The sequence below is a fragment of the Methylotenera sp. genome, assembly GCF_029946165.1.
Taxonomy (GTDB): domain Bacteria; phylum Pseudomonadota; class Gammaproteobacteria; order Burkholderiales; family Methylophilaceae; genus Methylotenera.
This window is the reverse complement of record NZ_JAQSDZ010000005.1, coordinates 230,687-288,357: the sequence shown is the minus strand read 5'-3', so window position 1 is coordinate 288,357 and position 57,671 is coordinate 230,687. Positions and strand designations below refer to the sequence as shown.

59 protein-coding genes and 2 tRNA genes (2 of these 61 running past the window's edge) are annotated in these 57,671 nt (G+C 41.2%); 4 read left to right on the top strand and 57 right to left on the bottom strand.

Annotation, left to right across the window (positions count from 1 at the left end):
* The 6 genes from PSV17_RS03645 to fliF all read right to left on the bottom strand — a co-directional run.
* Positions 1–1,096 carry the 5' portion of a flagellar hook-length control protein FliK gene (locus PSV17_RS03645; protein WP_300479797.1) on the bottom strand. Its footprint begins 191 nt before the window's first position, so 1,096 of the gene's 1,287 nt are visible here — the first part of the coding sequence; its start codon is at positions 1,094–1,096; its stop codon lies off the left edge, out of view.
* A gap of 96 nt (positions 1,097–1,192) precedes the next feature.
* Positions 1,193–1,642: a flagellar export protein FliJ gene (fliJ, locus tag PSV17_RS03640; RefSeq protein WP_300479795.1), complete on the bottom strand. Its 450-nt coding sequence runs from the start codon at positions 1,640–1,642 to the stop codon at positions 1,193–1,195.
* Between the two features lie 28 nt (positions 1,643–1,670).
* Complete coding sequence (gene fliI, locus PSV17_RS03635; RefSeq protein ID WP_300479974.1) at positions 1,671–3,074, bottom strand: flagellar protein export ATPase FliI; 1,404 nt, start codon at positions 3,072–3,074, stop codon at positions 1,671–1,673.
* Between the two features lie 119 nt (positions 3,075–3,193).
* Positions 3,194–3,841, bottom strand: a complete 648-nt coding sequence (locus PSV17_RS03630; protein ID WP_300479793.1) for a FliH/SctL family protein — start codon at positions 3,839–3,841, stop codon at positions 3,194–3,196.
* Between the two features lie 59 nt (positions 3,842–3,900).
* Positions 3,901–4,899, bottom strand: coding sequence for a flagellar motor switch protein FliG (fliG, locus tag PSV17_RS03625; protein WP_300479791.1), 999 nt, complete (start codon positions 4,897–4,899; stop codon positions 3,901–3,903).
* A gap of 5 nt (positions 4,900–4,904) precedes the next feature.
* Positions 4,905–6,560, bottom strand: coding sequence for a flagellar basal-body MS-ring/collar protein FliF (gene fliF / locus PSV17_RS03620; RefSeq protein ID WP_300479789.1), 1,656 nt, complete (start codon positions 6,558–6,560; stop codon positions 4,905–4,907).
* 279 nt (positions 6,561–6,839) lie between these two features.
* On the opposite strand from fliF, the gene fliE reads away from it, so the two are divergent.
* The gene (gene fliE, locus PSV17_RS03615) at positions 6,840–7,214 is read left to right on the top strand and encodes a flagellar hook-basal body complex protein FliE (RefSeq protein ID WP_300479786.1); all 375 of its coding nucleotides are present in this window, start codon (positions 6,840–6,842) and stop codon (positions 7,212–7,214) included.
* 80 nt (positions 7,215–7,294) lie between these two features.
* Here fliE and PSV17_RS03610 read toward each other — a convergent pair whose 3' ends face one another.
* The 10 genes from PSV17_RS03610 to PSV17_RS03565 all read right to left on the bottom strand — a co-directional run bounded on the left by PSV17_RS03610 (position 7,295) and on the right by PSV17_RS03565 (position 15,071).
* Positions 7,295–7,654: an EscU/YscU/HrcU family type III secretion system export apparatus switch protein gene (locus tag PSV17_RS03610; protein WP_300479784.1), complete on the bottom strand. Its 360-nt coding sequence runs from the start codon at positions 7,652–7,654 to the stop codon at positions 7,295–7,297.
* Positions 7,647–8,609, bottom strand: coding sequence for a flagellar hook-length control protein FliK (locus tag PSV17_RS03605; protein WP_300479782.1), 963 nt, complete (start codon positions 8,607–8,609; stop codon positions 7,647–7,649). The genes PSV17_RS03610 and PSV17_RS03605 overlap by 8 nt, the downstream gene beginning before the upstream one ends.
* A 17-nt stretch (positions 8,610–8,626) precedes the next feature.
* Positions 8,627–8,950, bottom strand: coding sequence for a flagellar protein FliT (locus tag PSV17_RS03600; protein ID WP_300479780.1), 324 nt, complete (start codon positions 8,948–8,950; stop codon positions 8,627–8,629).
* Between the two features lie 26 nt (positions 8,951–8,976).
* The gene (gene fliS / locus PSV17_RS03595) at positions 8,977–9,456 is read right to left on the bottom strand and encodes a flagellar export chaperone FliS (RefSeq protein ID WP_300479778.1); all 480 of its coding nucleotides are present in this window, start codon (positions 9,454–9,456) and stop codon (positions 8,977–8,979) included.
* A 21-nt stretch (positions 9,457–9,477) separates the two neighbouring features.
* A complete protein-coding gene (gene fliD, locus PSV17_RS03590; protein WP_300479775.1) occupies positions 9,478–11,154 on the bottom strand; it encodes a flagellar filament capping protein FliD in 1,677 nt (558 codons plus the stop codon).
* Positions 11,155–11,262: 108 nt separating this feature from the next.
* Positions 11,263–11,655, bottom strand: a complete 393-nt coding sequence (locus tag PSV17_RS03585) for a flagellar protein FlaG (RefSeq protein WP_300479772.1) — start codon at positions 11,653–11,655, stop codon at positions 11,263–11,265.
* Positions 11,656–11,727: 72 nt separating this feature from the next.
* The gene (locus PSV17_RS03580) at positions 11,728–12,531 is read right to left on the bottom strand and encodes a flagellin (RefSeq protein WP_300479769.1); all 804 of its coding nucleotides are present in this window, start codon (positions 12,529–12,531) and stop codon (positions 11,728–11,730) included.
* 524 nt (positions 12,532–13,055) lie between these two features.
* Positions 13,056–14,102, bottom strand: a complete 1,047-nt coding sequence (locus PSV17_RS03575) for a serine protease (protein ID WP_300479767.1) — start codon at positions 14,100–14,102, stop codon at positions 13,056–13,058.
* A gap of 41 nt (positions 14,103–14,143) precedes the next feature.
* Entirely contained in the window at positions 14,144–14,542 is a 399-nt protein-coding gene (locus tag PSV17_RS03570; protein WP_300479765.1) for a hypothetical protein, read from the bottom strand.
* 256 nt (positions 14,543–14,798) lie between these two features.
* The gene (locus PSV17_RS03565) at positions 14,799–15,071 is read right to left on the bottom strand and encodes an HU family DNA-binding protein (RefSeq protein WP_300479762.1); all 273 of its coding nucleotides are present in this window, start codon (positions 15,069–15,071) and stop codon (positions 14,799–14,801) included.
* A 356-nt stretch (positions 15,072–15,427) separates the two neighbouring features.
* On the opposite strand from PSV17_RS03565, the gene PSV17_RS03560 reads away from it, so the two are divergent.
* Positions 15,428–15,943: a BON domain-containing protein gene (locus PSV17_RS03560; protein WP_300479759.1), complete on the top strand. Its 516-nt coding sequence runs from the start codon at positions 15,428–15,430 to the stop codon at positions 15,941–15,943.
* A gap of 92 nt (positions 15,944–16,035) precedes the next feature.
* Complete coding sequence (locus tag PSV17_RS03555) at positions 16,036–16,188, top strand: entericidin A/B family lipoprotein (RefSeq protein WP_300479757.1); 153 nt, start codon at positions 16,036–16,038, stop codon at positions 16,186–16,188.
* Positions 16,189–16,353: 165 nt separating this feature from the next.
* Here PSV17_RS03555 and PSV17_RS03550 read toward each other — a convergent pair.
* From PSV17_RS03550 to PSV17_RS03410, 29 genes are all read right to left on the bottom strand, one after another.
* Positions 16,354–16,430: transfer RNA gene (locus tag PSV17_RS03550), tRNA-Pro, on the bottom strand.
* Positions 16,431–16,523: 93 nt separating this feature from the next.
* Positions 16,524–16,955, bottom strand: coding sequence for a MerR family transcriptional regulator (locus tag PSV17_RS03545; protein ID WP_300479755.1), 432 nt, complete (start codon positions 16,953–16,955; stop codon positions 16,524–16,526).
* A 21-nt stretch (positions 16,956–16,976) separates the two neighbouring features.
* Positions 16,977–17,270, bottom strand: coding sequence for an integration host factor subunit alpha (locus PSV17_RS03540; protein WP_013148436.1), 294 nt, complete (start codon positions 17,268–17,270; stop codon positions 16,977–16,979).
* A 131-nt stretch (positions 17,271–17,401) separates the two neighbouring features.
* On the bottom strand, positions 17,402–19,756 hold the full coding sequence (pheT, locus tag PSV17_RS03535; protein WP_300479753.1) for a phenylalanine--tRNA ligase subunit beta: 2,355 nt from the start codon (positions 19,754–19,756) through the stop codon (positions 17,402–17,404).
* A 43-nt stretch (positions 19,757–19,799) separates the two neighbouring features.
* The gene (pheS, locus tag PSV17_RS03530; protein ID WP_300479751.1) at positions 19,800–20,798 is read right to left on the bottom strand and encodes a phenylalanine--tRNA ligase subunit alpha; all 999 of its coding nucleotides are present in this window, start codon (positions 20,796–20,798) and stop codon (positions 19,800–19,802) included.
* Positions 20,799–20,938: 140 nt separating this feature from the next.
* Positions 20,939–21,298: a 50S ribosomal protein L20 gene (gene rplT, locus PSV17_RS03525; RefSeq protein ID WP_300479747.1), complete on the bottom strand. Its 360-nt coding sequence runs from the start codon at positions 21,296–21,298 to the stop codon at positions 20,939–20,941.
* Between the two features lie 10 nt (positions 21,299–21,308).
* Positions 21,309–21,506, bottom strand: coding sequence for a 50S ribosomal protein L35 (rpmI, locus tag PSV17_RS03520; protein ID WP_013148440.1), 198 nt, complete (start codon positions 21,504–21,506; stop codon positions 21,309–21,311).
* An 82-nt stretch (positions 21,507–21,588) separates the two neighbouring features.
* Positions 21,589–22,113, bottom strand: a complete 525-nt coding sequence (gene infC / locus PSV17_RS03515) for a translation initiation factor IF-3 (protein WP_300479972.1) — start codon at positions 22,111–22,113, stop codon at positions 21,589–21,591.
* Positions 22,114–22,190: 77 nt separating this feature from the next.
* Positions 22,191–24,098 carry a threonine--tRNA ligase gene (thrS, locus tag PSV17_RS03510; RefSeq protein WP_300479745.1) on the bottom strand — a complete coding sequence of 636 codons (1,908 nt, stop codon included), beginning with the start codon at positions 24,096–24,098 and terminating at the stop codon, positions 22,191–22,193.
* A gap of 250 nt (positions 24,099–24,348) precedes the next feature.
* On the bottom strand, positions 24,349–26,562 hold the full coding sequence (locus PSV17_RS03505) for a TonB-dependent receptor (RefSeq protein ID WP_300479742.1): 2,214 nt from the start codon (positions 26,560–26,562) through the stop codon (positions 24,349–24,351).
* 372 nt (positions 26,563–26,934) lie between these two features.
* A tRNA-Val gene (locus PSV17_RS03500) sits at positions 26,935–27,011 on the bottom strand.
* Positions 27,012–27,138: 127 nt separating this feature from the next.
* On the bottom strand, positions 27,139–28,485 hold the full coding sequence (locus PSV17_RS03495; RefSeq protein ID WP_300479740.1) for a lytic murein transglycosylase: 1,347 nt from the start codon (positions 28,483–28,485) through the stop codon (positions 27,139–27,141).
* Positions 28,482–29,339: an NAD-dependent epimerase/dehydratase family protein gene (locus PSV17_RS03490; protein WP_300479738.1), complete on the bottom strand. Its 858-nt coding sequence runs from the start codon at positions 29,337–29,339 to the stop codon at positions 28,482–28,484. The genes PSV17_RS03495 and PSV17_RS03490 overlap by 4 nt, the downstream gene beginning before the upstream one ends.
* 8 nt (positions 29,340–29,347) lie before the next feature.
* Positions 29,348–29,923: an NUDIX hydrolase gene (locus tag PSV17_RS03485; protein WP_300479736.1), complete on the bottom strand. Its 576-nt coding sequence runs from the start codon at positions 29,921–29,923 to the stop codon at positions 29,348–29,350.
* Between the two features lie 42 nt (positions 29,924–29,965).
* Entirely contained in the window at positions 29,966–30,823 is an 858-nt protein-coding gene (locus PSV17_RS03480) for a neutral zinc metallopeptidase (protein WP_300479733.1), read from the bottom strand.
* Between the two features lie 196 nt (positions 30,824–31,019).
* Positions 31,020–32,468, bottom strand: coding sequence for an NADH-quinone oxidoreductase subunit NuoN (nuoN, locus tag PSV17_RS03475; protein ID WP_300479730.1), 1,449 nt, complete (start codon positions 32,466–32,468; stop codon positions 31,020–31,022).
* Between the two features lie 3 nt (positions 32,469–32,471).
* Positions 32,472–33,998, bottom strand: a complete 1,527-nt coding sequence (locus PSV17_RS03470; protein WP_300479728.1) for an NADH-quinone oxidoreductase subunit M — start codon at positions 33,996–33,998, stop codon at positions 32,472–32,474.
* A gap of 3 nt (positions 33,999–34,001) precedes the next feature.
* Positions 34,002–36,029 (bottom strand): NADH-quinone oxidoreductase subunit L, encoded by a 2,028-nt coding sequence (gene nuoL, locus PSV17_RS03465; RefSeq protein WP_300479726.1) that lies wholly within the window; start codon positions 36,027–36,029, stop codon positions 34,002–34,004.
* A gap of 8 nt (positions 36,030–36,037) precedes the next feature.
* On the bottom strand, positions 36,038–36,355 hold the full coding sequence (gene nuoK, locus PSV17_RS03460; RefSeq protein ID WP_300479724.1) for an NADH-quinone oxidoreductase subunit NuoK: 318 nt from the start codon (positions 36,353–36,355) through the stop codon (positions 36,038–36,040).
* On the bottom strand, positions 36,355–37,008 hold the full coding sequence (locus tag PSV17_RS03455) for an NADH-quinone oxidoreductase subunit J (RefSeq protein ID WP_300479722.1): 654 nt from the start codon (positions 37,006–37,008) through the stop codon (positions 36,355–36,357). The genes nuoK and PSV17_RS03455 overlap by 1 nt, the downstream gene beginning before the upstream one ends.
* 43 nt (positions 37,009–37,051) lie before the next feature.
* Positions 37,052–37,543, bottom strand: coding sequence for an NADH-quinone oxidoreductase subunit NuoI (gene nuoI / locus PSV17_RS03450; protein ID WP_300479720.1), 492 nt, complete (start codon positions 37,541–37,543; stop codon positions 37,052–37,054).
* Positions 37,544–37,580: 37 nt separating this feature from the next.
* Positions 37,581–38,624, bottom strand: coding sequence for an NADH-quinone oxidoreductase subunit NuoH (nuoH, locus tag PSV17_RS03445; RefSeq protein ID WP_300479718.1), 1,044 nt, complete (start codon positions 38,622–38,624; stop codon positions 37,581–37,583).
* On the bottom strand, positions 38,621–41,053 hold the full coding sequence (nuoG, locus tag PSV17_RS03440; protein WP_300479717.1) for an NADH-quinone oxidoreductase subunit NuoG: 2,433 nt from the start codon (positions 41,051–41,053) through the stop codon (positions 38,621–38,623). The genes nuoH and nuoG overlap by 4 nt, the downstream gene beginning before the upstream one ends.
* Complete coding sequence (gene nuoF, locus PSV17_RS03435; protein ID WP_300479970.1) at positions 41,053–42,342, bottom strand: NADH-quinone oxidoreductase subunit NuoF; 1,290 nt, start codon at positions 42,340–42,342, stop codon at positions 41,053–41,055. Before nuoF ends, nuoG begins: the two co-directional genes overlap by 1 nt.
* Before the next feature lie 53 nt (positions 42,343–42,395).
* Entirely contained in the window at positions 42,396–42,869 is a 474-nt protein-coding gene (gene nuoE / locus PSV17_RS03430; protein WP_300479715.1) for an NADH-quinone oxidoreductase subunit NuoE, read from the bottom strand.
* A 20-nt stretch (positions 42,870–42,889) separates the two neighbouring features.
* Entirely contained in the window at positions 42,890–44,143 is a 1,254-nt protein-coding gene (locus PSV17_RS03425; RefSeq protein WP_300479713.1) for an NADH-quinone oxidoreductase subunit D, read from the bottom strand.
* Positions 44,136–44,732 carry an NADH-quinone oxidoreductase subunit C gene (locus PSV17_RS03420; RefSeq protein WP_300479710.1) on the bottom strand — a complete coding sequence of 199 codons (597 nt, stop codon included), beginning with the start codon at positions 44,730–44,732 and terminating at the stop codon, positions 44,136–44,138. The genes PSV17_RS03425 and PSV17_RS03420 overlap by 8 nt, the downstream gene beginning before the upstream one ends.
* A gap of 19 nt (positions 44,733–44,751) precedes the next feature.
* On the bottom strand, positions 44,752–45,228 hold the full coding sequence (locus tag PSV17_RS03415; protein WP_013148459.1) for an NADH-quinone oxidoreductase subunit B family protein: 477 nt from the start codon (positions 45,226–45,228) through the stop codon (positions 44,752–44,754).
* 25 nt (positions 45,229–45,253) lie between these two features.
* The gene (locus tag PSV17_RS03410; protein WP_300479708.1) at positions 45,254–45,610 is read right to left on the bottom strand and encodes an NADH-quinone oxidoreductase subunit A; all 357 of its coding nucleotides are present in this window, start codon (positions 45,608–45,610) and stop codon (positions 45,254–45,256) included.
* 584 nt (positions 45,611–46,194) lie between these two features.
* Here PSV17_RS03410 and PSV17_RS03405 point away from each other — a divergent pair.
* Complete coding sequence (locus PSV17_RS03405; protein WP_300479707.1) at positions 46,195–46,377, top strand: hypothetical protein; 183 nt, start codon at positions 46,195–46,197, stop codon at positions 46,375–46,377.
* 401 nt (positions 46,378–46,778) lie between these two features.
* Here the strand turns inward: PSV17_RS03405 and PSV17_RS03400 are convergent, their stop codons facing one another.
* The 12 genes from PSV17_RS03400 to PSV17_RS03345 all read right to left on the bottom strand — a co-directional run.
* Positions 46,779–48,038: an EAL domain-containing protein gene (locus PSV17_RS03400; protein ID WP_300479706.1), complete on the bottom strand. Its 1,260-nt coding sequence runs from the start codon at positions 48,036–48,038 to the stop codon at positions 46,779–46,781.
* Between the two features lie 1,429 nt (positions 48,039–49,467).
* Positions 49,468–50,235 carry a plasmid recombination protein gene (locus tag PSV17_RS03395; RefSeq protein ID WP_300479704.1) on the bottom strand — a complete coding sequence of 256 codons (768 nt, stop codon included), beginning with the start codon at positions 50,233–50,235 and terminating at the stop codon, positions 49,468–49,470.
* A gap of 3 nt (positions 50,236–50,238) precedes the next feature.
* The gene (locus PSV17_RS03390) at positions 50,239–50,382 is read right to left on the bottom strand and encodes a hypothetical protein (RefSeq protein ID WP_300479702.1); all 144 of its coding nucleotides are present in this window, start codon (positions 50,380–50,382) and stop codon (positions 50,239–50,241) included.
* Positions 50,379–50,726 carry a helix-turn-helix domain-containing protein gene (locus PSV17_RS03385; RefSeq protein ID WP_300479701.1) on the bottom strand — a complete coding sequence of 116 codons (348 nt, stop codon included), beginning with the start codon at positions 50,724–50,726 and terminating at the stop codon, positions 50,379–50,381. The genes PSV17_RS03390 and PSV17_RS03385 overlap by 4 nt, the downstream gene beginning before the upstream one ends.
* A gap of 2 nt (positions 50,727–50,728) precedes the next feature.
* Positions 50,729–50,959: a hypothetical protein gene (locus tag PSV17_RS03380; protein ID WP_300479700.1), complete on the bottom strand. Its 231-nt coding sequence runs from the start codon at positions 50,957–50,959 to the stop codon at positions 50,729–50,731.
* A 131-nt stretch (positions 50,960–51,090) separates the two neighbouring features.
* Positions 51,091–51,672, bottom strand: a complete 582-nt coding sequence (locus PSV17_RS03375) for a hypothetical protein (RefSeq protein ID WP_300479699.1) — start codon at positions 51,670–51,672, stop codon at positions 51,091–51,093.
* 103 nt (positions 51,673–51,775) lie between these two features.
* A complete protein-coding gene (locus PSV17_RS03370; RefSeq protein ID WP_300479698.1) occupies positions 51,776–53,014 on the bottom strand; it encodes an integrase arm-type DNA-binding domain-containing protein in 1,239 nt (412 codons plus the stop codon).
* Between the two features lie 575 nt (positions 53,015–53,589).
* Complete coding sequence (locus tag PSV17_RS03365) at positions 53,590–54,426, bottom strand: hypothetical protein (RefSeq protein WP_300479697.1); 837 nt, start codon at positions 54,424–54,426, stop codon at positions 53,590–53,592.
* A 13-nt stretch (positions 54,427–54,439) separates the two neighbouring features.
* Positions 54,440–55,924 (bottom strand): type I restriction-modification system subunit M, encoded by a 1,485-nt coding sequence (locus tag PSV17_RS03360; RefSeq protein WP_300479696.1) that lies wholly within the window; start codon positions 55,922–55,924, stop codon positions 54,440–54,442.
* The gene (locus PSV17_RS03355; protein WP_300479695.1) at positions 55,914–56,048 is read right to left on the bottom strand and encodes a type I restriction-modification system subunit M N-terminal domain-containing protein; all 135 of its coding nucleotides are present in this window, start codon (positions 56,046–56,048) and stop codon (positions 55,914–55,916) included. The genes PSV17_RS03360 and PSV17_RS03355 overlap by 11 nt, the downstream gene beginning before the upstream one ends.
* Before the next feature lie 76 nt (positions 56,049–56,124).
* A complete protein-coding gene (dinD, locus tag PSV17_RS03350; RefSeq protein WP_300479694.1) occupies positions 56,125–56,988 on the bottom strand; it encodes a DNA damage-inducible protein D in 864 nt (287 codons plus the stop codon).
* Positions 56,989–57,074: 86 nt separating this feature from the next.
* On the bottom strand, positions 57,075–57,671 hold the 3' portion of the coding sequence (locus tag PSV17_RS03345; RefSeq protein ID WP_300479693.1) for a hypothetical protein. 285 nt of this gene lie beyond the right edge of the window; 597 of the gene's 882 nt are visible here — the last part of the coding sequence; its start codon lies beyond the right edge, outside the window — the gene reads right to left on this strand; the stop codon is at positions 57,075–57,077.

Sequence of the window (57,671 nt, the reverse complement as noted above, 5' to 3'; positions counted from 1 at the left end):
ACTCATTCATTTTTCCACGTAGGTTATCCATACCATCTTGCAGCGCCTGTCTTACTTCAGCATTATCCGAAATAAACGTCGTATCGGCTTGATCATTGTGTACACGAATCACGATTTGTAATGGCCCTAGGTCTGGAGGGTTAAGTGTTAACGTGGCGGATTGCTCTTGAGCACCTAGCATCCATACGACCTTTTGACTAATGGCTTGATCCCAACCTGCTTTTCCTGGATAGACATTGAGGGTATTGCTACTGCCTAACTGCTGCATGGCTTCTGCGGCTTTAGCTTGAATGCTTGGTAGACTGGTTGTTTGGTAGTTAGCAGGCATCGCCATTTCTTTATTTAAGGAGTCTTTTTCAGCCTTTAGCATCAATTTAGCAGCATCATCACCATTTGCAGACTTAGCATTTGGCAACACAGTATCTATCCACTCACGACCAGACTGTTTATCATCAATAACGGCTAAATCTTTAGCATCAGCGCTATTTTTACCTTGAGACAAGGCATTGCTTAACACCGAATCTTTTAATATAGAGCCTTTTTCGGCGCCTAAACTGAGTTGTTTATCGGCAGTCATTTCCGAGCCATTCCCCGCTACCGCAGTTTTTGCTAATGCTGTCTGTTTAACTTCAGACATCATAGAGGAAAACATCTGCAGGCCAGAGATATCTGTGATGGGCGTTTTATCTGATAAATTGACATCCTTCAGAATTGCACCATCATTTTCAACTTGAGATTCATCACCCCCTTTGAGTAAGGCAGACTTTGTATCAAGCGCCATTATTTCTTTAGAGGCCAGTTGCATGGGGTCAACTTTTTCCGCATCCTTGATAGCTTTGGTATGATTGGTCGCAGTCTTCACTTGTGGTAAAGCGCTTCCATTTTGAGCATTTTTTTGAGTTTGTTTCGTTTGGTTTTGTTTACTCTCAATTTCTCTGGCTGAAGCATGTTTGGCTTGCACTTGCTTGTTTAACATCATTTGGAATGAAGCGTTATTTTCAGTATTAGATGCGCTAGATACTGGAGTGTTTTTGTTAACTGCATCTAATGGTTTTTTTAATGATGTCTCGGTCATTTGTAATGATAAATTCTTCATGTTATTTAATCCCTAAAACTAAAGTCGTTTATTGTTAGCCTAAGTTTCAATTAATTCTTCAATTAATAAAATAATAATTAGTTAATGATGGTTAAGTTACTGATGCTTAGTTCTAGTAATACGCATCGCAAACTCATCCATAAGCTTCTGGTCTTTTTTTTGCTCTACTTTAAGCATGCGTTTTTCAGATCGATTTGTTAGCACTTCATAAGAAAGTTTTTTACGCTGACTTTCTTGCCATAATTGCTTGTGAACTTTTACTTGCTGATTCGCCATCTCAACCACTTGTTGCTGCCCAGCGATTGCTTGATCTAACTTACCAAAAAAATTCTGAAAATTTTGATAAGACTCAGCGCCCATCCCAGTCTCTAAAAGCTTATTCAGATTTCTCACATAATCTAGCCTATATTCATTTAGCATTTCTTGCTTAACGAGCGCCTCATGAGCCAGTTTCATTGCCTTAGCCAAAGCCAATGCAGCCTCATCCACCTCTTTTGAGGCTAGGTCTTGTAACATTGTTAATACATTGCTTGATTGCGTTGCCATACTTTCTCAATCTATGTTTACGTTTAATTTACAAACCATCTAAAACATACGCTAGCTGGCCAACACTCTCTTCAACCCCTGATCTCTCAGAAATTCCTTGCTGCAAAAATGCATCTATCTTTTCATGCCTAGCAATCGCCTGATCTAGTATGGCGTCGCTCCCTGCCTCATAAGCCCCTACGTTAATTAAATCAACACTACGCATATAGCGCGAGTTAAGCTGCTTTAATTTACGTGCAAGCTTTTGGTGTTCTGGGCTAGTAATATTGTGCATTGCTCGGCTGATAGACTGTTCTACGTCAATCGCTGGATAATGTCCGCTTTCAGCCAAGCTACGGCTTAATACAATATGCCCATCTAAAATGGCACGCGCTGCATCGGCAATTGGGTCTTGTTGATCATCACCTTCTGTTAGCACCGTATAGAAAGCTGTAATTGAACCCTCACCACGTTTACCATTACCTGTACGCTCAACCAATGCAGGTAATTTAGCGAATACTGACGGTGGATAACCTTTAGTCGCTGGTGGTTCGCCTATCGCTAATGCAATTTCACGTTGCGCCATGGCATAACGGGTTAATGAGTCCATAATCAACAATACGTTTTTACCTTGATCGCGAAAATTTTCAGCGATGGTGGTTGCATAGTTTGCCCCTTGAAGACGCATTAAAGCTGGCGCATCGGCTGGTGCGGCTACTACTACCGAGCGAGCTAAACCAACGGGGCCTAATATTTGTTCAATAAACTCCTGGACTTCACGTCCCCGCTCTCCGATTAAACCCACCACAATCACATCAGCAGTGGTATAGCGCGCCATCATGCCTAGTAACACACTTTTACCAACACCAGAACCCGCAAACAAACCCATTCGTTGACCACGTCCCACAGTGAGCATGCTGTTAATTGCGCGCACGCCTACATCTAAAATCTCTTCAATGGGTGCTCGCATTAATGGATTCATAGGACGTGCATTAAGCGGTGAGCTTTGAGCAGCGGATATTTTCCCAAGGGCATCTAAAGGATTGCCTGCGCCATCTACCACACGTCCTAACAACTCATTGCCAACAGGAAGATGACGTGCACGGTCTGTTACGCGTCGGCGAGGCGGGTTACTGTGGTGAGGTTTAGGCAAAGCTTCTGCAACTTCTAAGGCGAAAACTTTTGCGCCTGGCATTACACCGTCTACACTACTTTGTGGCATTAATAACATACGCTCGCCGTCAAAACCCACCACTTCTGCCTCTACACGCCTACCTTCAGCAAGTGGCACATAACAAGCACTGCCAATTGGTAATTTAATGCCAGCTGCTTCCATAACTAAGCCCGTTAACTTAGTAATACGCCCAGCAATTTCTAAGGGCTCGACAATACGCAAAATTTCTTTGCAATCACGAATATGATCATGCCAGCGTTGACTATGTATATTTTGCATGTCAACTTTTGGCTTAATTGATTGAGGAACAGTTTCGCTTAATTGCTCAACCTCAGCTAGGTCGTTATTCGACCCAGGAGTCTGCTGAACTAACACCTGCGAATCGAGTTCTGCGGAGTTCATGCTAGCAACCAGTCACTTTTTTGTGATAAAGCATCACTAATACGTTTCCAGCGCACTTCATTACTTGCATCAATTTGATTAGCGCCTGTTTCTACAATGCAACCACCACGCTCAACATTAATATCTTCTTGTATCTGCCAATGCTGGCTGGCAATTTCTTCAGCAAGATATTCACGCAACATTTGCGCATCATCATGATGGACTAATATTCTTGCTGGCTTTTGCACATAAGGCAAATAATGAATCGCATCCATAACAACAGGTAGCACTACTGTAGGGTCAATATTAAGTTTAACTTTCAACATGGCTTTTGCTATTTCCAATGCTAATGACAGTGCATCATCCGCAATTTGCTCATCAGATTTTTCCAAGGCATCACTGAAAGAGTTCATCAACTTTAAAAAGTTATTTTTTTCTTCTTGAGCATATTCACGTGCTTTTTCCATGCCTACTGCAAAACCTTCTTGCATGCCTTTGGTGTAAGCCTCTTTGCGTGCGACTTCAAAGATTTGTGTGATTTTTTCTGAAGCGACAGTGTCTTCTTTTTTCTTAGGCTTACTAGTACTAATACTGGAATTACCATCAGAAAAAGAAGACATCTCCCAACGTTCATAGGCAGTTTGCTGTTCTTTGGGAATATTCATAGCACTCCTATGCATACTGCATAATAAAATTAGAATAATCGCAGTTAAAAATACTGCCTTTAGACATATTGATCATCTCCGCCTTTACCAGCGAGTTGAATCTGACCTTCATCGGACAACCTGCGCACAATTTGCAAGATTTGTTTTTGCTGCGCTTCAACCTCTGAAAGTTTCACAGGCCCTTTAGATTCTAAATCTTCTTTCATCATTTCTGCAGCACGAGAAGACATATTTTTGAATATTTTCTCGCGCATTTCTTCAGTGGTACCTTTAAGTGCAATGATCAGTGTTTCAGATTGCACTTCTCTCAACATGACTTGAATGCCCTTGTCATCAATATCGATAATATTATCGAACACAAACATCTCATCCATAATCCGTTGTGCCATGTCATCATCGTAATTTTTAAGGCCTTCCATAATGATGGCTTCATTGTCGCCGCTCATAAAATTCATAATTTCGGCGGCCACTTTAATACCACCCATTGTTTGTTTTTTAAGGTTCTCATTACCTGTTAGCAACTTAGTCATCACGTCATTCAACTCACGTAAAGCAATAGGCTTTACGCCATCAAGCGTTGCAATCCGTAGCATGACGTCTTGGCGTAAGCGCTCTGCGAAGTGACCAATAATGTCAGAAGCTTGATCTGCATCTAAGTGCACAAGTATGGTGGCAATAATCTGTGGGTGCTCATTCTTAATAAACTCCGCCACGGTAGGCGCATCCATCCACTTGAGGCTTTCAATACCACTTGCATCGCGAGATTGCAAAATACGATTTAACAATCCTGAAGCTTTGTCCTCACCTAAGGCTTTATTCAGCACTGAACGAATATACTCATCGGAATCTAAGCCAAAATCACTACTTTGCTCTACCTCAGTCATAAAAGCTGCAACAGTGGTTTCTACTTGCTCACGGCCAACAGATTTCAATGTTGACATAGCCGTACCAAGCTTCTGCACTTCTTTAGGGCTAAGAAACTTCATCACTTCCGCAGCTTCATCTTCACCTAGCGCAAGCATTAAGATTGCGCTTCTCACCACACCTGCATCACTCATTTTCGCTACTCATTTCCACTTGTCCAATTAGCTACAACACTAGCCACCATTCTTGGGTTGTCTTTGGCAAGCTGCTTGGCGGCTGCTAAATTACTAATACTGTTTGCACCAGCAGCTATTTGAGTCTGGTCTTGCTCACCACTTAAATTCACTACAGCATCTTCATCACTAGGTGCATTTAATAATTTTGGCGCTGGTGCTGTTAACTTACGCAACATTGGACTTAAGGCACGTTTATAAATTAACACCAACACCACAATACCAACAATAAAACGCAATGCATCTTTGCCGTACTCAATAACTTCTGGATTCTTCCACATTGCTACTTCAGGAATAATTTCTTCAGGCTCACCTGCAAATGAACTATTTACCACTGTTAATGCATCACCGCGTTCTTTATTAAAACCCATGGCCTGCATAGCTAAATCATTGATTTGTGTTTTCTCTGCAGTGGTAAGTGGTCTGTAAGTCACTTTGCCATTTTTACCAACTACAGGCATATTGTTGACGACTACAGCCACATTTAAACGCTTAATACCACCCATACCTTGTTGTGAATAGCGTATGGTTTTATCTACCTCAAAGTTAGTTGTGGTATTTTTTTGATTATTCACAGGAGTACCTGCGGCTGTTGCACCAGATCCACTTCCATCAGGCGTTGTAATTGGCGCAGTAGCATTTTCTGGTGGTTGATTGGATAAAGCACCCGGAACCCCAGTAGCAGAACCACCATTGCTGGTTAATGATTCATTACTTTGCAAACTGCGTATTGCAACATCATCAGGCTTTTGATTAGGTTTGTAGATTTCTGCTGCTTGCTCTAAGCTGGAGAAATCAATCTCTGCACTCGCTTCAGCACGTACATTTTTAGCGCCTACAATCGGTGAGATGATGGATTCAACGCGTTTAGTGATGCTTTGTTGAATATCGTCAATATATTTGAGTTGCGTTGGGTCTAAGTTATTAGCGCCCATCTTTTTAGAAGTATCGGAGAGTAGGTTACCATTTTGATCCACCACGGTTACGTTGGTAGCTGGCAAATTCGGTACACTACTTGCAACCAAATGCACCACTGCGCCCACTTGCTGCGCATCTAAACTACGACCCGCGCGCAAATTCAATAACACTGAAGCGGTTGGATGCTGTTGATCTCTTACAAATACTGAGGCTTTAGGAATAGCTAAATGGATTCGTGCGACTTCAACTGCGCCTATTGATTGAATGCTACGCTCAAGCTCGCCTTCTAATGCGCGTTGGAAATTGACTTGCTCTACAAATTGAGAAACGCCAAATTTTTGATTTTCTAAAATCTCAAAACCGATGTTGCCACCTTTAGGTAATCCATCTGTAGCTAATTTTAAACGTGCTTGATGCACTTGTGAGGCTGGGACAAGAATCGCAGTACCGCTATCAGAGAACTTGTAAGGTACGTTCATTTTTTCGAGTGCCGCAACAATTGCACCACCATCTTTGTCAGAGTAGTTAGAAAACAACACGCGATAATCTGGTTGCTGACTCCATAGCCAAAATACCACCATCACTGCGATGACTGCAGCGGCTGCGACTACCAAAATTAACTTGTTACCTAACTGTGAGTTCAAAACAGTTCCACCTTCATTAACGCCTTGATTAATAAGCGCAGCGCTATTCTCTGTCGCCATTGTATTTCTCCAATTTACTGTTCTTCAAATACTTAACTTTTTGCGTTTTTCTGTTTAGCATTGATAAAAGAGTTACTTCTATAAGCTATTGGATACCATTATGCCAATGACTAGGATTTTCAAATTTAGGAATAGAGCAATTTTCCTCGACCTATTTAGACTCTCGCTATTACCGCAGAGTGTTAAATTAGTAACTGTCAGAAATGGCAATGAATTAACCATCTTAATTTAAGTAAGAAGATTGTTAATACACATACGAATTTAAGCGGGAGGTAAACCATGAAAACAGGTGGAATTGATGCAAGTAGAATAGAATCTATGCTTGCGCAGTTAAAAACGGCTGCACAGCGCCCGCATGCCGATGCGGCATCTGGATTAGCTTCTGCGGCTGGTCTTTCAGGAATGCAAGGAGCAAGCCCAAGCACTTCTAAAGTTAACTTCGCTGATGCGCTAAAAGCTTCTCTCAATCAAGTTAACAAAATACAAGTTCAAGCAGAACAATTAGGTAAGAGCTTCGCGATGGGTGATGATAGCGTCAGTCTTTCTGATGTGATGATTGCTGGGCAAAAGGCCAACATTTCGTTTCAAGCAACGGTGCAAGTTCGCAATAAGCTAGTCTCAGCTTACCATGACATTATGAATATGCAGGTTTAACTATTAATCACTTAAAGCTTATTTGAAATATTGGTATTAGATTATTGGTAATTAAATAATTGGTAGCTAAATACTTGCATTTAAAATGCAGGCGTGTCTTCATCATCATTACCCTGCTCTAGCTTATATAACCAAGCCAAAATCTCGGCTATTGCCTGATACAAAGCTGGCGGAATATGATCATCCAAATCAACTTGCATTAACAACGCAACCAAATCTTTAGACTCATGCACAAACACACCATGCTCTTTCGCTCTGGCGATAATCTGCTCCGCGATAACACCTCGACCTTTAGCCACAACTTTTGGTGCATATGAGCCCTCAGCATAAGCCAAAGCAATAGCTTGCTGATTAGGGTTTACAGCACCATTAAGATTGAAGTCTGAACTACTATGTTCAATAGTGTGGGGTTGATGTGTGTTGAATTGAAGTTTATTCATCTCGCTCAACCGTCAAAGCATCTAATTGCTGGCCATTCTTACTGATTGATTCAGCCAAACTTAATCGCTTTGCTTTTAACATTTCTAATGTTTCAGGCTGATCTGCCAAAATATTGACACGCATACGTCCATCAACCAGGCTGATTCTCGCGGAAACTTTACCTAAATGTGGAAAATGCAAAGTCATCTCGCTAGAAATAGATTGCTTTTGATCTGATTCGGAGTCATTAGCTGATTGATTTCCATCGTCACTACTCTGTTGATAGATGTCCCAATCCATTTTCTGTCCAGGCCATACTTCCCCCTGCCAACTCATGCGCTGGTGCTCGAGAATTGCCAATTGCTGAGACATTAAATTGGCAATGGGCGAATTGGCTTGGTTTTGCGGCTCTTGTTTAAGAGCAGCAAGCGACTGATTACTTTGTGCCAAGTCACTTAAGTGCGACTCATAAAACAGTCCGCTTTTACTCACGGCGTTTTTTAAATCATGCGCCAGAACCTGTGGCTTACCTGGGTTATTTGTTACGACAGCTGTGGCTTGAAAACGACTTGTTACGCCCTCGCTTTCAGCTTGTTTCAAGTAGTGCCCAATGAGATTAGCTGCAGTACTTAATTCTGTTTTACTACCAGCAACATTAGAGGGTGTAGCTGTGAGTAAAAATGTTGGCACAGGACTATCGTGCATATAACGCAAGGTAATCAACTGGCCTGCTTTGGCCGCTAATCCTAAATCCATTTTAAGGAGCGTTCCCTTAAGACTGCCACTCTCAACCTTGACGTTGTAGGCAGTGTCGCCCACTTTTGATAACACATGAGCAAAGTAATCCTGCCCCTTCACAAACTGTGTGGCTCGATCAGCAAGCTCCTGCCTGATGTTGCCAATATTCTCTACCGCGAGTATTGGTAAAATTCTAGCTACAGGGCCTATGCTTGCGATGTCAGCTTGTTTGAGCATCTTGATAATGACGCGGACTACTGATTGTAAGAGCGCGTCAGTTTATTCTCCATATGTAAACTACTCATTAATGAATTCAATCTCACCATCCAAGGTGAAACAATGTTGCGAATCTCACGGTCATCAGCAAGTATACTTTTTATACTTGCCAATTTGCGCGCGCGCGCATCGCTAGGTAGCGGCGGTGCATTTTCAATAAGTTTTAATTTGGCTATCTGCTGAGCACAATTTGTTTCCAGTTCAGCCAATGTATCCCAATCCTGTAGTTTGGCAGCAATCAACATTTTTTTGGTGATCTCAGCAACAGCTTCATAAATCATAATTGTGTCTTGAGGTTCCATTGTAGTTCTCTATTATTGTAAGTTATCTAGGCTTTTGCGTAATTAGCAATATTGTGATTAACCTTAATTGCCGTTTGGCTCGGGATCGCCATTGCCATGTCTTTAGTTGGCATTTTAACGTTATCAATGGCCTCCCACGCACCCTTTAATTCAGTCAGCAATTTAATAACTTCATGTATTAATTCTGGCTTATTGTGAATATTTGCAGTCATTAATTGTTTACTCATATAGGCGTAAAGCGCATCTAAGCTTATAGCAATCTCGCCGCCAGCTTTTTTATCTAAGCTAAGTCTTAACCCTGACTCAATGATAGAAATTGCTTTCGAGATCATAAGGCCTTTATTCGCTATATCTTTGCTCTGCATATGGGAGTCTGCACTTCGGCATGCTGCAATAGCGCCTTCATATAGCATAATGATTAATTTATTTGGGCTAGCTGCTAACACTCCAGTTTCCATACCAACTTTGGCATAAGCATTCACACCTTTTTGATTGAGTCCAAACATTTTTATATCCTTCGCTTGTTCTTAATTGTTAGCGTTAATCGCGGCAATCTGCTGAGTTAAATATGAACTTGTTGAGGACATACTTGCCATCAGCGTATCTAGTTTTGTGAACTGGTTACGATATCTCGTTTCAATTGCAGCTAACCGTACTGTAATCGATGCAGACTGTTTATCTAAACGTGATATGGAGCTGTTTATGCCCTCTGTTCTTGACGCTACAATTCCAGTCTCACTCATCAAGCTGGTAATCAAGCTATCAAATTGGGTAGCATAACCAATACTGTAGTTCACAGTACTGGTAACGGAGCTTCCTTCAGAAAGTGTAGGGCCTTTGTAACTTATATTTAAGCCTGCACTCGCATTACCGGTCGCTCCAGTGAGGTTATTGCCACTAGCAGTTGCAGCAACGCCGTTAATCGTGCCTTGAAGGACTCCACCAGTCATGGTAAAAGTCACTGCATAGCTACCAGCTTGCGTTTTGCTAGTGCCACTAGAATAGCTAACGAGTGGATTAGTTGACTTTCCTGATGTGGCGAATACCGCGGCTATCTCTGCGAAGTTACTGCTCATCGCAGTAGTTAACTTGGTGGAATCTAGGGCTAACTTACCATCGCGTTGAAATGCCACGCCAATCTGACTTAAAGAGTTAATCGTATTGCCCGAAGAAATGGCTTTAGTCATCACTGCCTTGACTTGATTAATCACTGAGCGGGCGGTGGCATCTCCAAGCAATATCCCCGAGGCTTTACCGGTTTCGTCGTATTTGGTTAGACTACGCAATGTTGTATCTAACTTATTATAGGCATCCACAAAGGCAGTCACGGATGTTTTGACGGACTCTGTATTGCTAGTCACGCCGAGATTAGCACTGCTGGCACTAGTTGCGAGTAAGTTAAGCGTGACACCGCTAATCGCATCAGTCACGGTGTTGCTGGCTTTAACTATAGAAATACCATCAATTTCAAATAAGGCATTTTTTGCAGCTTGCATCTGCGTCATATTTTTACCACTACCAGCGCTAGCCGTTGGGTCAAATGCTAAACTTGATAATCCTACAGCATCTGTATTGTTGGCATCGCCACTATCAGCCACGCTAATTTTTAAGCTATTGACCTCGCCAGTATCTTTTGAAGTAATTACCAAACGATTGGTCGACCCATCATTCACAATGGTGGCGCTCACACTTGAGTTAGCTGCATTAATTGCATCGCGCACACCAGCTAAAGTGTTATTTGAGCTATCGATAGTAATGGTGACATCACTCTTTGCTGCATTAGCGGTAAAGGTATTACCAGTGGCGTTATAAGTGCCAAAACCTATCGTTAGCGTGCCTGTACCTACCGTGTCTGTAGTATTGGTAAAGCCCGCTGATGATAGTTTTTGCGATTTAGCAAGTTGGTTCACTGTGACCGCATAATCACCAAGAGAAGCGGTACCATTTGCCGTGGCAGTAAAAATGCTGGTATTACCAGAGCTCACTGTTTGAGCATTAAACTTTGCTGCCGTTGAAAGTGCGCTCAAAGCGGTTTGAAAAGTAGAGAGCGCACTTTTTAACGTGCCATAAGCGGAGATCTGAGATTGATAAGCCGTTTTTTCTGTTGCTACTGCAGTTAATGGCTTCCTTTCAACATTCATTAAGCTACTAACAATAGATTCCACATCTAGGCCAGAACCAATACCTGTAGTTGTAATTCCCATGTGAATATCCTTTTCAAAACAGTTACTAATATCATCGGCTTAAACCACAAAAACTTTAGCCAACCTCCACTCACGCTCACAACATTTAAAACTAACTAGGTAAGGTAATTAAGCTGTTTGCCTAATCACTAACCCTTGCAATTTATCAAGTGTTTTCGACATGGCCAACACTTCTTCATTTGGAATCTGTCTCAATACTTGTTTAGAGGCTGTATCAACCACCTTAACGACCATACGTTCAGACTGATCGTCCAAGGAAAATTGCACGGTTTGTAACGCTGGTGCCACAAGGTCATTAAGCTTCTTGACAGCAGTGACTAACTCACCTTTATCTACCGCTACAGGTCTTACATCTACTTTATTAGATTCAGGCTTTATAACGGGTTTAAGCCCTGTTGGGCTCGTTGTTGTTCTATCAATGGCAATTTGGCTGCCGGCAGTATTTTGCACGGCAGCCAGCTTTCTAATGGACCCATAACCATCTAATGATGAGTTGAACATGATTTACTCCTTTGCAAAACCCCACAGGATGATCAGTCCTGTGGGTGATAAGGTTTATATTTTAAATTTCGTTTAGCCTCTTAATAGTGCTAATACACCATTAGGTAGGGAGTTCGCCTGAGCCAACATTGCAGTACCTGCTTGTTGCAAGATTTGTCCACGTGTCAAGTTTGCTGTTTCTGCTGCAAAGTCAGCATCCATGATGCGAGATTTAGAGGCAGATTGGTTTTCTACAGAAACTTGTAAGCTACTTACCACTGATTCAAAACGGTTTTGAATAGCACCCAATTTAGCGCGATTAGTACTTAATGTAGTCAAAGCTGTATCTAGCGCGGTAATCGCTGCTGTAGCACCTGTTACTGAGGTAATTGAACCTGTTGCTGTAGTCATTGAAGCAACACCGCTCACGCTAATCGTGTCCGTAGTATCAGCACCAACTTGGTATACTTTTGCCGCAGTACCGAACACAGTTGAGCCATTGAACTTAGTTGAAGTATTCAAACGTGTTACTTCAGCTTCTAACTCCGTAAACTCAGCATCTAGATTGGCACGGTCACTGCTACTGTTTGTCGCGTTGGCAGATTGAACCGCTAATTCACGCATACGTTGGATAGCGTCTGTTTGTTTAGCCAAGCCACCTTCTGCGGTTTGTGCGAATGAAATCGCGTCGTTTGAGTTACGAATAGCCACTTGCTGACCACGAATTTGTGAGTCCATTTTTGTTGCAATCGCTAAACCAGCAGCATCATCTTTAGAGCTATTAATACGCAAACCTGAAGATAAGCGTTGTAATGATGTATTCAATGAGCTTTGTGAAGTTGAAAGATTACGCTGTGTGTTTAATGAGCTAATGTTGGTATTGATTACTGAAGCCATGATAATTCTCCTAAAGTTAAATTAAATTCAATTACATCTTTATTACTGTTAGCTCGGCATCTCACTTTTTGTAACTCGTTGTGATTTGCGCTGCTGTTGTAACTGTTATCGGTAAGCTTTTAAGAAAATTTAGGGTAAGGCTTAAATTTTCTTTTATCGTTTTTGCCGATTAAGCAATGCTGATGTAAAGAGTATCGGTCTGGGTTTTCAAAACTTTAGGATCATGCTAAATATCTCATGGGTTTTTATATCAGTTCATATTCACAAATGTTCTGTAGAACAACGCCATGATTAGATTACAGAGCGTTAATAATCTGTATAACGATTAAATTCAAAATAGAAAATTATTCTTTAAAAAATATAAATAAATACCGCCCACTATGATATTTAACAATGACTTATTACAAAGAGGCTAATAAAGCAGGGAAAGCAGGCCAAATCAGCGCTTACCAGAACAGCCTACTTATGGCGAGAATACTCTAGCTAAGAGCACTAAGAGTTTTAGATATAACTAGTAATGGAAGTTAGTGACTTTTAAGTTCTGTAGTTTTAAGTTGTTTAGCTTTTAATTCAAATATCTTCTGGGCAATCAATGCACCTTGTTCTTGATCAAGAAAGTCAATTTTAGCTTTGAATGTTTCAAGGGCGGGTAAATCTTTTTGCAAATAGGCAATGTGAGTTAAAGCGAGCATTGCATCCAAGTGACGACTATTCAAGGTGTGTGCTTTTTTAAAATCTTCTTTGGCTGATACTGTTTGATTGACGCCCTCTTCAGCTAAACCTAAAAAATACCACGCATCAGATGATTTAGGTTCTTGCACCGTCCAAGCTTTCGCAATTTTCTTTAAAGCCAACCAATCCTTGTTTTGATAAGGAATGACGACCTGCATAAAATAAGGTCTTTGATCTAAAGGTAACGCCCAAAACGGTACATCATTCGTGTTTAAAGACAGAATATCTGGCGAGTCAAACAACGCTTTTATCCACTCAACCGGTAGATTATAAAAAAAGCCTTGCGAGCCTGGGCTTTTGAAACTGGTGATTCCGATAAGATTAAAATTTTGGTCAAACAAAGCACCTCCACTTGAGCCCATGGCGAAAGCAGCACTGGTGCGTATCACAACGCTGTCGTCTAACGGGTATGCGCCCTTAACACTACCATAAGAAGGCTGTGGCACATTATTACCAATGGGATAACCCAGACTGAAGATTACTTCCTCGTACTTCACTGTGCGGCTATCTCGCATTTTTGCGACTTTAAATGGCAAGCTGTCAAACTTAAGCAAACATAAATCATGCTTCCAATCAGCTTTCAAACCGATTGGTCGATAGGCATCTCGATATTTAATGATGTTGGCGCCCTTGGCATTGGCTAATACATGGCAATTGGTTGCTACATATTCTTTACTCACCACCACCCCAGACCCATTTCCCGTAATGCCATTAGGTAGCTCAACAGCCACTTGCACTAAAGAATCGCTTAATACTAATATTTCACCAATACTTGGTTGAGCGTGAACTAAGGAAAAATGTGCATTAATTACCGTAAACACAATCAGCTTATTAAGCATATTCTTTCCTCATTTGGCGCTTTTGTTAGCCTTAGAAAATTCTAATTTATATTTGAAATCCAATATAAAGGACGTTGATTTTGCTTTTTAAAAAGCAACATATCGGCTTTTCTCATAGTTTCGATGGCCTCATCGAAAGAGATATTTTGTTCTGAAGCGATTACATTAGCTAAGGGCTCCGCATATTTCCGCCAAGCGGGGTCTTCACGAAAACCTCTATCCGCCATACAGTTCTTTAACACGTTCGCTTTGCGACTTATTAACTCTAACTTTTGAAACTCAACTACTGGCGTCATTCCTATAATTGCTTTCTCTGAAATGCCAACACACTCATCACCCATACGTTCAAGTTTTGTGACTTCATGGTTAGATGGAGCTTGATTTTGCGTGTTTATTAGAAAAAACCAAGCTAACAAACTAACAAAAACAATTATCGACATTATTATTTTCAAATCAGCTTGCTTTCTTTATGAAATCTTAACGATTCTTGAATGGTTGAATAATTAGGATTAATTTAACGGGTCTTAGTTCCATTATGAAAATTCGACGCAAATTTAATATACTTCAACGGCAATACGCTATGCTAAATCGCAAGATTACAAATGAGATTTTTAGACAAAAAACTTTACCCATGCAAGCTATATGACAAAAAAAGGAGCATATAGCTCCTTTTTTATCATTAACCAAGAATCAGAATTAATTAACTGAATCTTTTAATGTTTTACCTGCAGTGAAAGCTGGCGCTTTGCGTGCAGCAATTTTCAACTCAGCGCCTGTACGTGGGTTACGACCTGTACGAGCAGCACGTTGTGTTACTTTAAATGTACCAAAACCTACAAGCGTAACTGCATCACCACTTTTAAGTGCTGCTGTGATAGCTGCTGTGGTTGCATCAATAGCACGACCTGCATCAGCTTTAGTAAGACCAGCGCTTGCTGCAATAGCATCAATCAATTCAGATTTATTCATATATTTGGTTCCCATGATAAGTGTTGTGTAAAAGCACCGTTACTTTGCTGGCATTTAATTTAACTGTCAATTGTTTTATCACCATAAGTGCATCAATTTACATTTTTTAAAGCCAAGCGTGCCATTTGTAGCGAGATTCTATTCAAATTTACGCCCAATCGTCAACAATAAGAAGTCTTAATATTGTCCATTACTTTAACTTTAAATTAAGGGGTAAGTAGTCCACCTTTAATCTCAAAAGTTAATTCTAAGTAAAAAAACAAACAAATTATCTATGTTGGCTAGCGTACAGACCTAAATAGCTCATGCGCTTACTCTGCATTGTAATTCTTTTATATTACTTATAGGAAATCAACATGAAAAATAATTCTCATTTCAAATCTACTTTACTAGCAATGGCTTTGGCTAGCAGCACCTTAAGTCTACAGGCTTTCGCAGCAGAAGATTTAAGTGAAGCCAATCAATCTGCTTATAGCACATCATTCAAAGCTTTAGATGTAGATAACAACACTACATTAACTAAAACAGAAGCAAATAAGGAAAAACTTTTTGCAAAACACTTTAAAGCTGCTGATATAGATAACGACGGTACTCTTGATGAGCAAGAGTATACGAACTACAAATCTAAATCTGAGCAAAAAGAAGTAAAACGTGTTGTAAAAGATAGTGTGATCACTTCAAAAGTAAAAGGCAGTTTATTAAAAGATGAGGGTTTGAAAAGCTTGAATGTTAGCGTAAAAACCAATCAAGGCGTGGTTTTGCTCAGCGGGTTTGTTGAAACAGAAGATCAAATTAGACAAGCTGGACTAATTGCCTCTGAAATCGAAGGTGTTAAATCAGTTGAAAATAGCTTGTTAATTAAGAAAGAGTAACTTCAGTTCACCAATCGCTAGTGCGCAATAGTTTGTGAAGTTTAATGTTTGCTAAATTATTTTGTACTAGTTCTATATCCAGGAGATTTATCATGTTTAAAAGAACTTTTGCATTACTATTCACTACTTTATTTCTTGCCGGAACCCTAGGGGCATTGTCTGGTTGCAATACTATGGAAGGCGCTGGAAAAGATATTGAGCAAGGTGGCAAGGCAATTAAAGATGAGGCGAGTGAACATAACTAGCCTAATTAATGCGTGTATGTAAAAACTCTCTTTTTTACTCAGAATTAATTGCTAACTATTTGGGTATGAACCCCCATTCGTGCATTACCGACTGGTGCTAAAATAATAGCGCCAGTCAAAATCAAAAAAGCCACTTATCAGCGGCTTGTCTTTGCATTGATTTATTGGTCGGGACAGCAAGATTCGAACTTGCGACCCCATGCCCCCCAGGCATGTACGCTACCAGGCTGCGCTATGCCCCGAACCGATGTTGTAATAAAGCTTACAAACAAGAGTGATATTATAACGCAATAAGGCGTCAGGAGATAAAAGGCGCTCCGAAATAAATCAGTGTATTATTTGGCGGCAAACACTGGATTAAGCAAACGGAGAATCTCTACCAACTCAGCTTTAATTGAAGTGAAGTCAAACTCTTTATTACTTGCTGATGAGGAATGATTTAAGTTCAAATCTGATTGTATCGCGGGTTGCCCTAGATCCACTTTAGCCTCAACTTCGTTGGGACCATCAAGACGGTTACGAGCACCGCTAATAGTGAAACCTTGTTCATATAGCAGTTCACGAATACGGCGAATGAGTAGTACTTCGTGATGCTGGTAATAGCGACGATTACCTCGACGCTTAACTGGTTTAAGTTGAGTAAACTCCTGCTCCCAATATCTGAGTACATGCGGCTTTACACCACAAAGCTCACTAACTTCACCTATGGTAAAGTAACGCTTTGCAGGTATTGGCGGTAATTGCACTTTTATATTGTGTTCACTCATACTTATAGGTTGACCATTCAATTAGTTAAGATAATTGGCTTCCACTTTACTTTTTAGTTTTTGACTGGCATGAAAAGTTACTACACGACGAGCGGTAATTGGTATTTCTTCACCAGTTTTAGGGTTACGGCCTGGACGCTCAGATTTTTTCCGTAATTCAAAATTACCGAATCCAGATAACTTCACACTATCACCCGCTTCTAACGCAATGCGCACCTCTTCGAAAAATGCTTCAACCATATCTTTGGCTTCACGCTTATTTAACCCAACTTGCTCATAGAGTAAATCAGCAAGTTCAGCTTTTGTTAATGTCATACCCACTCCCATTTCATTTCTAGCTTTTGAGCTTTTTTTAATGTACAGATTATTATTCTAATAATTTAAATCTACATAACCATTTATTAAAATTCAATCACATTTAAAATCAAGCCACATAGTTTTGTGATCTAATTTCTAAGTGTAGCTGCAAATTTATCTTGTAATAATTGTAGCAGAATAGTAATGGTTGTGTCGGCATCACTATCCGTTAATGTTTTTTGAGTATCGTGCATAAGTACTGATAATGCAAGGCTTTTTTTATTTTCAGCCACACCTTGACCTTGGTATAAATCAAATAATGCCACGTCAATTACCAATGGAATTTCGGTTTTTATAATCGCACTTAACACATCACCAACTGCAATATTTTCATCCAATACTACTGCCAAATCACGACGAATTGGGAGCAATTTGGATACTTCTTGGTAAGCTGGTATTTGATGGCTAGATATTGCTTCCATATCCAATTCAAATAAATAGGTAGCTTTAGTTAAGCTATATTGTTGCTGCCATTTTGGATGCAAATTACCTAACCAGCCAATTGCTTTACCATCAATTATAATTCGTGCTGTTTGCCCAGGATGCAAGGCATTGTGTTCAGCCTTTTCATATATAGCTTTTGCGCCTACCAGCCTATCAACATGCGCTTTCACTTCAAAAAAGTCCACATCAGCGCTATCAGAACTCCATTGCTCAGGCTTTGCGCTGCCGTACGCGAGGCCTGAAACGCGTGTTGTTTCTACAAAGCTATTGGCCTGTTTAAAATAAACTGCACCAATTTCAAACAAGAATGCTCTATCTTGCTTGCGGTTCAAGTTATAAGTTAAGGTATCAAGCAAGCCGCCCCATAAACTAGTGCGCATCACGCTTAAGTTGCTTGCAATCGGGTTCTGAAGCTTGATTGGCGTGGGATTACCTAACAAATCTCGCTCCCAGCTTTCATCCACAAAACTGTAGTTCACCACCTCTTGATAACCGACCGCCACTAAACTATCGCGTAGTTTGTTTTGATGTAATCTAGCCTCTGGCGCTGAAAGCATGAGTAGGTTAGCCAAGGGCGCGATTGCAGGAATATGATCATAGCCATGCAAACGAGCAATTTCTTCGATTAAGTCTTCTTCAATACTAATATCAAATCGATAACTTGGTGGCACGACAGTAAATATGCTGTTCGCCTCTGTAAAGTCAAAACCAAGCTGTGTCAGCAGTTGTGCAACTTTAGCCGCTTCAAATGGAATACCTAATACTGATACCAAGCGCGCCATTCTTAATTTGACTGGTTGGCGTACTGGCAAGCTGCTAACAACCTCAGTCACCTCAGCCGCTTGACCGCCACAAATTTGCATGATTAGCTTAGTGGCATATTCCAGTGCATGTTTCGTATTTCCAAAATCCACACCACGCTCAAAACGGTAAGAGGAGTCTGTACTTAAGCCCAATCTACGAGCCTTACCAGCAATCACTGAAGGTGTGAAAAAAGCACTTTCTAAGAAAACTTCAGTTGTTGTATCATCTACAGAGGTCGGTTTACCGCCCATAATACCTGCAAGGGCTACGGCACCATTTGCATCAGCAATGACTAAATCATCCGATTTCAACTCTACAGTCTGGTCGTTAAGTAAGCTTAATGACTCATTGGCATTGGCAAAGCGCACCGTAATATCGCCATTGAGCTTAGCCGCATCAAACGCATGCATGGGTTGACCCAATTCAAGCAACACATAATTAGTCACATCAACCAATGCGCTAATGCTACGCAGGCCGCTACGCTCGATACGTTTAATCATCCAATCAGGTGTATTTGCTTTGGCATTGACACCACTAATCAATCGACCACAATAGCTTGGACAAACCGCTTGTTCACTCACTATGACATTTTTAGTTACTCTAATAGTCGCGGGTACAGCTTCAATAGCTTCAAAATGAGTTGCCGCGCCTGTTATGGCTGCAACATCACGTGCAATACCTTTAAGACTTAAGCAATCACTGCGGTTGGGAGTTAACTTTAAGGTAAGTAAAGTGTCATCCAAATCTAAATGCTCACGAATACTTTGACCCACGACTGCTCTATCATCCAACTCCAGCAAACCTGTCGCTTCAGCACTAATACCCAGTTCTTTAGATGAGCACATCATGCCGAAAGACTCTACACCGCGTACTTTAGCCTGTTTAATCGAGATGCCAGGTAACTCAGCACCTACCATAGCACAAGGAGCCAGCAAGCCAGCGCGTGCATTGGCAGCACCGCATACGATTTGTAAAGGTTCGGCTAAACCTACATCAACTTTACATACCTGCAACCGGTCTGCATCTGGATGCTTTTCAGCTGAAAGTATTTTAGCTACAACCACTTTACTAAAGGCCGCAGCAACTGGCTGCATGTCCTCAACCTCAAGCCCAGCCATAGTCAGCGCGTGACTCAGAGCTTGACTATCTAAATCAGTATTTACAAGGCTGCGTAGCCAATTTTCTGAAAACTGCATAATGCTTTTGTGACCTTAAATTTTAGGTTTGTTAGTAGGTATATTATTTAAATTGGCTTAAGAAGCGCAAATCATTATTGAAGAAATGGCGTAAATCGTTTACGCCATAGCGCAACATGGTCAAGCGTTCCACGCCCAATCCAAAGGCAAATCCACGGTATTTTTCACTATCTAGATTTACATGTTTAAACACTTCAGGATGTACCATACCGCAACCACCTATTTCCAACCAACCACCATTCCAGCTCATGTCCATTTCTGCTGAAGGCTCTGTGAATGGGAAAAATGATGGTCTGAAACGTACAGTTAAGTCATCACGCTCAAAGAATTTTTGCAAGAAATCTTGCACAACGCCTTTAAGATTAGCAAAACTAATATTTTCATCGACCCACAAACCCTCCACTTGATGGAACATAGGGGAATGGGTTGCATCGGAATCCACGCGATACACTCGACCAGGTGCAATGATTTTTAACGGCGGAGTTTTGTTGGTTTTTAATGCATTTTCCATGTAACGAATTTGCACTGGTGAAGTATGTGTTCTTAACACGTTTGCTTCATCAATATAAAAGGTATCGTGCATAGCCCGCGCTGGGTGATCTTCAGGGATGTTCAGCGCGGTAAAATTATAAAAATCCGTTTCAATTTCTGGACCTGTAGCCACTTCAAAACCAATTGAATGAAATAACTCTTCGACACGTCTTAAAGTAAGCGTCACTGGATGTAAGCCACCCTGTGACTGAGTTCGCGCTGGCAAGGTAACATCTATCGACTCTTGCGCAAGCTGTTTAGCTTGCTCTGCATTCAAAATGGCTTCACGACGTGCGTTTAAAGCCGTCTCAACGTCCTGCTTAACCACATTGATAGCGGCACCAGCAGCTGGCCGTTCTTCATTGCTAAGCTTTCCTAAACCTTTTAATGCATCGGTCAACAGACCCGTTTTACCTAGATATTTAGCTTTTGCTATTTCCAAGTCATTCATTGTTGCGCTATTTGCGAAATCCGCCTGCGCTTTTGAAATTAAATGCGTTAAATCGGCCATATATATTTTTGATCTTTAAATGAACTTCTGATTAGAGCTAAATTTTTACAATGCATTGATTTTACAGTAAAAAAAAGAGGCCGAGGCCTCTTTTTTACTCAAACTTGATAATTTAAGTTTGAAATTTCAAACTTTACAACTTAAGCAGCCAAAGCTGTTTTTGCCATTTCAACAAATTTGGCAAATGCTGCTTTATCAAATACTGCTAAGTCAGCAAGTACTTTACGATCTACTTCAACTGATGCAATTTTCAAACCGTTCATGAAACGGCTGTAAGTTAAGCCTAATTCACGAGCACCAGCATTAATACGCGCAATCCACAATGTGCGGAATTGACGTTTTTTCTGACGACGGTCACGGTAAGCATATTGACCAGCTTTCATTACCGCTTGCTTAGCAACGCGGTAAACGTTTTTACGACGACCGCGATAACCCTTAGCGGCTTTTAATACTTTTTTGTGTCTTGCGCGAGCGATGACACCACGTTTTACTCTAGGCATATCGGTCTCCTTATCGTGTTGGCATCATTGCGCGAACGCGTTTGACGTCTGTTGGTGAGATGATCGCCGTGCCGCGTAGTTTACGCTTTTGCTTGGTGGTCTTTTTTGTAAGGATATGGCGTAGGTGAGAATGAGTACGTTTCACTTTACCGTTACCCAAGAATTTGAAGCGCTTTTTAGCACCGCTCTTGGTTTTCATTTTTGGCATTTTGTTCTCCTTGAACTTAAGTTATGAGTGCTTAGGCATGCCGTTAAGCCGTATCACTCCAGGGTTTACTACATCTTTTTTACTACTTAATTTTTTTATGTGGGCCCAATACCATCACCATTTGGCGACCTTCCATTTTTGGAAACTGCTCAACTAGCGCCACTTCTTTTGTATCTGCTTCTACACGTCTAAGTAAGGCTAGACCGAACTCTTGGTGGGTAATCTCACGACCTCTAAAACGCAGGGTAATTTTCGCTTTATCACCATCTTCAATAAAACGAATAATATTACGCACTTTAATTGCATAATCGCCATCATCTGTACCAGGGCGAAACTTAATTTCTTTTACTTGCACTTGCTTTTGTTTAAGCTTAACTTCGTGCTGCTTCTTGCTTTCGGCATATCTAAATTTGCCGTAATCCATCAACCTGCACACTGGTGGCACCGCATTGGGTGCAATTTCCACTAGGTCAATATCAGCCTCTTCAGCTTTTGCAAAAGCCTCAGCTAACGTTACTATACCCAAAGGCTCGCCTTCAATGCCCACCAAACGAACTTGCGACCCTGTAATATCGCCATTAATTCGTGTTTCTTTGTCCTGTGCTATATCAAATTCTCCAAATAGTTAAGCCGCGCATTTTCAGAAATCAACTGAAAGCGAATTTTAAATTGCTTTCAGTAGGCTTAAGCCTTAGCTTCAATCTCTGCTTTTAAGCGCTCAATAAGCGCTTCAATCGGCATAGAACCTAAGTCTTCGCCTTTTCTGGTACGCACGGCTACATGTCCCGTTTGCATCTCACGCTCACCTGCAACTAGCAAGTAAGGCATTTTCTGCATCGAATGTTCGCGTATTTTATAGGTTATCTTCTCATTTCTCAAGTCAAATTCGCATCTAATGCCATTTTTCTTTAGCATTTCAACTACTTGACGCACATAATCCGCTTGATTTTCAGAGATATTGAGCACCATCACTTGTATAGGTGCTAACCAAAGTGGCATTGCGCCTGCATAGTTTTCAATCAGAATACCAATGAAACGCTCCATAGAGCCAACGATAGCGCGATGCAACATCACAGGATGTTTACGGCTATTATCTTCGGCAACATATTCAGCCCCCAAGCGCTCCGGCAAATTAGGGTCCAACTGAATCGTACCGCATTGCCACAAACGACCTAATGAATCCTTAAGGGTGAATTCAATCTTAGGGCCATAAAATGCGCCCTCTCCTGGCTGATATTCAAAATCTAGGTTGTTTAATTTAAGCGCATTTGCAAGCGACGTTTCTGCTTTATCCCAATCAGCATCTGTACCGATGCGTTTTTCAGGGCGAGTAGATAATTTCACTAATACGTCATTAAAACCAAAGTCACCATAAGCTTTGTATAACATCTTAATAAAATCAGCAACTTCTGCCTCAACCTGCTCTTCAGTACAGAATATATGTGCATCATCTTGCGTAAAGCCACGTACTCGCATCAAGCCGTGTAGCGATCCTGATGGTTCATTACGATGACATGAGCCAAACTCAGCCAAACGTAATGGTAAATCGCGATAGCTATGTAAACTGCTATTGAAAATCTGCACGTGTCCCGGGCAATTCATAGGCTTAACTGCGTAATCACGGCTTTCAGACGAAGTGACAAACATACCTTCGCGGTAATTCTGCCAATGTCCCGACTTCTCCCACAAAGTCCTATCCATAATGGTAGGCGTGCGCACTTCTTGATAGTTGTAATCGCGGAACATTTTGCGCATATATTGCTCAACTTCTTGCCAAATGCTCCAACCACGCGGATGCCAGAACACCATTCCTGGTGCATCATCCTGCATGTGGAAGTAATCAAGTTGTTTGCCTAATTTGCGATGGTCTCGCTTTTCAGCTTCTTCCAGTTGGAACAAGTACGCTTCAAGCTCTTCTTTATTACGCCAAGCCGTACCGTAAATGCGCTGCAACATCTCGTTATTGCTGTCACCTCGCCAGTAAGCACCAGCCAGTTTCATTAGCTTGAATGATTTAATCTTACCTGTGCTTGGCACATGCGGACCACGACATAAATCGGTAAAACTTCCTTCTGTATAGAGTGAAACATCCTCACCAGCAGGAATAGATTCAATCAACTCAGCTTTATATTGTTCACCTATGCTTTTGAAATAAGCCACGGCTTCATCGCGAGGCAGCACTTTCCTTGTAACAGGCTCATCTTTTTTCGCAAGTTCAGCCATTTTCTTTTCAATGGCAATTAAATCCTCTGGCGCAAATGGGCGTTTGTATGAAAAATCATAATAAAAACCATTGTCAATCACAGGCCCTATCGTCACTTGCGCATCAGGAAACAGCTCTTTAACAGCATATGCCAACAAATGTGCGGCTGAGTGACGAATCACATCCAAGCCTTCTGGATTTTTGTCGGTAATAATAGCTAAGTCACTATCAACCTCGATCAAATAGCTGGTATCCACGAGCTTATCGTTCACTTTACCTGCCAATGCGGCTTTGGCTAAACCAGCACCGATATTCATGGCGACCTCAGCCACAGTAACTGGCTGATCAAAACTACGTTGCGACCCATCGGGCAGGCGAATGACTGGCATACAATTCTCTCTAAAACATAAAAGCCGCAAGCGGCTTTTGAGTGACATAAGGTACAAAGATTAGAATTATCGCACAGCAACATAAAAGACTGCAATTTATCGTACACTGTATTAATAAGCTAAAACTTGTTTAATATTTATGCATATGAATACTGATACCAAATAAAAACGAGCCCATCCTTGCAGATAAAGCTCGTTTAAATTAACCACTTGATTACCTTACATTACTGAAAAGTAAGCAAAAACTTAGTTAGAAGTCATAGCGAATACCCCCAAACACCTGACGACCACGACCAACAGACATGCCATCTACACGGCTTGCTAAGTATTCACGATCAGTTAAGTTGTAACCACTAACGAAGTAAGTCGCTTTAGACCCCACTGGTTTGAAATTCGCAGAAGCATTAAACAATGTGTAAGATGGAACATCACCAGCCAAACCAGACAATGCAGCATCCACTGGATCAAGCACTCTTGCAAAAGCATCTACTTCTTGTTTGCTGATATAAGTAGCACCGATACGTGCGTCTAACCCTACTGGGTGTTGGTAACCTACGCTAATCGATGCTAAATGACGTGGCGCGTAAGGTAAACGATCACCACTGATAATGCCACTGTCAACATCAGGACCATCTTTCTTAAACTTTGCAGTGAATGTATTGGTGTAAGAACCCAACACATAAATATTATGCGCTGTATTGTAAATCGTACCGAAATTTACACGTCCACCAAACTCTAGGCCAGACATCTCAGACTCGCCACCATTCACAAACTCACCTGAGCCGTTATTCACCACAATGTCATCAAATTTGGTATGGAACAAAGTTGAGGAGAAGTTTACGCCTTTGAAGAAGCTTGAACGCACACCAATTTCCCAGTTAGTGCTGGTTTCTGGTTTGGTTTTATCTACAACAGCTGTATTCGCACCATCAGCACGCAAGTCACGATCAGGGCGTGGCGGTGCAAAGCCTTTATGCACACCGCCAAAGAACGTGGTATTAGCAATGCCATTCCAAGCCACACCAAAACCTGGTAACACTTCTGTTTGATTGTTGGTTAGTTTTGATTCAGGATTATTTTGTACTTGCCCATCGGCGCGACGCACATCGGTCTTAATCTGAATATCTTCAACACGCACGCCAGGGGTAATCGCCCAGTCGTTCACATGAAACGTGTTTTGTGCGTAGTAAGATTTAGCCTCAACCTTGATGCCGATATCCTCACGTGATAAAGAGTTGGCTTGCGCATAAGGTAGACTTTGAAATCTTGGGTCAGCACCACGGAACTGTCTTCTTCTAATGTCTTCTTCATGGTAACGGAAGCCAAGTACAGCATCACTATCGACCCCAAATAAATTATGGCTTACGTCTAATCGTGGTTCGATCCCCCAATAATTGTAGCTTCTTGGGCGATGACGACCACCACACTGTTCTGCTGTTGTTTCTGTCAGCGTTAAGCCACTACATCTATCCATCACGGTCACACCAGTAGATTCGCCTGCTTCGTCATCGTCATAGCCACCAGGCGCATCGGTCTGGCGAAACGAACTACGGTATGAGTCTGCGTAGTAGGCTTGCGTTGATAACTTCATTTTGTCATCAATTTGGAAAATATGTTGTAGCTGTGCTGATTTACGCTCATGTGAGAAGAAGTCATTCTTGCCTGATGGTGCTTGGAATTTATCTCTTGCATAGTCCACCTCACCTAAGCCGGTTTCAGAAACATGAGACTCCTCTTTGTAGTAGCCAACTTTCGCAATTAGGGTTTGTCGATCAGTGATATTCAACTGCCCCTTCAATGTGTATTCTTCTACATCAAACTCATGATTGTTACGAATACCATCACCTTGTTTTTTAATCGCATCCATCATGATGCCGCCTAGCTCTGTGCCATAACCGACATTGGCATGTAAGCCATAAAAGTCGTTATTACCACCCACTGCGGATACGCTACCTGCAAAACCATCTTTAGGCACTGGTTTAGTGACAAAGTTAATCATACCGCCGACGGTTTGTGGGCCATAAAGTACTTGGCCTGAACCTTTAACCACTTCAATGCGGCTAACACGATCTAATGGTGTTGAATAATGCGCAGAGGGGTCACCATAAGGTGCTAAGAACAATGGCATGCCATCTTCAAGCAACAGCGTACGTGACGTGCGACGAGGATCCATACCTCGGATACCGATGTTTAAACCAAGACCGAATGTATCTTCGCCGACAACGTTTATACCAGGCACATTATTTAAAGCCTCAGTAATAGAAAATGGACGACGAGCTTCTAACTCCTTTTCTGTAACAACATCAAATGAACCAGGTACAGCTTCCAACTTCTCAGGCAAAATACCTGTAACTTCCACTTTGTCTAATATGATTGACTCTTCTGCATAAGAAAATGTGGTCATCACAGAACATGCGACTACGACTGCAATCGCGCTTTTTTTTCGATTAAGATTTTTTATCATTAAAATACACTCCAATATCATGACTAGAAAAAAGTTTATAAACTTTTAGCCTCATTTATTAGCAATGTGCGTTCCAAATTAGCCTAACCCACCACAATAAGTTACAACCAATTGATTTAATTTGTTTATTTATAATGATTAACAACAACTAATCAATAGATTACCGATAGGCATTGATTGTTAACAACCACTATGTGTGCCATATCAACCACATCACGTGTCATATCAACCAACTTTTTAGATATTGCTATATAGACTTAATAAGAGTAGAACTTAATGATCTGCGTGAATTAAAACGCATGCATTGAGATAACTATTGTGAGTGAAAGATAGAAATAAAAAAGCCACTTCAACATGAAGTGGCTTTAAATTTGGTAGGCAGTACCAGATTCGAACTGGTGACCTCTTGGATGTCGACCAAGCGCTCTAACCAACTGAGCTAACCGCCTATTATTTTAACAATCTGTTTGAACACATTTTGTGTAATTTCAAACAGAGCGCGATTTTAGCTGATTGTGGACTTTGGCGCAAATAACAAATCATAGGTAATATGCATTTAATTCTAGATTAATATTATCACTGCGCCGCCTTTAGATAATTAAAAATATTTGGGCTGGCATAACCATCTGCAGGTAAGCGCTGTGTTAGCTGAAAAGCTCTCACGGCTTCTTGCGTACGAACCCCAGGAAAGCCATCTGGCTCTCCAGCATCAAATCCATGATTATTTAGCTCAACTTGCAATGCTTTCATTTGCTGAAATGATAAGGCGCCAAGCTCGGCAAATTGACCGCCTAATATATGCGGCTCACCATTGAGGCGTTTAGCTAATTGCACAACCGATAGCGCATAATTGATTGAGCGATTCCAATCCATGACTGCATCAAAATTATCAAACACCATAAAAGCTGGGCCGCGCCAACCTTGAGGTAAGATAATAGCGGCCTGCCCTGACACATTAGGCAGTGTAGATTTTATCGCACGAACAGGCTGATCCCTAACGATAGAGGCTGTAGTTTTTTTTGATTTAAAGTTAATCTGATGTATGTTTGATTGATATTTTTTGGTTTTTATTTTTATGTTTGCACTCCTAGCCTGTGTCAATCCACCTGCAGCAGATAGGTTGCCTGCTTGCATAGTAGTTACGCCTAACTTAAGCCACTCACTTATAGGTTTTCTTAACGTGTATTGAGCCTTTTGCCATTCAAAATCTGCAGGTAATTGCACTTCTAGCATTGCAGGTTGACCATTTTTCCAACCAACTTGAGATAAATAATTGGCTGCTGATGCAAACGCATCAGCATAAGAGTTGACGACATCTATTTTTTTATCACCGTCCCCATCAACCGCATAAGTAATAAAAGTAGTAGGCATAAACTGCATATTGCCGAAAGCGCCGGCCCATGAACCTATAAATTGCTCCACATTAGCATTACCAGCATCTACCATACGCATTGCATCGATGAGTTGATTGCGAAAGAAACTGGCGCGTCGCCCATCGTATGCTAAGGTAGCCAAGGCGGATAAGGTATCAATATTGCCTTGATAGCGGCCATAATTACTTTCCATTCCCCAAAACGCTACTAATAAGGCCTTTGGTACGCCGTATTGCTGTTCGACCCTATCCAGCAGATCGGCATGTTGAACAAGGAGTTTGCGACCTTCATTAATCTTTAATGCATTTACACGACGCTGATAATAATCAAGAAACGGGCTAACAAACTCTGGCTGATCGCGATCAAGCTGAATAATATTGGGTAATATTTCGATATGATTAACGGCATCGCTAACAGTTTTTTCAGTCACGCCTACGCTTAAAGCCTCCTGTGTCAAGTCATTAAGCCAAACATTGAAATCTTCTTGAGCAAAAGCTGGGCTTGTAAACAAACCATAGAAAAATAAATTAAAAATAGCTAAGAATCTCATGCTAAATCAGAACCCGTATTGTGAGTCGCAACCAAAAGAGCCTGATAACCCGCCATATAATTGGGATATTGCAATTGAAAACCAGTGCTTAACATTAAATGATTACTCAAACGTTTACCACCTTCTATTGTCGGCGCTGTAACGTTATTTCTCGCTTGCATCTGATTTGCAATCCAACTTAACACTTCATATTGACTAGTAGGTTTTGAATCAGCCACGATATAGCAAGTTGCAATATGCTTGTTTGCCAACACATTTTGTACCAAAAACACCATAAATGCTGCCGCATCATCTTTGTGAATTCGGTTAGTCCAACTATTTTGTGCGGGCCAATTTTGTGGGGATTTCGCTAAGTTAATCATACGCAAACGTCCCGCACCATAAATACCAGATAACCTTAAGACCGTAGAACTACAAGGGAGCGTATCTAACAATGCCTCTGCTTCTAGCAAGCGCTCACCACCAAAGTCTGCGGCTATCGCAGGTATGGACTCGTCTAAAAGTGCATCGGCTCTTTGCCCGTATACGCGCGTGCTAGAAACAAAAAATACGTGTTTAAGGTTTTTGTTTTCAGCTTGCGTAGCTAATACATGACGAAGTCCATCGACATAATGTGCTTTATATTGTTCATCTGATTGGCCATTTGCCGCCACACAATAGATAAGAATATCTGGCTTTATTGGATTAAGAACCTCTAAAGTATGAGCGTCGGTAATATCAGCCTGAATAATATTCACGCCACTAATGGCCACTTTACTCCGTCTAACGCCCGTTACTTCATTGCCAATAGCCGCTAACTGCTTAGCAACCGTACCGCCTAAATCACCACAACCAACAATCAATACTTTTGCCATGGATTTTTCTATTCAGGCTGGATTAAATTAGGGTTAAGCGCCAAATATTTCTCTGCCAGAAACAGGGCAATAATGGTTTTCCCATCGGTGATTTCACCCGTATGTATCATGTTCAAACAGTTGACTAAAGTATCTTCATAAACAATTAAAGACTCATCATCATCGCGAAGATGCTCACCAGCAATCAATCCATGTGCTAAGTAAGTATGAATCACTTCGTTGGAGTACCCAATACAAGGATGCTGGCAGCCTAAGCTCACCCAATGGCTTGCTGTATAGCCTGTTTCTTCTTCAAGCTCACGCTTGCCAGTATTTAAGGGATTTTCACCCGCGTCGATTTTACCTGCGGGCAACTCAATAAAGACCTGATGTAAGGGGTAGCGAAACTGTTTTTCTAACACTATATTGCCATTAGGCAGAATGGGAATAACCAATACTGCGCCGGGATGCGTTACATATTCGCGTTGACTAGTATGGCCATTTGGCAAACGTACTTGATCACGTTTAACCGTGAGCATGCCCCCTGAAGCAATGGTCTGCGAATCAATACAGTGTTCTGTTAAATCATGGTCTAGCGTTTGCATAAAATATTTTGGATTAAATTACCGAAGTTAAATTAATAGTTGCTAAATAGACGAGGCGCTAAAAGTATCGCACTTTTTAACATCACCGTTGCTTAAACCTTCATTAAACCAACGTGTACGTTGTGCCGATGTGCCGTGTGTAAAGCTATCTGGTACGGCATAACCTTGTGCTTGTTTTTGCAAGGCATCATCACCAATCGCAGCTGCAGCCGTCATCGCCTCCTCCACATCACCAGCTTCTAAAATGCGGTCTGCGCCATCTGCACGATTAGCCCAAACGCCAGCAAAACAATCTGCTTGTAGCTCCAACCTGATGGAGTATTGATTCGATTGTGCCTCGCTACGCGCACTCTGACGCGCTTGTTGGACTTTATCTGAAATACCAGTGATGTTTTGAATGTGATGACCAACTTCATGCGCAATTACATAAGCTTGAGCAAAATCACCTGGGGCATGAAAGCGCGTTTTCATTTCATTATAGAAGGCTAGATCAATATAGACTTTTTGATCACCCGGGCAATAAAAAGGGCCCATTGCAGCTTGGCCGGAGCCACAAGCAGTTGAGGTTTGACCATTGAACAAGACTAATTTTGGTGCAGGATATTGTTGACCAGAGGCTTCAAAAATCTTCCCCCACGTGTCTTCGGTGCTAGCAAGAACTTTAGCTACGAATTTCGCCATTGGGTCATCGGCTGGAATGGGTTTAGCTTCTATTGGCGCTTGTTGTTGCAGGCCTTGCCCCATATTTAGTATAACCGAAGGATCAACGCCGAAATACATGGCGACTAAGGCAATTGCGATTGTGCCTAGCCCTATGCTTTTACCGCCAATAGGCAAGCCACCACCACTGCCACGTCTATCTTCAACGTTACTACTTTCACGTTTGTCATCTAAGCGCATATAGAAACCTTTAAATACTATGTATAAATTGGGTTTACCCTGTTTCTATTTTGAATGACAAGCAAAAATATACAAGTACTTTTTGTATATTTTTGCTATTAAGAACGCCAGCTTAATCGGTTAAGCTAGCTTGAAATTTATTTTGATTGTTTAAGAGGAAAGGCAAACAACTAGTGAAAGTTTAACGGTATTAAAATTAACTTAAACTTCTGGTGATGGCGTAAATACAAAGCTCCATCAATTTTTCAGGCATCAAACCAATTATTAATAATGCCATTGAGTTGATTCCCAACACAATGCGCATATCTATAGGCGCTGCGATTGGATTGTGATCTACAGGATCATCGAAATACATCATTTTAATAATACGTAAATAGTAAAATGCACCAATAACGGCCATTAATACGGCAAACACAACTAGCCATAAGTAGCCAGCTTGTAACGCCGCTTGTAACACCGTAAATTTCGCATAAAAACCTAAAGTTGGTGGTATACCGGCCATACTAAACATCACGATAAGCATTAAAAATGCATGCCATGGGCTGCGTTGGTTTAAGCCTTTCAAATCTTCTATTTTATCGGCTTCAAAACCTTTGCGTGAGAGTAAAAGTATCATGCCAAAACCAGCTAGCGTCATGAGTACATAACTAACAATGTAAAACATGGCATATACAAAACCATTTGTACTAGCGCTCATCAAGCCATACATCATAAAGCCAACATGTGAAATGGTTGAGTACGCCAACATACGCTTTAAGTTGGTTTGTGCGATTGCTGTGACATTACCAATAATAATGGACAACACCGCCATGAACACGAGCATTTGCTGCCAGTCGATGGCTAATGATGGCAATGCTTGTACTAATAAACGAATTACGAATGCAAATGCCGCCAGCTTAGGCACTGAGCTAATCAACATGGTCATTGCAGTTGGTGAACCCTCATAAACATCGGGTACCCACATTTGGAATGGCACTGCACCTAGCTTGAAAGCGAGACCTGAGACGATAAACACCAAACCTAAAATCAATACAGAATGCAATTGATTAGCGCCAATTAATGCATTACTTATTTCGGCAATATTCAGACTACCTGTCATGCCATAAATCATACTCATGCCGTACAGCAACATACCTGACGCTAATGCGCCTAGAACAAAATACTTCATTGCCGCTTCGGTTGCCTTGGCGTTATCACGGTCAAGCGCGACTAATGCATATAGGCTTAATGATAACAACTCTAGACCTATATATAGCGTTAGCATGCTTTGGCCTGACACCATAATCATCATACCGACGACCGAAAATAGGGTTAAGGCATAAAACTCACCGCGAAACATATCGCGTTGCTGTAGATATTGGCGGCTATAAATAAAGATTAATGAAGTCCCTAAATAAATCATCAGCTTCAATACATCCGCCATTGCATCGTCTACGAAAGTATTAGTAAATGCATAGCTAACGCTTGGTACGTGAGTAGTGAAAGTGATGTAAGCCGCAACCAATAAGGTAACTTGGGCCAGCAAGTAAATCGCTATGCGATTAGCAGGCTTTAGAAACAAATCTGTTAGCAAAATAAACATCGCCATACATACGATGACGATTTCAGGTAAAGCTGTGATAAGGTCGTAACTAATATTTTCCATGACTTATAGACCTGACGGCATACCTACAGGTAGCTTACTTTGCATTAAATGAGAAAGAAGTTGTGTCACTGATGCATTTGTCATATCAGTGAGCGGCTGTGGGTAAATACCTAAAGCTAATACCATGACGGCTAATATCGCTAAAATTAAGAATTCGCGTTGGTTTAAATCTTTAAGCGCAGCCACTTTAGCGTTAGCAATTTCACCATAAAATACGCGCTTCACCATCCATAAGGTGTAAGCCGCACCAAAAATCAAGGTGAATGAAGCTAAGAATGCATACCAGAAGTTCTCTTGAATAGCGCCTAGAATCACCATAAACTCGCCTACGAAGCCAGATGTACCAGGCAAACCACTATTCGCCATGGCAAACAATACTGCAAATGCCGCGAAAGTGGGCATGGTATTCGCTACGCCTCCATAAGACTTAATTTCACGACTGTGTACGCGGTCATACAGAACGCCCACGCACAAGAACATAGCCGCAGAGATAAAACCGTGCGAGACCATTTGAACTATTGCACCCTCAAGACCGAGGTTGTTGAATATGAAAAAACCCAGCGTAACAAAACCCATGTGTGAAATAGATGAGTAAGCAATGAGTTTCTTCATATCCTTTTGCACTAATGCAACCAATGCGATATAAACAATGGCGATTAATGACAAGATAATCATGAAGCCAGATAAATAATGCGCCGCATCAGGCGCGATTGGCATGGCAAAACGTAAAAAACTATATCCGCCGAGCTTAAGTGCAATTGCAGCCAATACTACAGAACCACCTGTTGGGGCTTCCACGTGAGCATCTGGCAACCATGTATGCACTGGCCACATTGGAATTTTTACGGCAAAAGCTGCAAAAAAAGCCAAGAAAATCAATATTTGCACATTTAGCGGCATTTGATAATTGTAAAAATCGACAATTTCAAAGCTGTTGGTATTCATATATAAGTAGATGAACGCCACTAACATTAATAATGAACCTAATAATGTGTATAAGAAGAACTTAATCGTGGCATATACACGGTTTGGACCGCCCCATATACCAATGACTAAGAACATTGGTATTAACATCGCTTCCCAGAATACATAGTACAAAATAGCATCTAATGCACTGAATACGCCAATCATCAATCCGCTCATTATGAGGAAGCTTGCCATGTATTGGGCAACACGTTTCTCAATCACTTGCCATGCCGATATGATAACAATCACTGTGGTAAAACTTGTGAGCATAATCAATGGAATTGCAATACCATCCGCACCTAGATGATAGTTAATATGAAACGCTGGAATCCAGCTAAAACCCTCTTGGAACTGAAAGCCACCATCGGCGAAATTAAAGTGGGTGTAAAGTGGAATCGTAACCAAAAAGGCTGCAAGACCACCGATAAGCGCAACCCAGCGAGTGGTGTCTGGCTTGTTATCGTTAGCGGTAAACAATACAGCGATACCTGCCAACACGGGCACCCAAATAGAGTAGCTTAGGATATGACTAAAAAAATAGTCCGAGCTAAAGTAATTCAACATTTTTTATACTTTATTAAAGAATGTAAGCATTAAAAACACGCCAATAATCATGGCAAATGCATAGTGATAAATAAGACCTGTTTGTAACTTCCGAACGATGCCTGAAAGTTTGCCGATTAATTTAGCAGTGCCATTGACCATAGCTCCATCGATAATTTTTACATCACCAATTTGCCAAAGTTTATTGCCAATAAACACCGAACCTGCTGCAAATACGCGTTCATTAAAGCTGTCGAAGCCATATTTATTCTCAAGTATTTTATTAATAGTAGAGAATTTAGTTTGGATAGCTGCTGGAATATCTGGTCGCTTCATATAGAAAAACCAAGCTACCGCAACGCCTAAAGCCGCAAGCAACAATGGCAACGACATAAAGCTATGCAAAGCCATGCCAGCAGCGTTGTGCATCACTTCATGCCATTCGAGTGTCAGCTCATGCATAGCTGGATGCGCGGCAGAATCAACAAAGATGATGTCTTTGAAGAAATTACCGTAGAGCATAGGCTCAATAGCGAAATAGCCAATTGCTAATGATGGTATTGCCAATAAAATTAAAGGCAATTTAATCACCCAACCTGGCTCATGTGGATCATCTGTTGGTGCCAGACCATGATGGTGATCATGCGCAGCATGTTCATCATCGTGGTGAACGTCATGTTTGACAGCACGCCATTTTTCAGCTCCGTGGAACACCAAGAAATATAGTCGGAAGCTATAAAATGCTGTCACAAACACGCCAGCTAATACTGCGAAATATGCGAAACTGCTCCCAGTGATAGTAGAAGCTTTAGCCGCTTCAATAATGCTATCTTTTGAATAGAAGCCTGATAAAAATGGCGTACCTATTAAAGCCAATGAACCAATTAACGAGGTAATCCAAGTCACAGGCATGTATTTCTTCAAGTTACCCATGTTGCGAATATCTTGGTCGTGGTGCATGCCCATAATGACAGAGCCTGCGCCTAAAAATAATAAAGCTTTAAAGAAGGCATGCGTCATTAAGTGAAATATCGCCACTGAATAAGCAGAAGCACCTAGCGCGACGGTCATGTAACCGAGTTGAGATAAAGTTGAGTAAGCAACCACACGCTTGATGTCATTTTGGATAATACCCAAGAAACCCATAAATAGTGCGGTGATGCTACCAATAATCATCACGAAAGAAAGTGCTGTTGAAGACAATTCAAATAACGGTGACATACGTGCCACCATAAAAATACCAGCTGTCACCATGGTTGCCGCATGAATCAATGCTGAAATTGGGGTTGGACCTTCCATAGAATCAGGCAACCATACATGTAAAGGCACTTGTGCTGATTTACCCATTGCACCTATAAATAATAAGATACAAGTCACAGTCATTAATGACCACTGTGCGTTACCTATAAGATTGATTTGTACATCCGCCATTTGTGGTGCGACTGAAAATACTGCTGCGTAATCCAAACTACCGAAATGGAACAATACCAAGCCAATTCCAAGTAAGAAACCAAAGTCACCAACACGGTTCACCAAGAAAGCTTTTAAGTTCGCGTAAATAGCCGTTGGGCGTGTGTACCAGAAACCAATCAATAGGTAAGAAACCAAACCAACCGCTTCCCAGCCAAAGAACAACTGCATAAAGTTGTTGCTCATGACTAGCATCAGCATTGAGAAAGTAAATAATGAAATGTAGCTAAAGAAGCGGGCATAGCCTTTATCTTCATGCATATAGCCTATCGTGTAGATATGAACCATAAGCGAAACAAAGGTCACAACGACCATCATCATGGCTGAAAGTCTGTCGATTAAGAAGCCAATCTCGAAAGTGAAGTTACCACTTTTTAACCAAGAGTAGACTGTTTCATTATAAGGCGCGCTGGTCATCGCATCATTAAGTACGTAAACCGATAAAGCAAATGAAGCGCCTACACCTAATATTGTGACGACATGCGCAGCGGCTCGTGGCAATTGCTTACCGAACAAGCCGACTATGATTGCCGCCAATAATGGCAATAGAGGAATAGCGAGATAAATTTGTTGCATTGTCATTCTTTTCGCTACCCTTTTAGACTATCTAAATCATCTACGTTAATTGTGCGTAGATTTCTGAACAACACTACCAATATCGCCAAGCCAATCGCAGATTCTGCCGCCGCGACTGTGAGGATAAAAAACACGAATACTTGACCTGCAATATCGTGCAAATAATGTGAGAACGCAATAAAATTCAAATTTACCGCGAGCAGCATTAGCTCAATCGCCATCAATAAAATAATCACATTTTTGCGATTTAAAAATATGCCAATCACGCTAATAGCAAACAATAGCGCACCTAAAATTAGGTAATGAGATAAGCCTACAGTCAAATTTGTCATTATTTAGCCTCCTGCGTAACAGTTGCATCTTCAGCTTTTTCAACTACTGCATCCATTTTCAAGATGCGAAGTCTATCGGCTTTTTTAACTAGCACTTGTTGAGACGGGTCTACTGATTTACTTTCTTTTCTGTCTCTCAATGTCAGTGCAATTGCCGCAACAATCGCTACTAACAACACCACTGAGGCAAGCTCAAATGGTAGTAAATAATCGGTGTAGAGGACACGACCTAACTCTGCAGTATTGCTATAATCGGCGGCATGCGCTGGCGGTGCAACCACTTTATCAGCGCCAAAGTTACGCACGCCAACAATCATTACCATTTCTATTGCCATTAAACCGCCAACAGGCAAAGCCACAGGTAGTGCGTTCCAGAACCCTTCGCGTAACTTATCTAAATTAATATCTAGCATCATCACTACGAATAAAAACAGCACCATCACCGCACCTACGTAGACTAATACCAGTGCGATTGCTAAAAATTCTGCTTCCAATAGCAACCAAATTCCAGCCGCTGTGAAGAATGCCAATACTAAGTACAAGGCAGCGTATACAGGGTTGCGGGTAGTAATCACGCTGATAGCCGCGTACAGCAATACAGCTGCTAACGTATAAAAAACAATGTCTTGAAAATGTAAGCCAAAAATGGTCATATCGATTCGGTTCTACCTAAATTCTTATATTTATCTTAATTCTTTATCTAAATGATTTATCAAGCGCGCGGTCAGCAGCAATTTGCTTCTCGTGTTTATCGCCCACCGCTAACAACATCTCTTTTGTGTAGAGTAAGTCGCCGCGTTGTTCACCGTGATAATCAAAAATACGCGTTTCAACAATAGAATCCACTGGGCATGATTCTTCGCACATACCGCAAAAAATACACTTAGTTAAATCAATATCGTAACGCGTAGTGCGGCGCGTATTATCTTCACGCTGTTCCGATTCAATCGTAATTGCTAATGCTGGACATACCGCTTCGCATAATTTACAAGCAATGCAACGCTCTTCACCATTGGGATAGCGACGTAAGGCATGCAAGCCACGGAAACGGTTGGATTGCGGCGTTACTTCTTCAGGATATTGCACCGTGATTTTAGGCGCAAAAAAGTAGCGGCCTGTTAATGCCATCCCTTTTAATAGCTCAACCAGCATTAAGCTAGAAAGCGTTGATTTAATTTTTGCGATCATAAATTTTTTAAGTCAATATCAAGTAAGTTAAATCAAATTAGTGGAATAAGTATGCGTATGGCGTCTGCATCATACCGCCTACAAACACAATCCAGACAATAGTAATTGGAATAAACACTTTCCAACCCAGGCGCATAATCTGATCGTATCTATATCTAGGGAAAGTTGCTCTAAACCATAAGAATAGGAATAACAAGAAGCCCACTTTAGCTAAAAGCCATAAGAAACTATCTGGAATAAATGGTACAGGTGATAACCATCCGCCTAAGAACATGATGGCAGCGAGCATAGATACCAAAATCATATTGGCATATTCGGCTAAGAAAAACACTGCAAATGCCATGCCTGAGTACTCCACATGGAAACCCGCAACGATTTCTGACTCGCCTTCAGCCACATCGAAAGGCGCACGATTAGTTTCAGCGACAGCACTAATAAAATATACGATGAATAACGGAAATAAGGGTAAGAAATACCAATGCCAACCCCCCCCCTCTTGACCCATTACGATTTTGCCTAGGTTCAATGTGTTTGCACACATTAATACGCCCACCAAAGCAAAACCCATGGCAATTTCGTATGAAACAATTTGCGCTGCAGAACGCAGCGCACCTAAAAACGCATATTTAGAGTTTGACGCCCAACCAGCGATAATCACCCCATAAACCGCCACAGATGTCATCGCTAAAATATAAAGCAAACCAGCATCCACATTAGCTAAAACTAAAGTAGCATCAAATGGCACAACCGCCCATGCCGCAAAGGCTGGCGCAATGGCTAATACTGGTCCTAGTAAAAACAAAGTCTTATTAGAAGCTGTAGGAACAACAATTTCTTTAAATAATAGTTTTAAACCATCTGCAAGCGGTTGTAGTAAACCAAAATAACCCACACGATTGGGTCCGATTCGTACTTGCATATAGCCAATAACTTTACGTTCAGCCAAAGTTAAATAGGCTACGGCAGCCATTAAAGACGCAACAATTGCAACGATTTTAATCAAAGTCCAAACAGTCAATTGCACTGCTGGCCAATAGCTACCAAATAAACTGGAGCATAGTGCTAAAAATGACGCAATCATGCTCGCGCCTCCGCAACAATTGCATCACCTTTGAGTAGCTCAGGTGATAATTTCTCAACAGTAATATCACCCATCAAGTCACCTAAGCCAATGGTATCTTCATGGGCCGCAGCTACGCGCACACAACCTTTAGCTACGTGTTCATCCAGCTTCACCGTAAGTACAGCGCTGCCTTTATCTTGCTTAACTGAAACAAAGTCACCATCCATCAAGCCCAACTCAGCTAATTGACTTGCACACATACGTGCCATTGGTTTAATGTTGTATTTGGTTTTTTGCAACGGTTCTGAACGGCGCACAATCGGATCAGACTCATACTGTGGCACTTCACCGATACGCTGCAAACCATCTTTTTTAATGTTAATTTGAATTTCAACTAACTCTTTCAAGTTATTGTTCAAACTACGCCAAACAACTGTAGATGGCTTCTCACCGCCAAATGCAGCCTGTTTAACTTGTTCACTAGTCTCATAATCAAAGCCCTGCAAACCTAAAGTATTGGCTAAAACACGCAATACTTTCCAAGCTGGACGACATTCGCCTAATGGTCTAGTCGCGGCAACAAAGCTTTGTACTCGACCTTCCATGCTCATAAATGTACCTGAAGTCTCGGTAAACGGTGCAATTGGCAACAATACATCGGCATTTTCTAAAGCTTTTGATTTAAACGCTGTTAAGGCTACAACGCATTCAGCTTTTTCCATGGCAGCTTTAGCTAAAGCTGCATGCTGGCAATCAAGTTCAGGCTCAATATTCACAAGCAAATAAGCCTTGCGAGGCACTTCCAACATCGCACGCGCATGCATGCCTGTGCTGTTAGGCATAACCCCTAACATATGCATACCAGTGCTATTGGCAGCCGCTGGCAAAATACCGCCTTTAGCTCCTGAAATACCACCTATCGCTTCAGCCATACTATACATTTCAGTAAATCTAGGGTCGCTTAATGCCATGTTGCCTAGGAAAATACCGACTTTAGGTGAAATCAAATCATAAGTTTCACCATGCCCAGCCATGCTTTCAGCAATCGCTTGGGTATTAGGACGCACTTTAATATCAGACAGCAATTGGGTAAGCGTTGGCGGCAAGCATAAAGATAACTTTTGCAAGCCAGACATTGCTTTTAACACTTGGCCAAGCACGTTAACCATATCATTTGGACGCACAATCACTTTATGCGCGATATCCATTAGAGGATTATTATCCAGTGGACTTATCACTGAAAGTTCAGCGCCATTAGCTACAGCTTTGCGGAAACGTTGAGCTAATAATGGATGTTCATTACGCAGGTTTGAACCTATGACCAAAATACGATCTAGCTCTTCAATCTCTTGAATATTGCAGCCCATCCATGGCGTTCCTAAACGTTTGCCATCTAACCTAAAGTCAGTTTGACGCAAACGGTAATCTACATTGCCACAACATAAGCCATCAGCCAGTTTTTTAGCTAGATATCCCTCTTCCATAGTGCTATTAGGCGAAACAAGCACACCTAATGATTCTGCACCATGTTCATTGGTAATGTCTTTGATCTGACCTGCAGCAAACTCTAGCGCGGTCTTCCAGTCGGTTTCCACCCAGTTGCCATTATGTTTAATCATCGGCACTTTGAGGCGGTCTGGGCTATTCAAACCCTCGTAAGAGAAACGATCACGATCTGACAACCAACACTCGTTAATACTTTCTTTTTCACGAGGCAATACACGCATGACTTTATTGTCTTTTACATGTACTTCTATGTGTGAACCTAAGCCATCATGTGGCGCGATACTTGGACGACGTGTCAACTCCCAGCTTCGAGCTGAGTAACGGTAAGGCTTACTGGTTAATGCGCCAACAGGACATAAATCAATGATATTGCCTGACAGCTCTGAGTTCACACTTTTATCGACGTAAGCGGTAATTTCAGCATGCTCGCCACGGCCGACCATACCCAACTCCATCATACCGCCGACTTCTTTTAAGAAGCGCACACAGCGCGTACATTGAATACAACGAGTCATATCAGTGCTGACTAGCGGGCCAATATTCTTGTTGAAAACAACGCGTTTTTCTTCAGTGTAACGTGAACCACTTGTGCCGTAAGCTACCGCAATGTCTTGCAAATCACACTCGCCACCTTGATCGCAAATCGGGCAATCTAGCGGGTGATTAATTAACAGAAATTCCATTACACTCTTTTGCGCTTCAATGGCGGATTTAGAGCGCGTGAAAATTTTCATACCGTCCGCTACTGGCGTTGCGCATGCTGGAAGCGGCTTGTTGAATTTTTCAACTTGTACCAAACACATACGACAGTTAGCCGCTACTGATAATTTTGGGTGATAACAAAAACGTGGTATAGCAATACCAGCCTTATCCGCAGCATCAATAATAGTACTGCCGTGTTCGACTTCTAACGCTTTGCCATCAATTTCAATATTTAACATTATTGACTTTCCACCATACTCTTACCATGCTGAATATAATATTCAAACTCTGGTCTAAAATGTTTAATGAAGCTTAACACCGGCGTTGCAGCCGCTTCGCCTAAGGCACAAATAGTACGACCTGCAATGTTGTTACTCACATCAGTTAGCAAATCTAAATCTTCCATTTTGCCTTTACCGTTCACGATGCGGTCTATCACACGATAAACCCAACCGGTACCTTCACGGCAAGGTGTACATTGACCGCAACTTTCTTCATAAAAGAAATAAGATAAACGATGCAAAGCTTTCACCATACATGTAGTTTCATCCATCACAATCATTGAGCCTGCGCCCAAACTAGAGCGCGCTTTACTTAAACCTTCATAATCCATGGTGGCTGCCATAATTGCTGCTGCTGGCATCACTGGTGTTGATGGTCCGCCTGGAATGACTGCTTTTAGCTTACGACCTTTCCAAACGCCGCCTGCTAACTCTAAAAGCTCATTGAAAGGCATGCCCATTTTAACTTCATAGTTACCAGGCTTTTCAACATGACCAGACACTGAGAAAAGTTTAGTACCACCAGAGTTAGACACGCCTAAATCCGCAAATGCTTGTCCGCCATGCTCTAATATCCAAGGGATAGAAGTGTAGCTTTCAGTATTATTAACATTGGTAGGCTTACCAAACACGCCATAACTCGCTGGAAATGGTGGCTTGAAACGTGGCTGACCTTTTTTACCTTCAATCGATTCAATCAGTGCAGTTTCTTCACCACAAATGTAAGCGCCGTAACCATGAACAGCGTATAAATCGAAACTGAAATCACTGCCTAAAATTCTTTCACCTAAATAGCCAGCGGCTTTTGCTTCGTGTAAAGCCGCTTCGAAAATCTCGTAATCTTGCCAAATTTCACCGTGAATATAGTTATAACCTACGCGCGCGCCCAAGGTATAAGCAGCGATTGCCATACCTTCAATTAATTGGTGTGGGTTATAGCGAATAATATCGCGGTCCTTAAATGTACCTGGCTCACCTTCATCGGTATTACAGACTAGATACTTTGTGCCATCAAAATAGCGTGGCATAAAACTCCACTTAAGACCTGTTGGGAAGCCTGCACCACCACGACCACGCAAACCTGAGTTTTTCACTTCAGTGATAATATCGGTCGCTTTTGTTTTTTCAGTCACGATACGTTTTAACGCAGAGTAACCGCCGATCTTAAGATAGGTTTCTAAAGAAGCTGGATTTTCTTCTGTGAGCGTCCGCAAGGTCACCAAGGTTTGACCTTTTAAATCAGTCATAACCACTGGTTTATGAAGCGCCGTTTTATTAATCACTGGGTTAGGAGTCGCCATTATTTAAGCTCCTCAAGAATTGCGTCAACTTTCTCTACCGTCAAAAACTCATGCATGTCAGTATTGTTAACGTGCATCAAAGGTGCGCCACCACAACAACCCATACACTCACCTTCTTTTAAGCAGAATTTTCCATCGGCTGTCACTTCATTAAAACCTATGCCTAAAGTTGACTTTAGATGATTCACAATTACATCACTATCGCGCAACATGCATGAAATGTTGGTACAAATTGTGATTTTGTATTTTCCGACCGGTGACAAGTCATACATATTATAAAAACTTGCCACTTCCATCGCAGCAATTTCGGGCATGCGTAAGTATTGGGCAATTTCAGTAATGCTTTCTTTTGATAACCAGCCAAGCTCTGTTTGCACAATACGCAAAGCGCTCATGACCGCAGCTTGACGCTGGTCAGCTGGATACTTTGTCAGTTCGTAATCTATTTTTTCTATAGCTTGTGGGCTTAACATTTTTTATCTATCAGACCTATTTATCTATCTATTTCGCCAAATACAATATCTTGAGTACCAATAATCGCAACTAAGTCGGCAATCATGTGACCGCGTGTCATTTCATCCAAAGCGGCCAAATGTGCGAAACCTGGTGCACGTATTTTTAGGCGATATGGCTTATTGGCCCCATCAGAAACCATGTAAATACCAAACTCACCTTTTGGATGCTCAACAGCAGCATAAGCTTCGCCAGCTGGCACATGAAAACCTTCAGTAAAGAGCTTGAAGTGGTGAATCAAATCTTCCATATTGCTCTTCATACCTTCACGGTCTGGAGGTGCAACTTTATTATTGCTAGTAATTACTGGGCCTGGATTCTTACGCAACCAATCAATACATTGTTTAATGATGCGGTTTGATTGTCTGAACTCTTCCATACGCACTAAATAACGGTCGTAACAATCGCCGTTAACGCCAACAGGAATGTCAAAATCCATGTTTGCGTATACTTCATAAGGTTGTGTTTTACGCAAATCCCAAGCAATACCTGAGCCGCGCAACATTGGACCTGTCATACCCAGCTGCAAAGCGCGTTCTGGTGTGACGATGCCAATATCAACCGTACGCTGCTTCCAAATACGGTTGTCCGTTAGTAGTGTTTCGTATTCATCCACATACTTTGGAAAGCGATTTGTAAAGTCTTCTATGAAATCCAACAAAGAGCCTTGACGGTTTTCATTCTGGCTTTTAACAGTTTTAGCGTTGCGCAATGGTGAAACTTCATATTGCGGCATGTGATTTGGCAAGTCGCGATATACGCCACCTGGACGGTAATACGCCGCATGCATACGTGCGCCAGAAACCGCTTCGTAGCAATCAAACAAATCTTCACGTTCGCGGAAAGCGTATAAGAACACTGTCATCGCGCCCACGTCTAACGCATGTGCACCAAGCCATAATAAGTGATTTAGTACACGAGTAATCTCATCAAACATCACACGAATGTATTGTGCGCGGATAGGCACATCAATGCCCATCATCTTTTCAATCGCCATCACATAGGCATGTTCGTTCGACATCATCGAAACATAATCAAGCCTATCCATATAAGGAACAGATTGTAAGTATGTACGGTTTTCAGCTAATTTTTCTGTGCCACGATGTAGCAAGCCAATATGAGGATCTGCACGTTGAATGACTTCACCATCCAACTCCAACACCAAGCGTAAAACGCCGTGTGCCGCAGGATGCTGCGGACCAAAGTTCATCGTGTAATTACGAATTTCAGCCACGGTGCGCTCCTTCTTCACGAATGACACGCGGCACATTATTACGCTCATCAATGGTCACAGGCTGATAAATTACGCGCTGTTGTTCTGGGTCGTAACGCATTTCAACATTACCAATCATAGGGAAATCTTTACGGAACGGATGGCCAACAAAGCCATAATCTGTGAGAAGGCGACGTAAATCTGGATGATTTTCAAACATGATACCGAACATATCAAAAGCTTCACGCTCATACCAGTTTGCAACTGACCACATATCGACCAAGGTCGGTAGTATCGGGAAATCTTCATCTTGCGCAAATACACGTAAACGTACACGATGATTAAGCGTAACAGAAAGCAGATGACAAACTACCGCGTAGCGCAAGCCATCATAAGCACCATCGCCATAAGTTTGATAATCCACACCACTTAAATCGATTAACTGCTCAAATTTTAAAGTCGGATTATCACGTAGAGTTTGGCAAACCGCTAAATAATCTGCGGCTTTACATTCAATGGTAATTTCATCAAGCGCTACTACTTGCTTAGTGATTTTGTTGCCTAGCGAAGCTTGCAAATCACTTAATAACTGGTCTAATTTAGCTGACATATTTTTCTTTTAGCTCGCACTATCTAGCGATGGTATTAGTACGTTTGATTTTATTTTGTAGCTGGATAATGCCGTAAAGTAATGCTTCAGCGGTTGGTGGGCAGCCTGGTACATAAACATCAACAGGCACGATACGGTCGCAACCACGCACAACAGCATAAGAATAATGGTAATAACCACCACCATTGGCACATGAGCCCATTGAAATTACCCAGCGCGGCTCCGCCATTTGGTCGTATACCTTACGCAGTGCAGGAGCCATTTTGTTAACAAGCGTACCAGCAACAATCATCACATCTGACTGACGTGGGCTTCCTCTAAATACGATACCGAAACGGTCTAAATCGTAACGTGAAGCGCCTGCATGCATCATTTCTACTGCACAACATGCCAAACCAAAAGTCATCGGCCACATCGAACCTGTACGGGTGTAGTTAATCACCGTATCAAGTGTGGTTGTAACAAAACCTTTTTCTAAAATACCTTCAATACTCATGGCTAACTTTGTCCCGCTCTGAGGTTTAATCCCATTCCAAGGCGCCTTTCATCCACTCGTAAATAAAGCCAATTACTAGCACACCTAGAAATATCATCATGGCAATAAAGCCAAACAAACCAATTTCTTGCAATACCACTGCCCAAGGAAATAAAAATGCAATTTCTAAATCGAACAGGATAAATAAAATGGCAACGAGGTAATAACGAACGTCAAATCGCATACGTGCGTCTTCAAATGCCTCAAAACCACATTCGTAAGGAGAGTTTTTCGCAGCATCTGGTTTATGTGGTGAAACCAATAAACCCAATACAAGAGGTCCCACGCCGACCGCTAAGCCAACGAGAATAAACAACATTATTGGAAAGTAATTTTCTAACACTGACCAGCCCCAAACTTATTTTGTAAACTTAAATTTTAAAAAAACTCAACTTAAGCAATGCCTACCATTTACTCAGACGAGCTCGCAATTTATATGACACGCTCTTGACCAAAGTAACACTCACTACACCAATATAAAAACGTACAAATGGAGAGTGTCGACTACTGACTTCAACTTCATACAAGCATGCAACGGGTAAATCGGGCGCGTTTTGCACATACTCTAATTGCTTAGCAATTAATTGCTCAAATATGGCATCAACGAAAGACCGAATTATAGCAATAAAATTCAGAATTAGAGTTTCATTTATTCATCATATTTATAAATTTGGTCAAATAGGTATGATTTAATGTGCTTAATAAAAGCATTCATGAAAACGATAATGGTTTATCAAACTTCAAAGAACTACACTTTAGCAATCGCAAAAAATTTAATAAAAGAATATCCCTCAGCTTTCCTCCATGATACCAAATTAAAATTTAAGCACTTTATGTTCGAAACCACACATATAAAATAATTATTTTACGTTATATTTCTCTTTAATTAAGAGTAATATAATCAACTAAATTGTAGGGGACTTGACAATGGAAGATTCTAGAGTTAATGAAGAACTTGCCGCCGCAGTGAATAAAGGTATAGCCGCCATTTTGATGGATGGCGTTCATGAAGGCATTAAAGTAATGAAAGACAATCATGTGCCGTTGCAAATTGCTGCTCGTGTAATTTTAGATCCAAATTTACGCAGATCTACTGATTGGAAGCATTAATACGACTAAAAATTTCCTTAAGTAAGTGGTAATATTAAGTAACATAACCCATGCTATATTGTGACATCTCACTTTAAGCAATTGAGGTTAGACAACTTTAATTTTGACGTAATCTGAGGTTATGTTTTAACCACTGCCTTAATCAGCGAACACAAACACTGAAAAGCCTCTGGAACGCGTTACAAATCCCCCCGTAGGAGCTGTGTAACAACTTCCGTTTTTGCTTTTGGAGCTATTGTAATCCCAACAGCACTTTATCGGCCAAAGCTTTAACCACACCAGTCATTTACCAGACTAGCCGGCCGAGGGCTAGTTACGTCCTTGCAACTTTGCATTGTAAATATGCAATTTCTTCTAATTCGCCACATTTCTTTGCATCATTGTGTTTGTACTTTAACAATTTATTCCTGCCACTCTATATCGCAGCATAGTACTTGCAATTCACCATACATCTGAAAGGTTGATGAAAGTGTGATGCATTGGCGCGCGCTAGTGATGGAAAGATAGGGTCGGCTAATCTGCACCTCATTTGGCTGCAAAATGGCACGATAGTGGTAGGGCTTTTGCGCCCAGTTGGTACCCGTGGTATCTGCCAACGGTGCAAAACGCGAGGCATATTCATTTTTTTTCGCCATCAAACTATGACCAATTTGCTCGCCGCTGGCGTTAAGAACGTAGCAGCGATCTATCTTGGGGAGACTTATCAGCGTAGCGCTGGCCGATTCCATTGCTAGGCCGCTGGTCAAGCGCAGCAATGCGCACTTGAATTCTAGGAGGTAAGGTTGCAGCAATTGGTTCTTCTTGTCCTCGAACATTGGGGGTAAGTGACTAGTGGCAAGCAAGCCAATACCGCCGTCACCTTGCATTAATGGAGTCGCTGCGGGCCGTGAGAAATGAAATCCCTGCACCATGTCGGCATTGCTGTCGAGTGCGATCATGGCCTGCTCGGTATTTTCTATTCCTTCAAGCAAGGCCAAGCTACCAGCTTCGTGGATTAGCGCCACAGTGGCACACAGAATGCGTCGTGCTTTATGGTTGAATTCAGCTGCGGCAATGAGTTTACGGTCAAGTTTGACGATGTCGGGGCTGGCGCGCCAAATGCGTTCGATATCCGAGGCTTCAGCACCAAAGTCGTCAATAGCTACTACGCACCCCGCATTTCGGTAAAACTCGACTGCTTCAGCTAGTAGATGAAAATCGGGAATAACCCCTTCGACAATTTCTACGACGATCTGATTGGGGGTAACGTCATAATTAGCCAGCAACTCGGCAAAGAACGGTTCGTGGTCTCGGCGGCGGTTGATTACCTGCGCAGACACATTGAGAAACAGCCACTGGTTATTGCCCTGCCTTGGCTGGTAGTTGTGTAAGTGGATGGCACGACAGAGTCTGTCGAGAAATACCGATTGTGAATCATTGTCCGCGCTGTTTAGTACCTGTAAGGGAGAGATGTTTATGCTTCCTTGCGCTGTGGACGCGCGCATTAAGCCTTCATGTCCAACAATACGACGATGGGAAAGACTATAAATGGGCTGGAATGCGCTGTCTAAAAGCATTTCTTTAAAATGTCCATATGCTCGACCCATTTTGACGGTGGTAGCACGCTGCACTTCTTCTAGAGTGGTGGAAGTTCGACTTGTTTCACAGTATGCCAGATTCATTTTATAGTTATCCCCAAAAAAAACGTCTGCCGGTCACAGGACCAAGGCAGACGTCATTGTCTTAATTCGATTAGGCAGCCCTTCGTTGGGCGGCACTGGAATATAAAAGCAAATTTCATGCCATATATAACCTATTGATAAGATGTGAGTTTTTTATGACGAGCACTGTCTATTGAATTATTATGGTGCATAAAAACAAGTGCATGCACGTAATCGAATGATTCCTAAAGGTTGCTTTTTTAGCATTTGGCTTTGCAGCACGTATAGTGAGGTCGTGAATTGGTCTGCGTTTAACTTATTGATCATAAAAGGATAAAAAAATAATCGAGATATGTTTCTATACGTTTTGTATAGAGATTGTACAAAACTGTATACTACCGTGTGATACGGTGATTTGTGCTAGAAGGTTGAATTTACTGGGGTTTTGAGGCTATTTGATACTACTTGAAACTAACTACTGGTGCAACGGAGACTTACTGAAACTACTAAATGGTGACGGAGAGACTCGAATTTAACCTTTAAACCATTGCTATCATTAACACTTTAAAAGTCGGACTTTGTTTTTGTACGTATTTTTGTACGTTTTTTATTTCACTAGCACTTATTTTAATATTTTATTTATCTGCTTCTTAACAGTTAGCATTATAAATCCAATAAAAAAAAATCGTTGTATTGTTACGATTTATCACACTGATTGATAGCGAATGGGTTCCTATTAACTAAGATATAAGGTTTTTAATCCCCCCCATATCCTTTTTTTATCCATGTTTAACACTGTGATTGGTTGTATATGGGTTCCAGATTTCGAGGCATCAAGGTTTTAGCACCGCCCCATTATCTTTTTTGGTTATGTTTAACTTTGTGATTGATTGAGAGTGGATTACAGATTGTGAGTCAGCAAGGTTTTAGCACCGCCCCTACATAACCTAAAAATTGTTAGTTACTGAATTGCGGATGTGCGCTCTTACCAATGCTTACGGGTTACAGATTGCAAGTCATATAAGTTTTGACACCCCCTACATATTATTAAAATTACTTTCATTATGCGGTCGTGTGAACATATATATGTAAGTGGATTACACATTCTAACTACGTAGGGTTTTGATAGCCCCTGTCTTTAAGCTAAGTATTAACTTGATATACTAGATTATTTATCAAAAAAACTTAATCGTAACTAAATCCAACGATATGATTTTTCTACTTTATCTACTACAGACGTGTGCCATATCTAACAACCTAATTACTAAGACTTTGCCGATATTAACTAGTCTATAGTTTCCAAAACATTTAAGCTAATAATCATCATCACTTATAACTTATATATACATAATGATTATAGATTTATGGTTGTAAGTAACAATTGAGAAAGAGAAACGCTATACACAAGATAGCGTTTACTCTTTTTAGTGCCTTATTCACTATATAGCGTTTATGTTATGAAACTGCCTTTACCTTTTGAGCGTTTTATATCAATAAACGATTTAATTACTTTAATGTTAGCTTGCTGTGGTTTATCAATCCCCAACATTTGAGCATATGGCATAGGGTCACTTGAGATTGCATCACGTACACAAGCCCAAACACCCGACAACATCACGCTATCGGCTTTTAAACGCGACAATACAAGTTTTACAATGCTTTGCTTGTCTGCCTCGTTTAAACGCTTCTTATCGCTTCTACTCAAGCCGTAATTCTTTGCTACTTCGTTATGAAACAAATTGATTAAACGCATTAAGTTACCATGCCCACCCATGAGTTTATTGCCTTGCATCTTGCCATCAATCAAAGGCAAAATAATCGCGTGAGCATGAGGCGCGCTTTCATCTAAGTGAACATCAAAACTAAGTAACTCACCTTCAAAGGTTTGTTTTACCCAGCCGTAACAATCCGTAAAAAACGGTTTAGTATCTTGCTTATGTCGGTCAATCGGTAAACTAAAAAGCACCTCTATAGCCATCACACCATTTTTGCGAGGGCTTTCAATTCCTGCCTTCAACATTTGCACCTTTGCGTGAGTAGCTATATCTTGAGGCGTGCCATCACTAGCCAAACAATAGTTTAATGATGTTCTAGTCGCGTCAATATTTGCACTTCCACCACGTTCAAGCTGTAGTGTGCGTTTATTGTGTTGCAATGCGACTAAAACACCATTTTTACCTTTGATTGTGCCAAGTCTAAAAATATGACTGGCAGCCATTGTTTAACAACTTTGCAATTGCGTTAGAAAGTTAACAATACCGATTAACTCAACTTCAGACATATAGTCTAAATCATGGGCTATAGCATGGCTGTTTAACTTCACACAAAGCGCATAGGCTTGATTAAATAACATTGCATAGGTCATGCTTGCACCTCGCTGATATTGTCGTTAATAGGTTGCTTTTGCGTTAATACATATCGCCCTATACGATGTTTAATCCCATGCTCACTTGTCCAACTATCCCAAATAGTAATAATTTGATAACCAACTTTTTTAAGTTGCAATATCCTTGCAGCGGGTGACATAACATCTAAATACTCACGGGCTTGCGCTGTGGTGATACTGCCCTTTTCAAATAACCAATCTAATATTTTTAAACATTGATTGGTTGCTGAATTGTCTTTAAAATTGGGTTTAGTTGTTTTACTTTTAGGGGTGGTAGTTGGAGCTACTACCTCTTTGTTATTGGTGTTCTCATTATTTGCCATGATTAAACACCTGCCTTGCTATCAATAAAGGCACGTAAATCTCCAGCTTTAACGCTAGTGGTACGCTCTGTTAATTTATGGGTCTTGAGTTTGCCACTAGCAATTAGCCTCCAAAATGAAGCTATAGATACGCCTAAAAGCTGGGCTGCTGTTTTGGGTCTTATATGTGCGCTATCGGGTAATTGGTCAAAATCGCGAAGTGTGTGACTTATACTATTTGTGGTTCGTTGCATAAGATGCCTTTAGGTTGTTGTTGATAACAAGGCAATTCTTACAAAATCAATTTTTTATGTATGTAGCATCTAACTGCTGCAATGCTACTAAAGCCGCCTATAACAGCACTCTAGCTGCTAGCCCCCCGACTTTAATTATTTCTACTTTCATTAATCCATTTTTTTATAGTGTCTTGGGCATTATGTTGAGTAAGGTGAGCACTTATAGTTTTGCCATGCTGAATGACTGTTTCTTTTATACTAAATGCAATTGAGTTTGCAGATTTAGTGACTGGATATTCTCTTGATAATTTTAAAGCCATAGCTTTTAATGCTTTCATTGGCTCGTTCTTTATTGCAGCCCCTTTAGCACCGTTTTTTGACATATATTTAGAGAAAGTTTCTTTTTCTGAATAAATACCATCACTTTCTGAGCTTTTGATATACCCATAACAAATTAACATTAATTCATAACAGTTAAATATGCGAATGATGTTTTTTTCTTTTTTTATAAGCTCAATAAATAAGATTCCAGTTCCAGCTGCTTGTTTAATGTCATTAACAAAAAACTCACCCTGCTCGGTATAACTAATTGTTATACCCTCACTTTCTGGCAACTCATTGAACTTATAACCAGTTTCTGAAAATACAATACTATCGAAATAATCTTCATATTCACTCACCGAGCTGGTTAAATAGTCGTCGAGTAAATCTAAATTGACAAAATCTTTCAATATACGCCCCTCACGCCCCTAAAAAAGAAACCACACCAACTAAGCTAGGGTTGCTTAGCGTTCGCATTAGTTAATTAGGCTAATGCTAGGTGTGGCTAAACTGTTACGCTGTTTTAAACGGTATTACTTTAGCACCGTCTCGCATTATGTCTAATTGGTCACTCCACCATTGCGCTAAGTCTTTACGCTCGCGGTCATAGGTTGCCTCGTTATAAATGCCTCTTATCTTGTCTTTATCACCATGCGACAAAGCAGCTTCAATTACATCATTTCTAAATAATCCGCTTTCATTGGCTTGTGTACTAAAGAAGTGACGGCAACCATGAGGCACAATGTGATAATCAGTAAAAGTTAATCTAAATGCTTTACGAATGGTTGCCTCCGATAATGGCTTTCTATCGAGCCGTGAGCTAAAAGCATATTCACTATGCCCTGTGTATTGCTTTAACTCTTTTAACGCGCCTATGGCTTGCCTAGATAGCATAACGGTGTGTGGTTTAGTCATATGCTTACGTGTTTTAGATTGTTCAAGGGGAATTGTCCATATTGCCTTATCTAAGTCAAAGTCTGCCCACTTAGCACACCTTAACTCACTGGGTCTTTGTGCAAAGTTAAGCATGAGGTACACGCAAGTTGATACCTCTAAACTACCCGTATATTCGGTAAGGTTTCGTAATAGCTTGCCAGCGTCATTAGCTGATTTAAGGCGTGGGAATTTTTCACCAATATGTTTTTTTAATCTTAGGTCTGTGACTGGAATAGGATTTTCACTAATCATTTTATCGCTTAGTGCAAAATCAAACACCTGCTTAATCCAACCCCGTGTTTTTTCCATAATCTCTAAAGCACCACGCTTTTGCATTATCAATAAACAATCGCGCACCATGTGGTTATCAATTTTGCCTATAGGGTAAGCACCTAGCTTGCTGTAGACATTTGCATTGAAGGTTTGAACTATCTTTAAATGGGTGCTTTTGGCTAATGTGTGTTTCTTAATCTCTAACCACGCTTCAGCTACCGAACGAAAGGTTGCATCTGCGTTTTTGGTTGCTTGCGCTTTTTCTAACTTAGCTTCAATGATAGGGTCTTTGTGGTCATCTACCATTCGACGCTTTTCCATTGCAAGGTTACGTGCTTGAGATAAAGTTAAATCAGGATATTTGCCTAGTTGAATTTTCTTTGGCTTGCCGTGAAGCGTAGTGCGTAGCTGAAAGTATTTACTGCCGTTTGGGTGTACTAGCAAAAATAAGCCGTTGCCATCACGTAAGGCATACTCTTTTTCTTTTGGCTTAGTTGCCTTGATTGAGAGGTCATCTAACAGGTCAGAATTTAACTTTGCCATGTGTATTTGTACAAAAAATTAAGTAGATGTGTTTTTGTACAGATTTTTGTACGTTTTGTAAAGAGATTGTACAAAACCGTATGCTACCGTGTGATACGGTAAATATGACTTAAAGCTAGTGTTTACAGGGAGTTTGAGGCTATTTGAGACTTACAGAAACTACTAAATGGTGCGACGGAGAGACTCGAACAAACGCGCCAAGCCCGCATAAAACAATGATTTCAGTTATTTATTTAAACGAGATACCCACAAATATACCAACAAATATTAAATGTATAAACTTCGCGTGAGTTCTAAAAAGAAACAGAGAACCGAACCCGAGTGATAATAAACCAAATCGTATGACTAGGCAATGTCTTGTCTGACGTCTAATACAATTCATCAAGCTGCGTAACTACGCCGTTGAACTTTTGTTGATCTACCTCCGCCAGCACATCGAGGAAAAGCCCCCGGTCGCCGTCATCCAAAAAATATCCTCCCCGTCTATATCCTCTGGATGTGACGTGATGGTGATGTGTTGGGCTTCGCAAAGCTCAGCTCAACGCGGGCTAAGTGTTTTTTGGTTTATCAATAACTTATTTATCTTTTTCCTTCGGGAGCTTCATTTTGGCTCTTAGCCAACGCAATGCAAAACTATTTGCTGGGTTGTTCTTATTTTTGAGGAGAATCTCAAATTTTGTGACAGTGACACTGTCATGGATTGGAAATTCTACAGTTGGGAGTTTGTAAATTGACTGGCCAAGAGTGGTTTGAAACCAAGGATTGATCTTCTCAAAAGTTGCCTGCAAATCTAAGTCTAGTTTTTTGGAGCTATCGTTTATTGCTGGCACGCCAATTTTTCCGCGCACGTGAAATGTTAGGCTATCCATTGCGAAAAGGTGGCCTGTGTTGTAATCAACCCCAAAGGTGTTGTATCTGTTATCTGCGCTGCCATGCGTTTCAAGATCTTCAAGGAATTCAATGATGGTGAACTTTTTCAAATGTTCAGAAACGCTTGCTTCAACTTGAATTCCTTGATGAGGCGATATATCAAAATTAGCAAAAGTAGGATCTACTTTCTCAGCCGCCTCATACAACGCTTTTATTGGATGGAGTTTAAAGTTTTTTACACTTACGCCATTCATTAATAAGAAGGCTTTTAGATACTTTTCTGTTGCTTGTGCAGCAGCCCAGTAAAACCCACGATGAAGTCCTTTTTGCGCCAATAAGCGAGACATTAAATAATCCTGATCGCCTGGCACGACAAAGGACTCGTAAATCACACCAACAACATTCGCTTCAGCGCTCCACCGCACATCTTCTGGCATAAGCCTGAAATGTGGCATCTCTTCACTCATATCAAAGCTGCAGATGAAGTCCATTTTGTTTTCAGTAGTCAAGCGTTGTTCTCGGAGATGGTTTATATCGCTCATCTCCTAACCATTACTATGGCAACGGTGGAAGCCCTAACTCTTTAAGAAAATCATTATGCGTGTTTTTTGCCTCAGTAATTTTCTTTTCTAAATCCACCAACTCACCATTTACATCAGTTAATTTTATTTCCATATCTGCTACCGCCGTACTGATATAGCGTGAGATATTTAAGTTGTAATCATTTTTCTCAATCTCTTCCATCGAAACGCGTTTGGAATAACGCTCTTCTTCTGTACGGAATTGATAAGTTGAAACAATTTTTTGAATATGATCTTCATTCAATCGATTTTGGCGTTTGCCTTTTTCAAAGTGCTCACTGGCATTGATAAACAGCACATCATCCGGCTTTTTGCATTTCTTCAACACCAAAATACATACTGGAATACCTGTTGAGAAAAACAGATTGGCTGGCAAGCCAATCACGGTATCGATATGTCCATCTTTCAATAGTTTGGTACGAATGCGCGCTTCAGCACCACCACGGAATAATACGCCATGCGGCAGCACAATCGCCATGGTGCCCTCAGCACCCAAAAAGTGAAAACCGTGCAGTAAAAAGGCAAAATCAGCAGCAGATTTTGGCGCAAGGCCATAGCTTTTAAAGCGGAAGTCTTCGCCCAGTGCCTCGGTAGGATCCCAGCGGTAACTAAAAGGCGGGTTAGCAACAACGGCATCGCACTCCAGCTTTTTAGCTGGGTTCATTTCATTAAGAATACCCCAATCATTCAATAGTGAATCGCCGTGATGAATTTCAAATTCAGAATCTTTAACACCATGCAGCAGCATATTCATACGCGCTAAGTTATAAGTGGTAATGTTTGATTCCTGCCCGTAGATTTTGCCAATACCGTTGGGGCCAAGCTGATGACGCACGTTCAACAAAAGCGAACCAGACCCACAAGCAAAATCCAATACTTTATCGAGCTTTTTCTTTTTACCAGTGGCTGGTTCTTGGCTATCCAACGTGACGATTTCAGACAAAATAGTAGAAATTTGTTGCGGGGTATAAAACTCGCCCGCTTTTTTGCCAGAGCCAGCGGCAAATTGGCCAATCAGGTACTCATAGGCATCGCCAAGCACGTCACTATTAGTCGAAAACTGAGCAATGCCCTCGGCGATTTTAGTGATAATGGTGCAAAGTTTGGCATTACGTTCTGCATATTTTTTGCCTAGCTTGTCTGAATCCAGATTGATTTCTGAAAACAAGCCCTGAAAAGTGCTTTCAAATGATTGGTTTTCAATGTACTTAAACCCTTGTTGTAAAGTAGTCAGCAAATCATCATGTTGAGTTCTGGCAAGATCAGCAATACTGCTCCAAAGGTGTTGTGGCTCAACCACATAATGCACCTTGCGGCGCATTTGCTTTTCAAACTCTGCTACATCCTCAGCATTGGCTTCATACCACACAGATAAAGGCGCACGTTTATCATTGTCTGCCAGTGTTGGATAATCTGCCCCTAGCTCTTTCTTAGCAGAGGCTTCATAGTTATCTGACAAATAACGTCAAAAACAGAAACGACAACATATAATCGCGAAAGTCATCGGCATTCATTGCGCCGCGTAAGTCATCGGCAATGCCCCAGAGGGTAACGCCTAGTTGTTTTTGATTGTGTTCGGTCATAGTAAGTTGGTCTCTACGTTGTTAGACAGTGGTGTAGTCCGTGGTTTAGACAGTGGGTTAGCCATAGTGAGCCTGCTCATTCATTATCATCAGAATGCGGGGGTAGTTTTTTAGTGGTTTTTGCCAACTTCTTTTCTTCAGATTTCACGCGTCGTTCCAGTTTTTTCAAATCCTCTTCAGCGGGCAGGCTTTCGGGTTTAATACCACGCTGCCCAAGCATGTCGCGCACACTCACATTGTTTTGTATATGTTCATGGGTGATTGCTCGCTCGCCCTGCAAGTTGGCTTGTTCAACATTATGATTGGTCATTTCAGTTGCCAAATTCTTGGCAGCAATGGTTAAGGTGGGCAAAAAATCAGCCAGTGGGCGCTCTTTCACAATACCGTATTTGTCTTTCATTGCTTGGGTGGTATAACCGCCAAATAAAGCCTTATCACCTTGTGAGCGAATACGGCCAAAACCAGTATCATCCACTCCGCGCTCAAAGATATTCTGTGACAGTGCTTTTTCAGACTCCTTTAGACGCTCACGCGCATCCATTCTTGCCTGTAGTTGCATGCGGTCTTCAATTAGCTCTTGCTTGCGCGTTTGTACAGCAAAATAACTTTGTGCAAAAGCAATTTCTGGCTTACGTGGATCACCATTTTGCGCGATAAGATAACAGGCATAGCGCGTGAGCATAAAATCATCAATTTCGCGCCTGCCCCCTTTACCTAAATCTATCATTTTCGTGACGCCACGAAAATGATCTGAAGCCGCCTGCCCTGAGGCCTCACAGGATTCTATAGCGCGATTGATGGCGGTTTGAAAATTCTCCCAACGCGCATAACCCAAGTGGGCTTGTAAATCGCGAGCAAACCAAAATTCAACGCCTTCCGCATCTGCGCGTTGCACAACGGCCTCGAGATTGTGTTGCAGGCTTTGCAACTGTTTATCCATGGCTTAGCCCCTCATTCTTTTTTAGTAGCGAGTTATCTGAGAGATAACGGAGAAGGTAATGCCGGGTTGTTTTTGATTGTGTTCAGTCATGGTTTTTGTTCTAACAAATTAAAAAAGTCTGTCTGGTGTGGCTTGTTGCCAACATTGGTTTGTTGAAGGTCAAATATCGCAAATTTACGAATATCTTCCTCACTAATTAAACTATCAATTTCTTCGTTGTTATAACTTAATACTCGAACAACCAAGTATTTGACTTTATTGGCAGGTCGTTTTACTAACTGCACCCGCATGACGTCACCAATTGTATGTAGTAGTAGCTTGTCCAACTTCACCATTTCCCAAAATTTCCCAGTTAAGTCTTTATCAAAATCAAAGGCGCTTTCTTTGTCTTCAATGATTCCAATTTTTCCACGCCAAGAACGCTTTCCTTTCCAGTCTGGACTATGAACAGTAATATTTGTTTCGCCTAAATACAAGCACTCTTCATCAGGTAGTTTTTTGATGTAAAGGTGAAAATTAGCTCGTGGAATGGGCAGATAACCACCTAAATGAAAACTATCTATGCAACCATCCTTTTGAAACTGTTGATACATTTTATTTTTCTGTTTGGTACATTCTTTGGGGAATTCATCAGGTATATTTTTCGCCTCTTGGGTGATAAATTCATTAATTTTTACAAGACG

What these genes read in the sequence shown, in the direction of transcription:
- fliJ (WP_300479795.1), bottom strand. Translation starts at nt 1,642, where the DNA reads ATGGCAACGCAATCAAGCAATGTATTAACAATGTTACAAGACCTAGCC.
- fliI (WP_300479974.1), bottom strand. Translation starts at nt 3,074, where the DNA reads ATGCAAAATATACATAGTCAACGCTGGCATGATCATATTCGTGATTGC.
- PSV17_RS03630 (WP_300479793.1), bottom strand. Translation starts at nt 3,841, where the DNA reads ATGAATATTCCCAAAGAACAGCAAACTGCCTATGAACGTTGGGAGATG.
- fliG (WP_300479791.1), bottom strand. Translation starts at nt 4,899, where the DNA reads ATGAGTGATGCAGGTGTGGTGAGAAGCGCAATCTTAATGCTTGCGCTA.
- fliF (WP_300479789.1), bottom strand. Translation starts at nt 6,560, where the DNA reads ATGGCGACAGAGAATAGCGCTGCGCTTATTAATCAAGGCGTTAATGAA.
- fliE (WP_300479786.1), top strand. Translation starts at nt 6,840, where the DNA reads ATGAAAACAGGTGGAATTGATGCAAGTAGAATAGAATCTATGCTTGCG.
- PSV17_RS03610 (WP_300479784.1), bottom strand. Translation starts at nt 7,654, where the DNA reads ATGAATAAACTTCAATTCAACACACATCAACCCCACACTATTGAACAT.
- PSV17_RS03605 (WP_300479782.1), bottom strand. Translation starts at nt 8,609, where the DNA reads ATGCTCAAACAAGCTGACATCGCAAGCATAGGCCCTGTAGCTAGAATT.
- PSV17_RS03600 (WP_300479780.1), bottom strand. Translation starts at nt 8,950, where the DNA reads ATGGAACCTCAAGACACAATTATGATTTATGAAGCTGTTGCTGAGATC.
- fliS (WP_300479778.1), bottom strand. Translation starts at nt 9,456, where the DNA reads ATGTTTGGACTCAATCAAAAAGGTGTGAATGCTTATGCCAAAGTTGGT.
- fliD (WP_300479775.1), bottom strand. Translation starts at nt 11,154, where the DNA reads ATGGGAATTACAACTACAGGTATTGGTTCTGGCCTAGATGTGGAATCT.
- PSV17_RS03585 (WP_300479772.1), bottom strand. Translation starts at nt 11,655, where the DNA reads ATGTTCAACTCATCATTAGATGGTTATGGGTCCATTAGAAAGCTGGCT.
- PSV17_RS03580 (WP_300479769.1), bottom strand. Translation starts at nt 12,531, where the DNA reads ATGGCTTCAGTAATCAATACCAACATTAGCTCATTAAACACACAGCGT.
- PSV17_RS03575 (WP_300479767.1), bottom strand. Translation starts at nt 14,102, where the DNA reads ATGCTTAATAAGCTGATTGTGTTTACGGTAATTAATGCACATTTTTCC.
- PSV17_RS03570 (WP_300479765.1), bottom strand. Translation starts at nt 14,542, where the DNA reads ATGTCGATAATTGTTTTTGTTAGTTTGTTAGCTTGGTTTTTTCTAATA.
- PSV17_RS03565 (WP_300479762.1), bottom strand. Translation starts at nt 15,071, where the DNA reads ATGAATAAATCTGAATTGATTGATGCTATTGCAGCAAGCGCTGGTCTT.
- PSV17_RS03560 (WP_300479759.1), top strand. Translation starts at nt 15,428, where the DNA reads ATGAAAAATAATTCTCATTTCAAATCTACTTTACTAGCAATGGCTTTG.
- PSV17_RS03555 (WP_300479757.1), top strand. Translation starts at nt 16,036, where the DNA reads ATGTTTAAAAGAACTTTTGCATTACTATTCACTACTTTATTTCTTGCC.
- PSV17_RS03545 (WP_300479755.1), bottom strand. Translation starts at nt 16,955, where the DNA reads ATGAGTGAACACAATATAAAAGTGCAATTACCGCCAATACCTGCAAAG.
- PSV17_RS03540 (WP_013148436.1), bottom strand. Translation starts at nt 17,270, where the DNA reads ATGACATTAACAAAAGCTGAACTTGCTGATTTACTCTATGAGCAAGTT.
- pheT (WP_300479753.1), bottom strand. Translation starts at nt 19,756, where the DNA reads ATGCAGTTTTCAGAAAATTGGCTACGCAGCCTTGTAAATACTGATTTA.
- pheS (WP_300479751.1), bottom strand. Translation starts at nt 20,798, where the DNA reads ATGGCCGATTTAACGCATTTAATTTCAAAAGCGCAGGCGGATTTCGCA.
- rplT (WP_300479747.1), bottom strand. Translation starts at nt 21,298, where the DNA reads ATGCCTAGAGTAAAACGTGGTGTCATCGCTCGCGCAAGACACAAAAAA.
- rpmI (WP_013148440.1), bottom strand. Translation starts at nt 21,506, where the DNA reads ATGCCAAAAATGAAAACCAAGAGCGGTGCTAAAAAGCGCTTCAAATTC.
- thrS (WP_300479745.1), bottom strand. Translation starts at nt 24,098, where the DNA reads ATGCCAGTCATTCGCCTGCCCGATGGGTCGCAACGTAGTTTTGATCAG.
- PSV17_RS03505 (WP_300479742.1), bottom strand. Translation starts at nt 26,562, where the DNA reads ATGATAAAAAATCTTAATCGAAAAAAAAGCGCGATTGCAGTCGTAGTC.
- PSV17_RS03495 (WP_300479740.1), bottom strand. Translation starts at nt 28,485, where the DNA reads ATGAGATTCTTAGCTATTTTTAATTTATTTTTCTATGGTTTGTTTACA.
- PSV17_RS03490 (WP_300479738.1), bottom strand. Translation starts at nt 29,339, where the DNA reads ATGGCAAAAGTATTGATTGTTGGTTGTGGTGATTTAGGCGGTACGGTT.
- PSV17_RS03485 (WP_300479736.1), bottom strand. Translation starts at nt 29,923, where the DNA reads ATGCAAACGCTAGACCATGATTTAACAGAACACTGTATTGATTCGCAG.
- PSV17_RS03480 (WP_300479733.1), bottom strand. Translation starts at nt 30,823, where the DNA reads ATGCGCTTAGATGACAAACGTGAAAGTAGTAACGTTGAAGATAGACGT.
- nuoN (WP_300479730.1), bottom strand. Translation starts at nt 32,468, where the DNA reads ATGGAAAATATTAGTTACGACCTTATCACAGCTTTACCTGAAATCGTC.
- PSV17_RS03470 (WP_300479728.1), bottom strand. Translation starts at nt 33,998, where the DNA reads ATGTTGAATTACTTTAGCTCGGACTATTTTTTTAGTCATATCCTAAGC.
- nuoL (WP_300479726.1), bottom strand. Translation starts at nt 36,029, where the DNA reads ATGACAATGCAACAAATTTATCTCGCTATTCCTCTATTGCCATTATTG.
- nuoK (WP_300479724.1), bottom strand. Translation starts at nt 36,355, where the DNA reads ATGACAAATTTGACTGTAGGCTTATCTCATTACCTAATTTTAGGTGCG.
- PSV17_RS03455 (WP_300479722.1), bottom strand. Translation starts at nt 37,008, where the DNA reads ATGACCATTTTTGGCTTACATTTTCAAGACATTGTTTTTTATACGTTA.
- nuoI (WP_300479720.1), bottom strand. Translation starts at nt 37,543, where the DNA reads ATGATCGCAAAAATTAAATCAACGCTTTCTAGCTTAATGCTGGTTGAG.
- nuoH (WP_300479718.1), bottom strand. Translation starts at nt 38,624, where the DNA reads ATGATTGCGTCATTTTTAGCACTATGCTCCAGTTTATTTGGTAGCTAT.
- nuoG (WP_300479717.1), bottom strand. Translation starts at nt 41,053, where the DNA reads ATGTTAAATATTGAAATTGATGGCAAAGCGTTAGAAGTCGAACACGGC.
- nuoF (WP_300479970.1), bottom strand. Translation starts at nt 42,342, where the DNA reads ATGACTGATTTAAAAGGTCAAACCTTGGTGACCTTGCGGACGCTCACA.
- nuoE (WP_300479715.1), bottom strand. Translation starts at nt 42,869, where the DNA reads ATGTTAAGCCCACAAGCTATAGAAAAAATAGATTACGAACTGACAAAG.
- PSV17_RS03420 (WP_300479710.1), bottom strand. Translation starts at nt 44,732, where the DNA reads ATGTCAGCTAAATTAGACCAGTTATTAAGTGATTTGCAAGCTTCGCTA.
- PSV17_RS03415 (WP_013148459.1), bottom strand. Translation starts at nt 45,228, where the DNA reads ATGAGTATTGAAGGTATTTTAGAAAAAGGTTTTGTTACAACCACACTT.
- PSV17_RS03405 (WP_300479707.1), top strand. Translation starts at nt 46,195, where the DNA reads ATGGAAGATTCTAGAGTTAATGAAGAACTTGCCGCCGCAGTGAATAAA.
- PSV17_RS03400 (WP_300479706.1), bottom strand. Translation starts at nt 48,038, where the DNA reads ATGAATCTGGCATACTGTGAAACAAGTCGAACTTCCACCACTCTAGAA.
- PSV17_RS03395 (WP_300479704.1), bottom strand. Translation starts at nt 50,235, where the DNA reads ATGGCTGCCAGTCATATTTTTAGACTTGGCACAATCAAAGGTAAAAAT.
- PSV17_RS03390 (WP_300479702.1), bottom strand. Translation starts at nt 50,382, where the DNA reads ATGACCTATGCAATGTTATTTAATCAAGCCTATGCGCTTTGTGTGAAG.
- PSV17_RS03385 (WP_300479701.1), bottom strand. Translation starts at nt 50,726, where the DNA reads ATGGCAAATAATGAGAACACCAATAACAAAGAGGTAGTAGCTCCAACT.
- PSV17_RS03380 (WP_300479700.1), bottom strand. Translation starts at nt 50,959, where the DNA reads ATGCAACGAACCACAAATAGTATAAGTCACACACTTCGCGATTTTGAC.
- PSV17_RS03370 (WP_300479698.1), bottom strand. Translation starts at nt 53,014, where the DNA reads ATGGCAAAGTTAAATTCTGACCTGTTAGATGACCTCTCAATCAAGGCA.
- PSV17_RS03365 (WP_300479697.1), bottom strand. Translation starts at nt 54,426, where the DNA reads ATGAGCGATATAAACCATCTCCGAGAACAACGCTTGACTACTGAAAAC.
- PSV17_RS03355 (WP_300479695.1), bottom strand. Translation starts at nt 56,048, where the DNA reads ATGACCGAACACAATCAAAAACAACTAGGCGTTACCCTCTGGGGCATT.
- dinD (WP_300479694.1), bottom strand. Translation starts at nt 56,988, where the DNA reads ATGGATAAACAGTTGCAAAGCCTGCAACACAATCTCGAGGCCGTTGTG.